Here is a 57,671-nt window from a genome sequence, read left to right on the forward strand (position 1 = left end):
CGTGGACTTCCTGAACTACGGCTGGTCGGTCGGCAACGTGGCCGACATCTGGCTCATGGTCGCGGGCATCGGCATCGTCGCGCTCATCGTGACGGGCGAACCGTTCTCGAAGGCCGATCTGGCGCGCCTCGACGAGACGCAGGCCCGTTCCGATGCGCAGCAGGACGGAGGGAAGGACGCGTCGGAAGGCGGAGACACGCTATGAGCCGTCTCGTACCCGCCCCCGACGCCCTGGTGGGCAAGCGCTTCGACGTGGCCGTCGCCAAAATGCTCGGCATTTCGCGCGCCAAGGCCGCCGACGTGATCGAAACTGGCCAGGCCCGGGTGCTTGGCCGCGACATCGCCAAATCCGGCTCACTCATGTCCGGAGACACGGTCGAGTTCGATCTGGTCGAGGAACGGGCCGAACCCGAGCCGATCGCCACGGACATGGCCATCGTGTACGAGGACGACGACGTGGTCGTCGTGGACAAGCCGGTCGGCGTCGCCGCGCACGCGTCCGTCGGCTGGACCGGGCCGACCGTGCTCGGCAGCCTGCTCGACCGCGGCGTGTCGATCACGTCGTACGGAGCCCCCGGCCGGCAGGGCATCGTCTCGCGGCTGGACGTCGGCACGTCCGGGCTCATGCTCGTGTGCAAGTCCGATCTTGCGTATGTGGAGATGCGCCGTCAGTTCGCCGAGCACGAGGTCCGCAAGACATACCATGCGCTCGTGCAGGGCGGTCTCAAGGAGGACAAGGCCACCATCGAGGCTCCCATCGGCCGCGCCAAGGTGTCCGACTTCCGCTTCTGCGTCACGCCGTCCGGCAAGCCCGCCGTCACGCACTGGGACGTGATGGAGCGTTTCGGGGGAGAGGCCACGCTGGTGTCCGTCAACCTCGAAACGGGACGCACCCACCAGATTCGCGTGCATTTCTCGTCCATCGGGCATCCGCTCGTCGGAGACCCCATGTACGGGGCGAATCCCGTGCTGTCGGCCGAACTCGGTCTGGACCGGCAATGGCTGCACGCCATGAAACTCGAATTCCGGCACCCGCGCACCCGCGTATGGACCACGGTCACGTCGCGGTATCCCGCCGATCTGGCCCATGCGCTCGAGGCCATCCGTGCGAAGCACGAGTCGGGGGCCTTGAACTGAGCGCATGACGGTCCGTTCTCGACGGGGGACGCCGATATGCGGTCGGCGCCCGTCGCTGCGGCGTCGGGCATGCCGGTGCTAGACACATGACGGTCCTTCCCGCGATGCTTCAGCAGCCACGAAGTCGTCCGTGAGCGTGGGATCGTCGTTGCCGTTGCCCGCGGCATTCCGCCGTTCCCGGCAGGCCTGCACGGCCGCGGCCACGGACAGCACCACGCCGGTGATCAGCGACGGTACGCAGCAGACTCCGGCCGCGCAGACCGCAAGCAGCACCAGCACGTCCTCCGGCCGGTATTCGCCGCGATTGAGATACATCGTGCCGGCGAGCGCAGCGAGGCCGAGCACGACGCCCAGCACGATGGAGGAGACGCCGATCGAACGCAGGATGCGGGCGCCCGATTCGTCATCGTCGGGCCGGGGTCGCCTGCCGTCCGCGGAGTACGGCGGTGGCGGCCACGACCGCCGGTTCGGGGGAGCGGATCTGTCTTCCTGCTGGGAAGGGTAGGGCGAGGGCAACATCATCGTTTCCTTTCTCGTGCGCCATGGGCCTCCCACGCTACGGGACCGCCGCCATGCCTGTCAATGAAAAACGGCCCCTGTGGTCGAAAGGTCGGGAGTTATCCACAACGGGTTATCCACAGCGGAATCGCGCATCGTCCGGCCCGAGGCCATTGCGGCGAGATTCGCCATGGGGGAGAGGCCAAGGGGATGGGGTATGGTGGAACGCATGGCCGAAACGGGAAAGAGCTTTGTACATCTGCACAATCACACGCACTATTCGCTGCTGGACGGCGCGTCGAAGATCCCGAATCTGGTGAGCCGCGTCAAGGAACTCGGCATGCCGGCCGTCGGCATCACCGACCACGGCAACATGCACGGCGCGTACGAAATGTGGAGCACGGCGGTCAAGGCCGGCGTCAAGCCGATCATCGGCATCGAAGCCTACGTGACGCCGGAAACCGCGAGGCAGGATCCCACCCGAGTCAGCTGGGACACGAACTGGGATCCGAACCTGGACGAAAAGCACCGCCGGCGCAACCCGGAAGACGTCTCCGGCGGCGGCGTGATCACCCACCTGACCATGTGGGCGGAAAACGACGAGGGCCTCGTCAACCTCATGAAGGCGAGCTCGGTGGCGAACCTCGAAGGCCGCGTCATGCGCTATCCGCGTATGGACAAGGAGGTGCTCGCTACCTATTCCAAGGGCGTGATCGCCTCCTCCGGCTGCCCGTCGGGCATCATCCAGACGCGCCTGCGCCTCGGCCAGTTCGACGAGGCCCTGCGCGCCGCCGGCGAACTGCAGGACATCTTCGGACGCGACAACTTCTTCATCGAACTCATGGACCACGGTCTGAAGATCGAAACGCAGGTCACCGACGACCTGCTCACCATCGCGAAGAAGCTCAACGCGCCGCTGCTCGCCACCAACGATTCGCACTACGTGCACGAGGCCGACCGCGACGCGCAGGACGCGATGCTGTGCATCAACTCCGGCGACACGCTCGACAATCCCGACCGGTTCAAGTTCGACGGCTCCGGCTACTACATCAAGTCGGCCGAGGAGATGCGCGAACTGTTCAAGGACCTGCCCGAGGCGTGCGACAACACGCTCGAGATCGCCGAACGCTGCAACGTCATGTTCGACGACAACGAGGACGGCGCGTTCATGCCGCAGTTCGCCTGCCCCGAAGGCTGGGACGAGACGTCGCTGTTCCTCAAGAAGGTCGAGGAGGGCCTCGAAAAGCGCTACGACGGCAATCCGCCGATCGAGGTGCTCAAGCAGGCCGACTACGAGTGCGGCGTGATCTGCCAGATGCAGTTCTGCGGCTACTTCCTCGTCGTCGCCGACTACATCAACTGGGCCAAGACGCACGGCGTGATGGTCGGCCCGGGCCGAGGCTCCGCCGCAGGCGCGATGGTCGCCTACGCGATGGGCATCACCGAACTCGACCCGCTCAAGCACGGCCTGATCTTCGAACGCTTCCTCAACCCGGAACGCGTTTCCCTGCCGGATATCGACGTGGACTTCGACCCGGACGGCCGCGCCCGCGTGCTCGAATACGTGGCCGACAAGTACGGCCACGACAAGGTCGCCCAGTGCGTGATCTACGGCACGATCAAAACCAAGCAGGCGCTCAAGGACTCCGCGCGCATCATGGGCTACGACTTCTCCATGGGCGACACCGTCACCAAGGCGCTGCCTCCGGCCGAAACCGGAGGCAAGGACATCAGCCTGCACGACATCTTCGACCCGAACGCGAAGCGATACGCCGAAGCGCGCGAATACCGCGAACTGTACGACTCCAACCCGGACGTCAAGCGCATCACCGAAGAGGCCAAGGGCATCGAGGGCCTGATCCGCCAGACCGGCGTGCACGCGTGCGCCACGATCATGGGCTCCGAGCCGATCACCGACACGTCGCCGCTGCTCGAACGCGTCGACGGCACGGTCACGACCACGTTCGAATACCACACGTGCGAAACGCTGGGACTGGTCAAAATGGACTTCCTCGGCCTGTCCAACCTGACGATCATCCGCGACACGATACGCAACATCGAACAGAACGGCAAGGGCAGGATCGACCACACGAAGATCCCGCTCGACGACAAGCCGACGTACGACCTGCTCTCGCGCGGCGACACGCTCGGCGTCTTCCAGCTCGATGGCGACGGCATGCGCGCGCTGCTGCGCACGCTCAAGCCGACCAACTTCAACGACATCTCCGCACTCATCGCCCTGTACCGACCGGGCCCGATGTCGATGGAATCGCACACCAACTACGCCAAGCGCAAGAACGGCCTGCAGAAGATCACGCCGATCCACCCCGAGCTCGACGAACCGCTCAAGCAGGTGCTCGACGAGACGTACGGCCTGATCATCTACCAGGAGCAGGTGCAGTCCGCCGCGCGAATCCTCGCCGGCTACTCGCTCGGCAAGGCGGACGTGCTGCGACGCGCCATGGGCAAGAAGAAGCCCGAGGTGCTGGCCAAGGAGAAGGTGCCGTTCTTCGCCGGCATGAAGGAGCACGGCTACTCCGAACAGGCCGCCGAGGCGATCTGGGAGATTCTGGTCCCGTTCTCCGGCTACGCGTTCAACAAAGCGCATTCGGCCGCATACGGCCTGATCTCGTACTGGACCGCGTACCTGAAGACGCACTACCCGGTCGAATTCATGGCCGCCCTGCTGCAGGGCGCGTCCACGAACAAGGACAAGACCGCGCTCTACCTGGGCGAGGCGCGCCGCATGGGCATCCAGGTGCTCTCCCCGGACGTCAACGAGTCGGTGTTCGAATACTCGGCAGTCGGCGACGTCGTGCGCTTCGGCCTCGGCGCGATCCGCAACGTCGGCGAGGCTCCCGTCAAGGACATCATCGCCGAACGCAGCGGCCCGCGCGGCAAGTACGTCAACTTCATGGACTTCGTGCGCCGCGTGCCGCTCACCGCGCTCAACCGGCGCATGATCGAATCGCTCATCAAGGCCGGCGCGTTCGACTCGATCGACCCGAACCGCCGCGCCCTGTTCACCATCCACGAGGCGGCCATCGACTCGGTCGTCGGCATCAAGCGCAAGCAGGCGGAAGGCCAGTTCGACCTGTTCTCCGACGACGAGGACGGCGGCATGGAGGCCATGGGCGACGCGGCCGTGAACGTGCCCGACATCGAGGAGTGGGACAAGAAGACCAAGCTCAACTTCGAACGCGAAATGCTCGGCCTGTACGTGTCCGACCACCCGCTTTCCGGCATGCAGGCCGTGCTCGCCGGACTGCGCGAGATGTCCATCGCGCACCTGATCGACCGTGCCAAGACCATGGGCGACGGCCAGCAGGTCACCATCGCCGGCCTCATCACCGGCGTGGACCGACGTGTGTCCAAAAAGGGCAACCCGTGGGCGATCGTCACCGTCGAGGACATGGAAAGCAGCATCCAGTGCATGTTCTTCGGCAAGGTGTACGAGGCGGCGATGGCCGATCTGGCCGTCGACCAGATCGTGCAGATCCGCGGCACTGCCGAAGTGCGCGACGAGACCGTGTCCATGAGGGCCACCGAAATGCAGGTGCCGACGCTCGAGGCCGCCGACGAACGGCCGCTGTTGATCACGCTGCCGCAGATGGCGCTCGGCCGCGGCAACGTGAACCGGCTCGCGCAGGTGCTGCACTCGCATCCGGGCACCTGCGAGGTGCGGCTCGCGGTGATGGACGACGACGGCAACGCGCAGGTGCTCACGTTCGGCGACCGGTTCCGCGTGCGGCGCGACACCGCGCTGTTCGCCGAGATCAAGATCCTCTTCGGCCCCAGCTGCCTGCCCGCCGCGTGACGCGGGCAGGCGCGTGACGCGCGGTGAGCGGACGCACTTGAAGTGGCCCGGTTGTTCCTCTCGCTATGGGAGGGAACAACCGGGCCGCTGTGCTATGCATGACAGCAAGCAACAAATGCCGGCCGAAAACAGTCGGCATCAATGGGATCGCGTTCAGATCACGTGATACTCCTTGAGGAGCGTCGCGATGTCGGTGCCGTCAAGCTTCTTGAGGATCTTGCCGAGCACGGCCTTCTCCACGAAGTTGAGCTTCATGTCCGTCACCGGCGCGCCGTCGCGCAGCTTGACCGTCGCGTTGAGCAGGTTGCGCACGTCGTAGACGCTGCCCCACACCTCGGGCACGCCGCGGTCCACGTCGAGCAGCGTGTACACCGCCTCCATGCCGGTGCGCATCGAGTATTCGGTGGTGAAGATCGTATCGCGCGGCGTTTCGGCGAACTGGCCGAGGAACGCGAAGTTGACGGCGCCGTCCGGCACCACGTCCGGGCGGTCGCCGGCGGCGCGCGGCATGAAGAACGCGGTGATGTACGGCATCATGACCGGCACCGTGTTGGCGTGGTTCTTGGCGAGCGCCTCGATCTTGTCGGCCGGCACCCCCATGTGGTAGAGCCATTCGGCGCAGATCTCCTCGCCGGTGCATTCGGTCATCGGCTTCTTGATGTAGTTGCCGGGCTTGTCGGGGAACAGGCCGTAGACCCACACGCACAGCTGGTCCTTGGGCTGGTCGCGGAACTGCTGCTGGCGGTTGAGCGTCCAGCTCATCAGCCAGTTGGAGTCGGTCACCGTCACGATGCCGCCGGTGACGACGTGCCCGGTGAACGGGTCGCGCTTGCAGATGCGCTGGATGTACGGCGGAATCTCCTTGTCGAGCGTGGTGACGGTGGCGCTCATCCACTTGGTGGCCTGCGGGTCGGAGCAGAACGTGTCGGGGTGGCCGAAGCTCGGGTCCTGCTTGGCGATGCGGCGCCACATGTCCCAGCCGCCGCCGGGCTTGATGTCCGGGTTCCACGGGGCGGGCGCGTGCTGCGAGCCCATCGTGGAGTTCTCGACGCAGCCGCCGTTGGTGATGAACACGTAGTCGCGTTCGGTCAGGTCGATCGAGGACTTCTCGCCCTCATGGTCGAGGTCGATGCGCACGGCGAGCTTCTTGGTGGGGGAGCTGTACGGGTTGCGCTTGAACACGCCGGACGTGGCCTGGATTTTGAGGATCGTGTCCTGGCCGACTCCGGTGTGTTCGCGCTTGGGGCCGTCGCCGCCGCCGATCGCGAATTCGACGTTCTCGACCTTGGTGTTGTAGTGGAACTGCACGCCGTGGCCTTCGAGATACTTGACCATCGGCAGGATCATGGATTCGTACTGGTTGTAGCGGGTGAAGCGCAGCGCGGAGAAGTCCGGGAGGCCTCCGATGTGGTGGATGTAGCGCTTGATGTACAGCTTCATTTCGAGCGCGGAGTGCCAGTTCTCGAACGCGAACATGGTGCGCCAGTACATCCAGAAGTTGGAGTTCAGCACCTCGTCGTCGAAGAAGTCGGTGATCGGCTTGTCGTACAGGTCCTCGTCGGGCGTGAAGAACAGCTTCATGATCTCCATCGACGCCTTGTCGGAGAGCCCGAACTTGCCGTTCGTCTCGGCGTCCTTGCCGAGGTCCTTGGTGGCGCGGCACAGCGAGTAGTTCGGATCCTCCTTGTTGAGCCAGTAGTATTCGTCGAGCACGGACACGCCTTCCGTCTCGATCGACGGAATGGAGCGGAACAGGTCCCACATGACCTCGAAGTGGTTGTCCATCTCGCGGCCGCCGCGCATCACGTAGCCGAGTCCGGGGATCTCGGCGCCGTCGCAGGCGCCGCCGGGCACGGCGTCCTTTTCGAAGATGTGGATGTTCTTGCCGGGCATCTGTGCGTCGCGCACGAGATAGCAGGCCGCGGACAGGGCCGCGAGGCCGGTGCCGATGATGTACGCCGACTTGTGTTCGACGCCTTCCGGCTTCTTCGGACGGGCGAAGGCTTCGTAGTTGCCGTTGGAATAGTACATGTTCCGCCTCCTTGACGGTGGAGTTGACATGATGTCAACTTTGTCTTGATAGACATGATGTCGCATTTATGCGGCTCCCGCTATAGACACTAGCCCGTGTTGTGTCGAAAAACCAGTGGTCCGCACTCTCAGTGGCGGTTTTCTCTCACCGACAGGCCCGTCCGCGGGCGTTTCCCGCCACGCGTCGCATGCAGTGGCGGAAAACGCTCGCTGAGGGGCTGGTAGTGAGAGAAAACCGCCACGCAGGGAGGGCTCTCGAGGGCGACGTGCCGGATCATCGCCCCGCGCCGGTATGCTCGTATGAGGCATCGTGCATGACGCGTCGCAGACGGTCGCACGATGGACAGTCACGTAACAGTAAGGAATTCAATGGCACTGACCAAGAAGCAGACCAAGCAGCTGCGCGCGCTGGCGAACCAGCTCAAGCCGCTGATGTACATCGGCAAGAACGATCTGACCGACGCGGCCGTCAAGCAGGCGTCCGAAACGATGGACAGCCACGAGCTGCTCAAGATCGCCGTCCAGGACGGCTCCGGACTGACCGCCAAGGAGGCGGCCGACAAGCTCGCCGGACAGATCGGCGCCGAAGTGGTGCAGACCATCGGCAACCGTTTCGTGCTTTTCCGCCGCTCCAAGCGCGACGACGTCGAGCACATCCAGCTCGTCCGCGAGTAACGGCGATCCGAACAGACGATCCGAACAGACGGCGCGGGCGGTCGCATGGCCCGCGCGTCGCACGAACGTAGCAATGCAGCAGCACGGCAGCACAGCCGCATAGTCATACAGCCGCACAGTCACACGTAAGGAAATCGCACATGGCCGCCATCGCACCGCGCGAACCGTTCGCCATCACCCATGCCACCGTCGTCGTCGCGGATGCGGTCGGTACCACGCTCGAGGACACGACGATCCTCGTCGGCAAGGATGGTCGCATCGAACAGGTCGCCCCCAGCACGCAGACGCCGGTCGGCGACGGCCGCCGCGTGATCGACGCGACCGACAAGGTCGTCATGCCGGGCCTGATCAACGCGCACGTGCATCTGTTCTCCGACGGCAAGCCGCTCAACCCGAAGATGGCGACGCCGCGCGGCCAGCGCGCCACCGCCGCGATCATGCATTCCCCGCTCGGCCGGCCGTATCTCAAGGCCCGAGCCAAACGCAGCGTGGAGACGCTGCTCGGCTCCGGCGTGACGACCATACGCACGCTCGGCGACGTCGAATACGAGGCCGTCGACCTGCGCGACCGGATCGGTGAAGGCCGGCTGGTCGGCCCGCGCATCCTCGCCTCCGGACCGCTGCTGGCGATCCCGGACGGCCACGGCGCTCCGCTGATCGCGCTGACCGGCACCACGCCGGACGAGATGGCGGCCAACACTCGGCTCAATCTCGAACATGGCGTGAACGCGATCAAGATCGCCGCGACCGGCGGCGTCACGGACGCGCAGCGCGCCGGCGAGGCCGGCAGTCCGCAGATGGGCGTCGAGCAGATGCGCGCGATCTGCGATACGGCTCACGAAGCCGGCGTGATCGTCGCCGCGCACGCGCAAAGCCCGGAGGGCGTGCGCCGCGCGCTGCTCGCCGGCGTGGACACGATCGAGCACGGCAGCGCGCTCGACGCGGAGATGATCGAACTGTTCCGGCACAACCCGCATTCGCTGCGTGGCTGGTCGGCGCTGGTTCCGACCCTGTCGGCGGGGCTGCCGCTGACGGAGATCGACCAGTCGGTCACCGGCATCACCGACGTGCAATTGTCGAACTCGCGCAACGTGGTCTCCGGCATGATCGCCGGCGCGGACGAAGCGCACGAGGAGGGCATCCGCGTGGGCGTCGGCACGGACACGGCGATGACGTTCGTCACGCAGTACAACACCTGGCGCGAATTGGACCTCTTGGTCAAGCGCGCCGGATTCTCGGCCGCGGAGGCGATCCATGCGGCCACGCAGGCCAACGCCGAGATCCTGGGCGTCGACGGCGTGACCGGTTCGATCGAGATCGGCAAGACCGCGGACCTGCTGGTGCTCGACACCGATCCGCTGCTCGACCTGCGCGCGCTGCGCCAGCCGGCGATGGTGGTCGCGGCCGGGCACGTGATCGACGATCCGAAGGTGCGCCGGTTCGACGACATCGACGATCTGCTCGACCGCGCGTTCAACGAGTAGGTAGGCTCAGATGTTGCCGCGCACGTGCTGGTCGGCCCACGACTGCGAGTGCGCGAAGGTCGCCGGATCGGCGCTCACGTTCGCATGCGGGTCGTCAAGCGCGTCGATGGCGGCGAGCTCGGCTTGCGTCAGATCGAAGCCGGCGCTGGAGAGATTCGCCTTCATGCGTTCGACGTGCTTCGACTTGGGGATGACGATGCGTCCCTCCTGCGTGTGCCAGCGCAGCACGACCTGCGCCGGCGTGACGCCGTGCGTCCGGGCCGCGGCGACGACCGGATCGGATTCGATGTCCTTGCCGTGGCCGAGCGGGCTGTATGCCTCTGCGACGATGCCGTGCGCCTTGCAGAACGCGAGATTGCCCGGCTGCGAGTAGCGCGGGTGCGCCTCGATCTGGTTGACGGCCGGGGTTTCGCCGCTGTCGTCGATGATCGCGCGCAAATGCTCGGGCAGGAAGTTGCTGACGGCCGGCACGCGGATCGCGCCCTCGTCACGCAGCCTGAGCAGCGCGCGCCACGTCTCCTTGTAGAAGCCGGCGGCCGGGAACGGCCAGTGGATCAGGTACATGTCGACCACGTCGACCTTGAGCTTGCGGCGCGACTCCTCGAACGCGACCATCGCCGAATCGTATCCCTGATCGCAGTTGCGCAGCTTGGTGGTGACCCACACCTTGCCCGCCATGCCGGTCGCCTTGAGCGCGTCGCCGACCTGTTCCTCGTTGTAGTAGGCGGCCGCCGTGTCGATGTGACGGTAACCGATCTCGAGCGCCTCCTCGACCGCCCGCTGCGTATCCTCCGGCGGGATCTGGAACGTGCCGAAGCCGATCTGCGGGATCACTGAATGCGCCTTGTCGTTCAGCGTCAGTTCCGGCGCGCGCAATGCCGTGTCACTACTCTGTTCGCTCATCATCATGCCTTTCCATGCTGTCATGGGACTTCACTGGATGGCCGATTCGCCATGCGGTTCCCATGCTATACCGGCTTCTCGCGTATGCGCCCCGCGTATCCTGCATTTGCCTCGCGGGGCGTATCCGCCGCCGTCTGATGAGCTTCCCGATGCGACGCTTCCGCGTGCCTACCGCACGCCCCAGTCGTAGCGCTGGGATTCCAATCGCATGTAGGTGAACAGTTCGGTGCGGGCGATGCCGTCGATCTTGCGGATGTGCCGGTTGACGAGTTCGAGCATGCTTTCGTCGTCCTCGGCGAAGATCTCGGCCAGGATGTCGAAACGGCCGGCGGTGATGATGATGTAGTCGATGTGCGCGATCTCCTTGAGCTCGCTCGCCACGTACTCGATGTCGCCGTCGACCGTGATGCCGACCATCGCCTGCCGGCGGAAGCCCATGTCCATCGGATTGGTGACGGCGACGATCTGCATGATCCCGTCGTCGAGCATGCGCTGCACGCGCAGCCGCACGGCCGCCTCCGACAGGCCGATCTCCTTGCCGATCGACACGTACGAGCGGCGGCCGTCCTCCTGCAGCAGGGCGATGATGCGCTTGTTCGTCGCGTCCATGACGGTCGGCTGCGTGTCCGGCATCGCGCCGTCCACGTCCGTCCGGTCCGTTCTGCCGCCTCTGATCGTGCCCATATGACCACCTCGGGTTTTGCCGTGCGACGATGTCGCTGCGATATTCGTTGTCTGAGGGCTCCCATTATGCATGCGTCAATGTGAAATTGCGGTTTTCGTTGTGTCAATGGCGTGTTATTTCGGTTTTCAATGTAATCATTCGGTTTCATGACGAAATAAATTGCAATGTTGCGTTTACTTTATGGAAATCGCGGTCTTCTTCACTATCCGGTGTGATGTGAACGCGAGATGCGGCGCGAATGCGACGCCGAGCAACCCAAGCAGAAGGAGACGCGATGAGCAGTGCCAAGCCGTTGGTGGCGCGCGATCCGGAAGTCGAACGACGCGAATCCGGACTGACGATCAACCGTGCGCGCAAAACGTTCCGATCCGCCGAAGGCAAGGAAGTCCATGCCATCGACGACGTAAGCATCGCCATCCGACAGGGCGAGTTCTTCATCTTGCTCGGCCCCTCCGGCTGCGGCAAAACCACACTGCTGCGCTCCATCGCCGGACTCGAATCGCTGGACGCCGGCGAGATCTACCTCGGCAACCAGCGCATCGACCAGCTCGCGCCCTACGACCGCCCGGTCAACACCGTCTTCCAAAGCTACGCGCTGTTCCCGCACCTGACCGTCGCGCAGAACGTCGCCTTCGGCCTCGAAATGGAACATAAATCCAAGGACGAGATCAAACGCACCGTGCAGGAGATGCTCGACCTCGTCCACCTCGGCGAATTCGGCGGGCGACGGCCCAACCAGCTGTCCGGCGGCCAGCAGCAGCGCGTCGCGCTCGCCCGGTCCCTCGCCAAGCGGCCCAAGGTGCTCCTGCTCGACGAGTCGCTCTCCGCGCTCGACTTCAAGCTGCGTCGGCAGATGCAGGTCGAGCTCAAGCGCATCCAACGCGAAACCGGCATCACGTTCATCTTCGTCACCCATGATCAGGAGGAGGCGCTGTCGATGGGCGACCACATCGCCGTCTTCTCCAAGGGCAGGCCGGAACAGATCGGCACGCCCGAGGAGATCTACAATGAGCCGGCCAACCGGTTCGTCGCCGACTTCATCGGCGACATCAACTTCGTCGACGCGGTCAAGACCGGCACGAACGAGATCACCGTCGAAGGCGTGCCGTTCAAGGTCGAACAGGACCTGTCCGCATGGCCGGCCGGCGCCGAGATCAGCGCGGCCATCCGCCCCGAACGCATCGAACTGACCGCGCCGCGCGACACCGAGCTCACCGGCACCGTCGAAACGCTCATGTTCATGGGTGCGGACGTACGCTGCGAGGTGCGCCTGACCGACGGCACCAAGCTGCTCGTCCGGCTCTCCCCGCCGTACGATACGGCCGTGCTCCACCAGGGGGCCACCGTATCGGTGAACGTCGAGGCGGCGCACATCAGGGTGGTGGAACGATGAGCGGCGCGACCCCGGAACCTGCAACCACGGAACCTGCAACGGAACCGAAGCCCGCGGCCGCCGGACGGCCCGCGTGGAGGCGCTGGTTCGCCTCCGCACACCCCGTCAAGCCCGGCATGCTCAACCGCCTGTGGTCCGTGCCCTCGATCCTGATCGGCCTGCTGTTCACGCTCGGCCCGATCGGCGTGATCGTCGCGTTCTCGTTCATGAGCCGGCCCGACATGGGCGGCGGCGTGGTGTTCCGCTTCTCCACGGACGCCTACGAAAAGCTTCTGTTCCGCCACGACTACTTCGGCAACCGCTCGTTCGACGCGCGCTACCTCGCCGTGTTCGGCACGTCGCTGTGGCAGGCGCTGCTCACCACGGTGATCTGCGTGGCGCTCGCCTTCCCGATCGCCCTGTGGATGTCGATGAAAAGCGCGAAAGTCCAGCAGATCCTGGTCTTGCTGGTCACCATCCCGTTCTGGACGAACCTGATCGTGCGCACGTACGCGTGGATGCTCATCCTCAACGAGAACGGCCCCGTCAACTGGCTGCTGCGCCTGCTCGGCATGGGATCGCAGCAGATGCTGTACACGTCGTTCGCCTCCGTGATCGGCCTGATCTACACGTTCCTGCCGTTCGCGATCCTGCCCATGTACTCGGCGCTGTCCGGCTTCGACTTCCGACTCGTCGAAGCGGCCTACGATCTGGGCGCGCACAAGCTCACCGTCATGCGCCGCGTCATCCTGCGCGCCGCCATGCCCGGCGTGATGAGCGGCATCGCCCTGTGCTTCATCCCCGCGTTCGGCTCCTACGTGCAGCCCGTGCTGCTCGGCGGCGGACGCGTCCTCATGGTCGGCAATCTCATCGCCTCACAGTTCTCCGAAGCGCGCAACTGGCCGTTCGGCGCGGCCCTGTCCACCGTAATCCTCGCCGTGACGCTGCTCGGCGCGCTCGCCGCGTCCATCATGGGCGGCATGGCCTCCAGAAAGGCGGGTGCGTGATGAGCATGATCAACCACGACACCGATCCGTCCGCGATCCGATACGGCAACGCCAGCGAATTCGGCGCGAAGGTCGCCCAGGTGCAGGCCTCCGGCGCCGACGGCGTGCGCATGCCCGAAGGACTCGAACACAAGCGCCCCGACCGCGCATGGAGCACGCGGCGTTCCGGCCGGCAGGACAACCAGCTCAAACGGTTCCTGCTCGTCGGCTTCCTGAGCGTCTTCGTACTCGCGTTCCTGTACGTGCCGATGATGATCGTCGTGTTCTTCTCGTTCAACGGCGGCAAGTAGGCGCTGCTGTGGCAGGGGTTCTCGCTGCGCTGGTACGGCAGCGTGTTCACCAACGGCGCGATCATCAACGCGACCGAAACGTCGCTGATCGTCGCCGTGATCGCCACCGCGCTGTCCACCACGCTCGGCGTCATGTACGTGCTCGCCGTCGACCACATGTCGCGCGCCGGCTCGGCGCTCGCGTCCATGCTCATCAACGCCTCCATGCTGATCCCGGAGATCGTGCTCGGCGTCGCGACGATGGCGTTCATCCGCCTGATCGGACTCGCGCCCGGCTTCGTGCCGCTCGTGCTCGCGCATACCACGTTCTGCATCCCGTTCGTCGTCATGCCGATCCGCGCGCGCCTCGCCACCATCGACCACGCATGCTTCGAGGCGGCCGAGGACCTCGGCGCGTCCGGCGCCGTCACGGTGATGCGCGTCACGCTGCCGCTGCTCGTGCCCGGCATCGTCTCCGGCGCGCTCATGGCGTTCGTCGTGTCGATGGACGACTTCATGATCTCGAACTTCCTGACCACGGCCGGCACCACCACGCTGCCGATCTACATCTTCTCGCTCATCCGCAAGGGCGTGAACCCGAGCGTGAACGTGGTGGCCGCGCTGCTGTTGCTGCTGGCCGTGATCGTGACCGTCACGTCCACGCTGCTGACGAACCGCAAGGACAAGTAAGGGGGAGCGATGATGAAACGACGTTTGATGATGCGCGAGCTTGCGCTCGCGATGGCCGGCCTGGCGACGGTCTCGCTCGCCGGCTGCTCCGGCGGCGTGAGCGACGTCGCGTCCGGCGCGACGGTGAACGCGGTCGGCACGTACCGGGCGGCGACCGGCGGCGAACTGCACATCTACACGTGGGCCGGCTACATGCCCGACGACGTGGTCAAGACGTTCGAGAAGGACACGGGCATCTCGCTCACCGTCGACACGTTCGATAGCAACGAGGCGCTCGAGGCGAAACTGCAGTCCACCGGCGGCGAGGGGTACGACATCGTCATGCCCAGCGACTACATGGTTGAACAGCTCATCCACGAGCATCTGCTCGTCAAATTCGACGTGAACACGCTGCCGAATGCCAAGAACATCAAGGACGAATTCCGCAATCCGTACTACGACAAGAAGATGGAGTACTCCATCCCGTACATCGTCAGCTACACGGGCATCGTGTACGACGCGAAGGCGATCCCCGCCTCCGACGCGCCGACCTCATGGAACGACTTCTTCCATCCCAAGGCGTCGTGGGGCAAGACGCAGCTGCTCGGCGACCAGATCGAGGTCGTCAACGCGGCCCTGCGCGCGGTCGGTTCGGACCAGTGCGCCACCGATCCGCAGGACTATCAGGATGCGGCCAACCTGCTCGAAAGCTACAAGGGCAAGCTGGGCGTGATGAGTTCGGAGGGCGTGGCCGACCGCCTCGCCTCGGGCGAGCAGAAGGTCGGCATGGCGTGGAGTTACGACGCCTATCAGGCCATGAGCAGCAATCCGAACCTGAAATTCGTCTTCCCGAGCGACGGGGCGAACAAGTTCGTCGACAACGTGGCGATCTCGCGCGGTGCGAAGAACATCGCGCAGGCCAAGACGTTCATCAACTGGATGCTCGACCCGGCCAACAAGACCGCGGTCGAACGCAACGCCGGCGCGGGCAGCGTGCTCAAGGGCGGCGACGAACTGCTGCCGGCCGCCATGCGCAAGCTCAACGTGATCGTGCCGTCGGCCGAGGAGGAGAAGCATGCGATCCTCGAGAAACGCTGCTCGAACAAGCTCAACGACAACTACACGATGATGTTCGAGGACTTCCGCAGCTGACGGGGCGTCGGACGGCGGATCCGATATAGGGCCGTGCGGGGCATACGCTTCGCACGGCCTTTTGTCGTCTGTCTCCGGCGCCGTGCAGGAGCCGGCCGTATACGGACCGGAGCCCCTACGAATATCTCTGCGGCATCGCAATGGCCTGCGTAATTCGCAACATGGATGCAACGTGGGCGAGTAAATCGTGGCATATTGCGGTAATCGCTACGAAATAAATAGGTGATTATCTATAGCTGTTGGGAAAAACGCAGAACGGACCGCATGATCCTGCGAAACGCGTAACACGCGACCGCGGATCGGCGTTCGCAAACGATGCGCATCACACCGGCCAAGACTAAGGAGCGACATCATGGCGACGACCATCGACGAAACCAAGATCAAGGAACTCACCGAGAAGGAAGGTGACAAGCTCAACGCCAGGCTCGGCAAGTCGCACGAAATGTACGAGCGCGCCTGCGAACACCTGTGCAACGGCGTTGCCTCCTCGTATCAGCTGCGCGACCCGTGGCCGATCTACGTCGACCGCGGCCAGGGCTCGAAGATGTGGGACGTCGACGGCAATGAATACTACGACTTCAACAACGGCTTCGGCGCGATGCTGCAGGGCCACGCCAACCCGGACATCGCCGCCGCCGTCAACGACCGCTTCTCCAAGGGATCCCATTTCGCCATGCCCGACTGGGACGACGTGGTCGTGGCCGAAAACCTCGCCAAGCGCTTCGGCCTGCCGAAGTGGCGCTTCAACAACTCCGGCTCCGAATCCACGATGGACGCCATCCGCATCGCCCGCGCCTACACGCACCGCGACCACATCATGAAGATCTTCGGCTCCTACCACGGCCACCACGACGCGGTCATGATCTCCATCTACGCCGACTACAACGACATCGGCGACCGCTACCACTTGAAGTCCCTGCCGTACGGCGCGGGCATCCCGCAGGCCACCGTCGACCTGACCGTGCCGGTGCCGTTCAACGACCTCGACGCGCTCGAGCACCGCATCGAGGAGATGGAGGCCGAAGGCAACCCGCCGGCCTGCCTGATCATGGAAGCCTGCCTGATGAACATGTCCATCGTGCCGCCGGAGCCCGGCTATCTCGAAGGCGTGCGCGAAGTCACCAAGAAGCACGGCATCGTGCTCATCTTCGACGAGGTCAAGACCGGTCTGACCGTCGGCCCCGGCGGTGCCACCAAGCTGTTCGGCGTCACCCCCGACATGGTCACCATCGCGAAGTCCCTCGCCGGCGGCCTGCCGTCCGGCGCGATCGGCGGCACCGACGAGGTCATGCACGTCGTCGAGGACGGCGAGGTCTACCAGGTCGGTACGTTCTCCGGCAACCCGCTGTCGATGGCCGCCGCGCGCGCCAGCCTCGAAAAGGTCCTCACCCCGGCCGCGTACGAGCATCTCGACCGCATGAACCAGCGTCTGATGGACGGTTGCCGCGAGATCATCAAGAAGTACGACTTCCCCGGCTACGCGCAGGGCTTCGGCGCCAAGGGCTGCGTGACGTTCTCGCCGCACAAGATCACCGACTACGTCTCCTTCCGCAAGGGCCAGAACGCGGCGCTCAACCAGCTCGCATGGCTCTACCAGGCCAACCGCGGCGTCTACATGGCGCCGGGCCGCGAGGAGGAGTGGACGCTGTCCGTCTTCCACGACGAGCAGGCGTGCGACACCTATCTGGCGACGTTCGAGGAGATGGCCCACGATCTGACCAAGTAACGGTTCGGATGCGGTTTCGGCCCGCTATGCCGTGACCGACGGGAGTCGATGGGGTGACGGACAACGGCGTCCGCCACCCTTTTTCCGTGTCCGGGAAGGCCACGGCGACGCTCATGCCGTCCGTTGCCCGCCGATCGGCCGTCATCCGTCGGCGAACCGGCCGATGCGATATGACTATACGGTATGAGCAAACTGATGACCGGACCGACGGCCGGTGACGCGCGACTGACGATACGGCACGCGACTGCGGACGACGCGGCCGCGCTCGCGGCGATCGAAGCCGAGTGCTTCCCTCCCGCCGAGGCGGCGGGTCCGGGCGCGATCCGCGCGCGACTGGCCGCCTATCCCGACTGCTTCTGGCTGCTGTGCGACGATTCGAGCGACGACGGCGGTGCGATCGTATCGTTCATCAACGGATTCGCGACCGACCGGCGCGACCTGACCGACGACATGTACGACGATCCGTCCCAGCACGATCCGCACGGTGCATGGCAGATGATCTTCGGCGTGGACACGGTTCCGGCGTCGCAGCATCACGGCTACGCCAGCCTGCTCATGCGCCGCGTGATCGCCGACACGCGCGCGGCCGGACGCGCGGGACTCGTCCTGACCTGCAAGGATCGGCTCGTCGGCTTCTACGCCCGCTTCGGCTACGTGGACGAGGGCATCTCCGACTCCACGCACGGCGACGTCGTCTGGCACCAGATGCGCCTGACCTTCTGACGTCTCTCGGAACCGCGCCGCGGCGGACGGGTTGCGTCGTTCGGCGGTACGATGCGGGTATGGCATGCGGAGGATGGGCGCGTGCGTGACGGACATGGGCAAGGAGCGACGGAATGGCACGGGGATATGCGGCGACGTTCGATATGGGCACCACGGCGGTCAAAGGCGCGCTGGTCGACGACGACGGCCGCATCGCCGCGTCGGCGAGCGACGATCTTGACCTGATCGTCGACGGCGACGCCCGCGAACAGGACCCGGACCAGTGGTGGAGCGCGTTCCGTGACGTCGCCCGTGCGATGCTGCGCGACGCCGCGCAATCCGATCCGGACTTCCGAGCCGATCTTATCCGCGGCATCATCTGCAGCGGGCAGATGCAGGACGTCATCGCGCTCGACGACGATCTGCGGCCGGTGCGCAACGCGATCCTGTATTCCGACGGCCGTGCAGGCGAACAAGCGGAACGGCTGGCGCGGGCGATCGCCGTCGATCATGCGTCCGCCGGTCGCCGCGATGACGGTCTCGGCGACGATCCGGCCGACGGTTGCGGCAGTGAGGAGGGCGCGCGACGGTTCCTCGCCGTGGTCGGCAACCGGCTCGAAGGATGTCTGCCGTTGCCGAAGCTCATGTGGCTGTGCGATCGCGAACCGGACGTGTTCGCGCGGACCCGGCACGTGCTCATCAGCTCCAAGGATTATGCGGTCGCGCGACTGACCGGCGCGTGCATCGGCGACGTGGCCGCATGCTCCACGGCCGGGGCGATGGACATCCATACCGGACGATGGGACGCCGGACTGTGCGCCGCAGCCGGCATCGACATGACGCTGCTGCCCGAACTGCACCGGCCGCAGGACGTCGTCGGCGCGGTGACCGCCGACGCCGCGCAGGCCACCGGATTCACGGCCGGCACGCCGGTATACGCCGGCATCGGCGACGCCGGCGCGACCACGCTCGCCAGCGGCGTCGCCCGTCCCGGCCAGTACAACATCAACCTCGGCACATCCGGCTGGATCGCCACCGTGTCGCCCGAGCCGTTCGTCGACAAGCCGGGTGCCGCGAACCTCGCGTTCGGCGTCGCGGACGGATTCGTCAACGCGGTGCCGTTCCTCAACGCCGGCGACGTGCACCGTTGGGCCGCGGGACTGTTCGCCGATGGCGACTACGGCCGTGCGCACGAGCTCGTCGAATCGTCCGTGCCGGGCGCGAACGGCGTGCTGTGCCTGCCGTATCTGGTGGGGGAGCGGTTCCCGGTGATGAACCCGGCCGTGCGGGGCGTGTTCGTCGGCATGTCACCGGCCACGACCGGCGGCGACATGCTGCGCGCCGCGCTCGAAGGCGTCGCCTTCTCCATCCGGCAGGGCATGGAAAGCTTCGACGAGCCGCCGACCTCGATCTCCCTGATCGGCGGCGGCGCGTGCGAAACCGCATGGTGCCGGATCCTGGCCGACATGCTGCATCATCCGGTCAAGGTGTTCGCCAACGCCGACATCCTGCCGGCCGTGGCGCTCGCCGCGCTCGTCCTCGACCGGCCGGACCTGACCGGGACCGTGGTCGAAACCACGGTCTACGAGCCCGATCCGGTCGTCTCCCTCACCTACGACGGGCTCTACCCGCGTTTCGCCGCCCTCTACCCGGCCGTCGCCGCACTGGGATGATGCCGGCAACATGGCCGCGAGCATGGCCGTGGAAGGCCCGGACACGGCGTATTCGGCGTATTTCGGCGCCGGATCGTACGGATATCTCACGATTCGGGTGAAAACGGACATCGCGCGGCGGTTCGTGAGGCGACGTTGTTACGATGGGGCGTTATGAGCGAGAACATCATGCGAATCATCGACCTTCGCGGTCGCAAACTGTCCCGTGCCGAACTGCTGGCCGCGATGCCGCGCGCTGCGATGGGCACCTCCGAGGCCACCGATCTGGTGCGCCCGATCCTCGACGACGTCAAGGAACGCGGCGCCGCGGCCCTGCGCGACTTCGAGGAGAAGTTCGACCATGTGCGTCCCGAACACCTGCGCGTGCCCGTGGAGGAGATCGAGGCCGCGCTGACCACGCTCGACCCCGAAGTGCGCGCCGCCATCGAGGAATCCGTGCGCCGCGCCCGCGCAGTCGCCAAGAACCAGGTGCCGCAGGACTTCCACACCGATCTCGCGCCCGGCGCACGCGTCGCCGAACGCTGGATCCCGATCCAGCGCGTCGGCCTGTACGTGCCCGGCGGCAAGGCCGTCTATCCGTCGTCCGTGATCATGAACGCCGTGCCCGCGCAGGCCGCCGGCGTCGAATCGCTCGCCATCGCCACCCCGCCGGCCCGCGACAACGACAAGGGCCTGCCGAACAAGACCATCCTCGCCACCTGCGCCATCCTCGGCGTGCACGAGGTGTACGCGGTCGGCGGCGCCCAGGCCATCGCCATGTTCGCCTACGGCGCCAAGGGCAGCGAGCCGCAGGACGGCGACGTGCTGTGCGATCCGGTCGACAAGATCACCGGCCCGGGCAACATCTTCGTGGCCACCGCCAAGTCGCTCGTGTCGGCTTTCGTGGGCATCGACGCGGTCGCCGGCCCCACCGAGATCGGCATCATCGCCGACAAGACCGCCAACCCGAGCCTGCTCGCGGCCGACCTGATCGGCCAGGCCGAGCACGACGAGCTCGCCGGCTCCGTCCTGTTCACCGACGATCCCGAACTCGCCGACAAGGTGCAGGAGAACCTCAACTACCGTGTGCCGAAGACCGAGCACGCCGAACGCGTCCACACGTCCCTGTCCGGCACGCAGTCCGCGATCGTCCTGACCGACGGCCTCGACCAGTCGATCGACGCGGCCAACGCGTACGCGGCCGAGCATCTCGAGATCCAGACCGCCGACGCGGACGCGGTCGTCAAGCGCATCAAGAACGCGGGCGCGATCTTCCGCGGGCCCTACTCGCCGGTCCCGCTCGGCGACTACATGTCCGGCTCCAACCACGTGCTGCCCACCGGCGGCACCGCGCGCTTCGCCGCCGGCCTCGGCGTGCACACGTTCATGAAGCCCGTCGAAGTCATCGAATACGACGAGGAGGGCCTCAAGGCCCTCGCCGCGCGTATCAACGCGTTCGCCGTCTCCGAAGACCTGCCGGCCCACGGCGAATGCGTGCTGTCCCGCTTCGTCAAGGACCCGTACGACAAGGCCACGCTGCGCGAGCAGGAGGCGGAGGCCGGCCTGCGCTAAGCGGGAGGCGCCTGCCGTTTCCCATTCCATATCCGACGAACGACCATGCGGCTGCGGACGGGCGACGAACCCGCCCGCAGCCGACGCAATAGGGGAGCATGATGACCGAAGAAACCAACGCGATCCCGGCAAGCCTGCCGCTGCGCAACGACCTGATCGGCGAGGAGCCGTACGGCGCGCCGCAGCTCGACGTGCCGGTGTGCCTCAACGTCAACGAGAACCCGTACGAGCCGAACCCCGAGGTGTGCGCCACCATCGCGCGCCGCGTCGGCGAGATCGCCCATACGCTCAACCGGTACCCCGACCGCGAGCACATCGCGCTACGCAAGGCGTTCAGCGACTACCTCGCCAAGGAGTCCGGCGCCCGCCTCGCCGTCGACCAGCTGTGGGGCGCCAACGGCTCCAACGAGATCATGCTCCAGCTCTTTCAGGCGTTCGGCGGCCCGGGCCGTACCGCGCTCGGCTGCGATCCGACGTACTCCATGTACCCCGAATACGCGCGCGACACGTTCACCGGCTGGAAGCTCGCCCACCGCAACGCCGACTTCACGCTCGACGTGGACGCCGCCATCGAGGCGATCCACGAGATCAAGCCGAGCATGGTGATCCTCACCAGCCCGAACAACCCGACCGGCACGCCGCTGCCGCCGGCCGACCTCGAACGCATCCTCGACGTGTGCGAGACCGCCGACGTGGCGGGAGCCGCGGAAGGCGTGCACCCGATCGTCGTCGTCGACGAGGCGTACGTCGAATTCCGCAACCCCGGCACGCCCAGCGCCGTCACGCTCATCGAAACGCACCCGAACCTCGCCGTCAGCCGCACCATGAGCAAGGCGTTCGCGTTCGCCGGCGCCCGTGTCGGCTACCTCGCCGCGAGCAAGGGCATCATCGACTGCGTGCGCATCGTGCGCATGCCGTACCACCTGTCCGCCGTCACGCAGGCCGCCGCGCTCGCCGCGCTCGAACACACCGACGAACAGCTCGGCCAGGTCGCCCACCTGCGCGAGATCCGCGAACAGACCGCCGCATGGCTCAAGCGCCAGACCTATAAGGGCCAGCCGCTCGAGGTCGCCGCATCCGAATCGAACTTCCTGCTCTTCGGCGGTCACTTCGACAAACGCGACCGCATCTTCGAGGCGCTGCTCGACCGCGGCATCCTCATCCGCGTCGTCGGCCCGGACGGCTGGCTGCGCGTGTGCATGGGCACCGACGACGAGATGGCCCGCTTCCGCGAGGCGCTCAGCGAAGTGCTGCGCATCGTGGAAGCCGAGTAGGCTCGGGAAGCAGACATATTGACGTATCGCAGCCGCGACCACGCCGCCACCACGGCGACCGTAGCGACCGCGGCGACCGTAGCGTAAGGAGCATCAGATGGCACGCACCGCGCACATCATCCGCGAAACCAGCGAATCGCACATCGACCTCGAACTCAACCTCGACGGCACCGGCAAAACCGACATCGACACGTCCGTGCCGTTCTACAACCACATGATGAACGCGCTCGGCAAGCACTCGCTCATCGACCTGAAGATCAAGGCGTGGGGCGACACCGACATCGACGTGCACCACACCGTCGAGGACACGGCCATCGTCTTCGGCGAGGCGCTCAAGCAGGCGCTCGGCGACAAGCGCGGCATCCGCCGCTTCGCCGACGCGACCGTGCCGCTCGACGAGGCGCTCGCCAAGGCCGTCGTCGACATCTCCGGACGCCCGTACTGCGTGTGCACCGGCGAGCCGGCCGGATACGAATACTGCATGATGGGCGGCCACTTCACCGGCTCTCTCGTGCGCCACGTCATGGAATCGATCGCGTTCCACGCCGGCATCTGCCTGCACATGCAGGTGCTCGCCGGCCGCGACCCGCACCACATCGCCGAAGCCGAATTCAAGGCGCTGGCACGTGCGCTGCGGTTCGCGATCGAACCCGACCCGCGCATCGAAGGCCTGATCCCGAGCACGAAGGGCGCGCTGTGATGAGCGACGATCGCCACGACAACGCCGACAAGCCGGGCGATCTGAATCCGGACGATTTCGACGCGCAGTTCAGCGACGCCGAACTGGAGGCCGCGCTCGCCGGGTTCGAACAGGAATTCCGTGACGCGCAGGAGCAACATGACACCGACGCAACGGATGATTCGGAAGTCTCGGACGTCGCAGGCTCCGTGGATGCGGCCGATTCGTCGGACGCCGCGGACGACGGCGCGGGCGGTCGGCCGGACGATCTGTCCTCCCAGTTCGAGGACGAGCTTGCCGGGCTGCTCGGCAACAAGGCGAAGGCGGCGGTGATCATCACGCGCATCGCCTCCGCCCAATTGCTCGCCGCGTTCTGCCAGTTGTCCGACATCTCCGCCGACTGCGTCGAATCGCCGGAAGGGGCCGTGGCCGTGCTGCGCGGCCTCGACGGTGACGGACCGGAGGCGGCCGCCAAGGATCTGACCACCGTGGTCGACGGCATGGCCGTCGTACTCGCCGTCAACCGTGCCGACAAGCTCGAGGCGACCATGTACCTGCGCGGCAAGCCGGGCGAGACATTCGCCCCGCCGATCCTGTTCAGCTCCACCGCGCCGTTCGTCGAGGACCTGATGCTCGGCATCGGCGGACTCGACAGTCTCAAGGCGCAGGGCACGACCATCGTCGCGTCCTCCGGCATGACCCACGATCAGGCCATGCAGGTGCTCGCCAAGCACACGCGATTCGGCCGAGGCGGCTCGCGCAGCATCCAGTGAGCCGGCGGCGGCCGGTAGACCGACGCGTCCGCCCAGTGCGGATTGCAACGACCACAACGAGAGGAACCAAACATGACATCGGTGGTGGTATTCGACTACGGATTCGGCAACGTGCGCTCCATGGTGCGCGCGCTCGCCAACCTCGGACTCGACGTGACCCTGACCTCCGACTATCGTCAGGCGCTCGAAGCCGACGGACTGGTCGTGCCCGGCGTGGGCGCGTTCGCCGCGTGCATGGAGGGCCTGAAGCAGATGTCCGGCGACCGTGTGATCGCCGACCGTCTGCGCGCCGGCCGACCCGTGCTCGGCGTGTGCGTGGGCGAGCAGATCATGTTCGAACGCGGGCTCGAACGCGGTCACGAGGCGGCCGGGCTCGGCCTGATCGGCGGCACGGTCGATCTGCTCGACGCCGATGTGGTGCCGCACATGGGCTGGGACACGGTCGACGCGGCCGAGGACTCCGTGCTGATGCGCGGTGTGGAGAATGAGCGGTTCTATTTCGTGCACTCGTATGCGGCGATGGACGTGCGCCCGGCCGATCTGAGCCGGCTCGACATCGACTTCGGCGACGCGCCGGAACGCGTGACCTGGTGCGACTACGGCCGCAGCCGGTTCGTGGCCGCCTACGAGCGCGGCCCCCTGTTCGCCACCCAGTTCCACCCGGAGAAGTCCGCCGAGGCGGGCGCGCAGCTGCTGCGCAACTGGGTGTCCACGTTCTGACGTTTGTCGGTCGGCAGGATCTGCCGGCTTCGTCTCGAAATAACGATTCGTAAGAAAGGTCTCGATCATGTCCCTTACACTGCTGCCCGCCGTCGATGTCCGCGACGGCAAGGCCGTGCGCCTGCGCCAGGGCGAATCCGGCTCCGAAACCGACTACGGCTCCCCGCTCGAGGCCGCCCGCACCTGGGTCGAGGCCGGTGCCGAATGGATCCACCTCGTCGACCTCGACGCCGCGTTCGGCACGGGCGACAACCGCGCCCAGCTGCGTGAGATCGTGCACGAGCTCGGCGATCGAGTCAACATCGAAATGTCCGGCGGCGTGCGCGACGACGCCTCGCTCGACGCCGCGCTGGAGGCCGGCGCTGCCCGCGTGAACATCGGCACCGCCGCGCTCGAGAACCCCGACTGGACCGCGTCCGTGATCCGCAAATACGGCGACCGCGTGGCCGTCGGACTCGACGTGCGCGGCCACACGCTCGCGGCCCGCGGCTGGGTCAAGGAGGGCGGCGACCTGTTCGAGACGATGAAGTTCCTCGACTCGGTCGGCTGCTCGCGCTACGTCGTCACCGACGTGGCCCGCGACGGCATGATGAGCGGCCCGAACATCGGACTGCTGCGTGAGGTCGCCGAACGCACGGACGCCAAGGTGACCGCCTCCGGCGGCATCAGCAAGCTCGACGACCTGCGCGCGATCAAGGAGCTCGCCGACCTCGGCGTCGACTCCGCGATCCTCGGCAAGTCGCTGTACGCACGCGCCTTCACCCTCCAGGAGGCGCTCGAAGTCGCGAAGTAATCGTGGCATATCGCCACGCGAATGGGGCCGTGTCACACGACGTTGCGTGACACGGCCCCGTTACGTGACACGGTCCGTGACAGGGAGAGCGGTCCGCTCCCCGGTCACGCTCCGTGTCGCACAACGGCGGCGCTCACGCCGCGCAAGGCAGCTTGCCGGCGTCGATGAGCTGCTTGAACAGCGCGTAGTCGGCGTCGTTCTGATCGGCGTAGGAGCTCGCGAACGAGGCGATCGCCTCGTCGAACGACTCGTCCTCGCCCACATAGGACGCGATCGCGATGCGGTCGCCGGTACGCGCGTGCGCGTGCGCCAGGCACCGCGCGCACATGCGGCCCAGATCGGACAGCGCCAGATCGTTGAGATGGTCGATGTCGATCGACCCCTTGCCGTTCCAGAACTGGCGCACGTAATAGTCGCGCGGGTGCCCGTCCTCGGCCATGAAGCTCGCCCAGCCGAGCAGCACGTCCGCGGTCGACTGGATCAGCTTCTGGCCCTGCACCACGCGTTCGCCGTGCGTGGCGTACGGCGAACGGCCCACGAAACGCTCCAGCACGGACTCGTTCGCCTCCTTCATCTGCAGCATGAGCGGATCGTTGATGTCGCGGCCGGTCATAATCGACACCCACGCGCGCGTGCCCACCGAACCGACGCCCACCACCTTGCGGGCTGTGTCGTGATACGTGTAGTGACTCAGCACATGCCGGCGGTCCTCGTACAGCGAATGCCGGTAGCTGTTGAACAGCGTTTCGAGCCGCCCCTGCAGCGCCTCCAGATCGGCGTAGTCGTGCAGCTCGTTGATCGGCGTCAGCTCCGGCGGCTTGGATCGGAAGCGCAGCTTGTCGCCGTCGCGGTACGTGAGCTTCGCGGCCGCGCGGTTGGAGTCCTTGACGGCCGCCTTGTCCGCGGCGTCGCGCAGCGTGCGGTTGCGTCGGCCGTTCATCGTGCGTTCGTAATGGTCGAGCGCGGCCTCCACGTCGATGTGGTCGTACCAGACGTCCAGATAGTCCATCTGCGCGTACTGCATCAGATGGTCGCGGTACGAGTGCACGCAGCGCTTGACCGCCGCCCGGCGTTCCAGCTTGCGGATGCCGTTCGCACGGCCGCAGATCTCCACCGAGACGGCGAGCCGTTTGATGTCCCACTCCCACGGGCCGGTCGTCGTCTCGTCGAAGTCGTTGATGTCGAACACGAGACGGTTCGACGGGGAACGGAACATGCCGAAGTTGCCGATGTGCGCGTCGCCGACGGCCTGCACCGGAATGCCGGTGACCGGCGTGCGGGCCAGATCGTTCGCCATGATGAGCGCCGTGCCGCGGTAGAACGTGAACGGCGAGACGCTCATGCGCTGGTAGCGCAGCGGGATCAGATCCTGCACGCGCACGCGCGACTGTTCCTCCAACAGGCCGATCACGTCGCGGCGGCCCTCTCGCACCTGCCACAGCGCGTGGCTTTCCAGCGGCACGCGGAAGCGGCGTTCGAGCCCGGCTTGCTCGCGTTCGTCCGGGGTGTCTGCCTGATGCCACGACCGCATGTCGATGATGGGCCGGTCGGCGTTGGCCGAGGCCAGGATGTTGCTCTCATTCACGCTCATAATCCACTACCATACCGCGAACGGCTTGTGTTAACGAACGTCGTAACACGGCGATGGAACCATAGGGCGTTATGGATAAACAGCAGGAGTTTGCGCTGCGCACGGTCGAGGAACGCGACGTGCGCTTTATTCGGTTGTGGTTCACCGACGTTCTGGGCACGCTGAAATCCGTGGCCATCGCGCCGGCCGAGCTGGAGGCCGCGTTCGAGGAGGGGCTCGGATTCGACGGTTCGGCGATCGAGGGCATGACGCGCGTTTCGGAGGACGACATGATCGTCCAGCCCGACCCGTCGACCTTCCAGATCCTGCCGTGGCGCGGCGGTCCGCAGGGCACCGCGCGCATGTTCTGCGACATCCTCACCCCCGACGGCGAGCCGTCGCTCGGCGATCCGCGCCATGTGCTCAAGCGCGCGCTCGCCAAGGCGAAGGAGAAGGGCTTCACGTTCTACGTGCACCCCGAGATCGAGTTCTACCTGTTCGAATCCCAGGACGACTGGTCCAAGGCCCCGACCCCGATCGACGAGGGCGGCTATTTCGACCACGTGCCGCGCAGCCCCGGCATGGACTTCCGCCGCGCCACCGTGAACATGCTCGAGCAGATGGGCATCTCGGTGGAATACTCGCATCACGAGGCCGGCCCCGGCCAGAACGAGATCGATCTGCGCTACGCCGACGCGCTGACGACGGCGGACAACATCATGACCTTCCGCACGGTGGTCAAGGAGATCTCGCTGGAGCGCGGCATCCACGCCAGCTTCATGCCGAAGCCCCTGGCCGACGCGCCGGGCTCCGGCATGCACACCCACCTGAGCCTGTTCGAGGGCGACGCGAACGCCTTCTACGAGGCCGGCCAGGAGTTCAACATGTCGATGACGGCCCGCCAGTTCGCGGCAGGCATCCTCTACCATGCGGCCGAGATCTGCGCGGTCACCGACCAGTACGTCAACTCGTACAAGCGCCTGTGGGGCGGCAACGAGGCCCCCAGCTACATCTGCTGGGGCCACAACAACCGTTCCGCGCTGCTGCGCATCCCGCAGTACAAGCCCGGCAAGGGCAATTCCGCCCGCATGGAGTTCCGTGCGCTCGACCCGGTCGCCAACCCCTACCTCGCATACTCGGTGCTGCTGGCCGCCGGTCTCGACGGCATCGACAAGCAGATGACGCTCGGCGAGCCGACCAGCGACGACGTGTGGGAGCTGACCGACGAGGAACGTCAGGCGATGGGCATCCAGCCGCTGCCGGAGTCCCTCGACGAGGCGCTCAAGATCATGGAGAAGTCCGACTTCGTGGCCGACGTGCTCGGCGAGCACGCCTTCGAGTACTTCATCCGCAACAAGCGGCAGGAGTGGGAGGCGTACCGCAGCCAGGTCACGCCGTACGAGCTCAAGACGTACCTGCCCAAGTTGTAGTATCGTCCCATGACCTCAACCAAGAACGCGGGTGCCGTCGGCACCCGCTTTTTTACGCTTCCAGTCGTCACGCTCATCGCGATCAGCTTCATGCTGGGCATGAGCGAGTTCATCGTCGTCGGCATCCTGCCGGACATCGCCAAGGGCCTGTCCGTCTCCGAAGTAACGGTCGGCAACCTCGTGTCGCTGTTCGCGTTCGTCTACGCGCCGGTCACGCCGCTCGGCTCCGCGCTGTCGGCTCGCTTCCCGCGCTTCGCCACGCATCTGACGCTGATGGGCGTCTTCCTCGCGGGCAACGTGCTGTGCGCGTTCGCGCCGAACTACGCCGTGCTCGTCGTCGCGCGCATCATGATCGCGCTCGTCTCCGGCACGCTGGTGGCCATCGCGATGACCTACGCGCCCGACGTGACCACCGACCGGTACCGCACCAAGTTCATCGCATGGGTGTTCTCCGGCTTCTCGATCGCGTCGGTGGTCGGCGTGCCGGTCGGCACGTGGATCGCGAACACGTTCGGCTGGCGCTGGTCGTTCCATTTGATCGACCTGCTCACCGTCGCGCTCATCGTGATGATGCTGCTCGTGCTGCCGCGTAACAGCCACCTGATGAAGGTCGGGTTCCTGCCGCAGTTCCGTCTGTTCTTCGACCGGCGCATCTGGCTCGGCGTGCTCGCCGTCGTCTTCGGCGCGGGCTCCAGCTACGTGTTCTACACGTATCTGACGCCGATCATGCGCGACGAGGTCCACATTCCGGAACAGTATCTGAGCATCGGTCTCGTCGTCTACGGCGTGGCCTGCCTGTGGAGCAACCTGTACGCCGGCAAGCTCGCCGAACGCGGCAGGGGAGTGGAGCCGCTCTACCATCTGCGCTGGGTGTTCCTCGCGCACGGCGTGCTCCTGTGCTCGCTCGCGCTGGCCCGCGTGATCCCGGTCTACGGCGCGATCCTGCTCATCGTGCTCGGCATGTTCATGTACCTGTTCAACGCCTCGTCGCAGGTGCTGTACATGGATGTGGCCGCCGAGGCGCACCCCGGTTCGATGAACCTCGCCGCCTCGCTCAACTCGATGTCGTTCAACATCGGCATCGCGATCGGCTCGGCCGTCGGCGGTCTGGTCAACGACCATCTGGGCCTGGCCTGGCTTGGTCCGGTCGGCGCGGTCTTCTCGCTGTGCGCGGTCGCGACGACGCTCTCGATGGGCCGCTACCTCAAGAAGGACTAGCCGTCGCGTTTCGGCGTATCGCTCATCGCATCGCGCCGAACCAGCTCTGGTAGATGATCGCGAAATTGCGGTTGCCGTAGCTTGAACAGGCGTCGCCCTCGCCGGCCCCGGCCGCGAGCGCGGCGTCGTTCGGCTGGTACGGCGTGTAGATGTACAGCAGCGCGGTCGCCTTGTTGCGGATGTACACGTCGGTGCCGCCGCAGCCCGCGTTCGGATGGTACTGGATGTAGTTCAGCGCGTCCGCATGGTAGCCGTACCGGTCCTCGTGCGCGACGTAGTATTGGTAGCGCGCGGCCGAACCGTACACCTGATTGAAGAATCCGGCGTATTTCGGATCGCAGCTGTCGTCGTCCGGGCAGCTGAGCCCCATCGCGGCCTTGTACTGGAATGCGGTCGGCTTGGTCGCGGTGACAAGCTGCTGCTCCTTCTGCATGACGGTGAGCAGCACCTTGGGACTGATGCCGCAGGCTCGCGCCGATTTGGCGATGATCGCGGCCGCGGTCTCCCTCTTCGCTCCCTGATAGGCCGCGCAGTATTCGTCGGCCGGCTTGTCGGACGTGGCGAAGGTCTTGGCTTTCAGGCACTGGTCGCCGGAGCAGTCCGCGCCGTGCTCGTCGAGGAACGACTGGATCTCCGCCTCGCTCATCGCGTCCGCGTTGAAGAACTGGCCGTCGGAGATGATGTCGCCCGGGTCGAAGTCGTAGATCTGCGTCAGTTCCAGCTGTCTCGCCTCGGCCGTGCGCACGGCGATGCGCCACTGCACGAAGCGAACGGAGAAGACGGACAGCGCGATCACGCACACGATCGTCGTCAGCGTGACCAGCATGGTCTTGATCCGCCCCGCGGGGGAGAGGGACCGCCACCGGCGTTTCCACTGCTCCGGCGTCATCGGCACCGTCGGGGTCGTCTTGCGTCGTTTCGTTCCGGCATCGGTCCGATCTGCACGCCGGGTTCGTTTCGTATGCCGCGTCTGTTTGGTCTGTTTCTGTTGCTTTTGCTGCTTCTGCTGTGCCATCGCAGCGTCATTGTAGTCGTCCCGCCCGGGACCGGAAACGGAACGGGCCAAGACGGGACGAAACCGTCACGCCTTGGCCCGTTCGGCATCGGAGGCTATGCCAGCGCCTTCTTGATGCGGTTGAGGCTCACCGGCTTGACGGTGCCGAGCTCCTGCGCCCACAGGGACACGTAGAACTCCTCGAGCATCCAGCGCGCGGCGTCCGCCTTCTTGGCCAGCTCCTCGTGCCGTGGGCCGGCCGGCTCGGCCTTGGCGCGGGCCTTGGCCTTGTCGACCAGCTGTCGGGCCTCGTCGGCCTCCCACGCCCAGCGCACGTCGCGGTTCTTGTCCGCCTTCGCCTTGGTCAGGCGCATCATGTCCGCCTGCAGATATCGTGGGATGTTCGCCAGCGCGTCCGGGGGAGCGGCGCCGACGAATCCGGGGAATACAAGCGTCGCGATATGCTCGCGCACCGATTGCAGCACCGACAGCATCGGCAGGTCGGCCTTGCCGGACACGGCCTTGTCGACCTCCGCATAGCGTTTGAGGATCGTGATCACGTCGTGCGAGACCGCGTATACGGTGTCCTCGAAGATCTCGGTGACGCCCAGCACCGCGTCGGCGAGCGCATCGTCGTCCGGCAGCGTGTCCACCTTCGGCAACAGCCGCTTGACCGCGGCCAGCTGCAGGTCCTCCACCAGATCCTTGGTGGACTTGTACGGGGCCGAGGCGAGCATAAGCGCCTCCGCGCCGAGCCAGCGCGACGAGATGCGTTCGGACGGCAGCCGCAGCGTGTCGAGCGCGCCGTGCCAGAGCATGTCGGCGCGCGACTCGGTGGTCGCGCCCGCCTTGTGCAGCAGGTTCGCCTGTTCGACGAGTCTGCCCTGATCGGCGGCGCGATCGGCCTGCCTCTTGACCATCTGCCGCGCCGACGCCTCCGCTTCGGCCGCGAACCTTCGCTGCAGTTCGACCAGCGACTTGCCGGATCCCAGCACCTTGACCGGCCCGCGTCCGCCGCGCCGTCCGCGAGCGTTCTTCGGCGCAGGCAGCTGCTGTTCGACCGCGAACGTCATGCGCAGATACGGCGACAGCTTCTCCCACAGGTCGCCGGTGAGCACCTCGGGGTGGATCTGCGCGCCGACGGTCGCGATCGCCGCCTGCGTGAACACGTGCGGCAGGTCGGGCCAGGCGGCGCCGGCCGCATCGGCCGCATCGTCCGGCGGCAGGTTCGGCCTGTTGCGTTCGCCGGAACCGGGCAGGTCGGGATAATGCTCGTCGATCCACGTGCGGATCTTGCGGGCCGTGTCCGGCGCGGGCACGAACTGCACGCGCAGCGTCTTCGGCAGCGACTTGATGAGCCCCACGATCAGCTCGTCGAGCAGACCGGGCACGTTCCAGCTGAACTGCGCGGGCGTGAGCCTGGAGAGCGCCTTGAGCGGGATATGCACGGTCACGCCGTCGTGCGGGTCATGCGGATCGTACACGTAGCTCAGACGCAGGTCGATCGGCTGGCCGTCGGTGCCGAGCGTATGCCAATGGTCCGGATAGTCCGCCAGGCTCACCGATTCGGCCGAGGCGAGGCGTTCGACCTTGTCAGGGTCGAAGTCGAGCAGGTGCGGGTGCTCGTCGTGCTCCTTCCTCCACCATTTGGCCAGATCCGCCACGCACGTCACGTCGTTCGGGATCACCGACTGGTAGAAGTCGAACAGGTCCTCGTCACTGACCGTTTCGGCCAGCTGACGCGTACGGCTCGCGTCGTCGGCCGCCTCGTCGAGGATGTCGCGGTTGCGGCCCACGAACTCGTCGTAGCTGAACCGCTGCTGGATGTCGCCCTCGACCAGACCCTGCCGCAGCAGGAAGTCACGCGCCTCAAGCGGATTGATGCGCCCCCACTGCACGGTGCGGTCCTGCACGATCGGCAGGCCGTACAGCAGCACCTTCGCGCTCGCCACTGCCGAGCCGCGCGAACCCGACCAGTGCGGCTCCGCGTACGTGGTGCGCGTGAGCTGGCCGGCCAGCGGCTCCGCCCACGCCGGGTCGATCGCCGCCGAATAGCGGGCCCACAGGCGGCTCGTCTCCACGAGCTCCGTGCTCATCACCCACGGCGGCGTGGACTTGGCCACGCTCGAGGCGGGGAACAGCGCGAAATGCGTGCCGCGGGCGCCCTGATAGTCGTTCTTCGCCATCTTCTGCGCACGCTTGATCGCCTTCGCGCGCGCCGCGCCCTTCAGCCCGGTGAAGTCGGACGCCTTCGGCTCGCGGATGATCTGCATGCCCATCATCGACAGCAGTCCGGCGAGCATCGACGTGTGGATGCCACGGTCGTCCCACGAGCAGCGCAGCGAACCGGCGGCCTGCTGGTTGATCGGCAGCTGGCGCACCTCCAGACCGGGACGCGACGCGGGCTGCGGAGAGCCGACCGTGAACTTGAGCTCATGGCACATGTCGGTGAGCTGGTTCACCAGATCCTTCCACTGGCGCACGCGCATCCAACTGAAGTACTCGGTCTTGCAGATGCGGCGCAGCGCCGAATTGCTCGGCTCGCCGTCAGCCTGGAAGATGCGGTCCCAGATGTTGAGCGCGGTCAGATAGTCGCTCGTCGGATCGGCGTAGCGGTTGTGGATGCGGTCGGCCTCGTCCCTCGCCTCGTCCGGGCGCTCGCGCGGATCCTGCAGGCTCAGGAACGCGACGATCACGAGCACCGCGGCCAGCGTGTCCGGCGTGGTCGACTTCGCCGCCTCGATCACCATGCGTCCCAAGCGCACGTCGATCGGGATGCGCGCGAGCTGCCGGCCGATGTGCGTGAGCACCACCTCGCCGCGCTTGCGGGCCACGGCCTTGAGCTCGGTCAGCTCGTTGAAGCCGTCCGAGACGGCCTTCATGTCCGGCGGGTCGATGAACCCGAAGTTCGTCACGTCCTCGGCCGTGCGCGCCACGCCGACCGACAGCATGTGCAGCACGACAGCGCCCAGCGACGTGCGCAGGATCTCCGGTTCGGTGAACCGCGGGCGCGTCTCGTAGTCCTCGCGCGAATACAGGCGGATCGCGATGCCGTCGGCGATACGGCCGCATCGGCCGCTCCTCTGGTCGGCGCTCGCCTGCGAGATCGGTTCGATCGGAAGCCTCTGCACCTTCGCGGTCTTCGAGTAGCGGGAGATGCGCGCGGTGCCCGGGTCGACCACGTAGCGGATGCCCGGCACCGTCAGCGACGTCTCGGCCACGTTCGTGGCGATCACGATGCGCTGATGCGTATGCGGCTCGAACACGCGATGCTGATCCTTGGCCGACAGCCTCGCGAACAGCGGCATGATCTCGATCGCGTCCGGCCGGCGCATGTCGTCGGCGCGCGGACCGTAATGGCGGCGCAGCGCGTTCTCGAACTCGTGGATGTCGCGCTCGCCGGAGGCGAACACGAGGATGTCGCGCGCGCCGCGCTCGTGGCTCGAATGGATGACCAGTTCGGCGCAGGCGCGGGCGACCGCGGTCGGCATGTCCATGTCCGTGTCGCGGCCGCCCCCGTTGCCGTTCCGGTCGGAGGCGCTCGGCGCGGCGGACAATTCGGCGTACGCCTCCTCGCCGGGCAGCGCGCCCGTTTCGAAGCCGGGCACGTTGCGCATCAGCGCCGGCGCGGTGCCGAGCGGCTCGTACACGATCTGCACGGGGAACGTACGGCCCGAGACCTCGATCACCGGCACCTTCTCGTGCAGCGCGTGCTCGAAATGCTCCTTGAACTTCACCGAATCGATCGTCGCCGACGTGATCACGAGCTTGAGATCACGTCGCTGCGGCAGCAGGGCGGTCAGATAGCCGAGCAGAAAGTCGATGTTGAGGCTGCGTTCGTGCGCCTCGTCGATGACGATCGTGTCGTATTGGCTGAGCTTGGGATCGCGCTGGATCTGCGCGAGCAGAATGCCGTCGGTGACCACGCGCAGGCGCGTCTTCGGCGAGCTTTCATCGGTGAAACGCACCTGATAGCCGACCTCGTCGCCCAGCCGCACGCCCATCTCCGCGGCGATGCGTTCGGCGACCGTGCGAGCGGCCAGACGACGCGGCTGCGTGTGCACGATCTGCCGGCCGTGGGATCCACGCCCCAGTTCCAGCAGGATCTTCGGCAGCTGCGTGGTCTTGCCCGAGCCGGTCTGACCGGACACGATCACGACCTGGCTGTGACGGACGGCCTCGGCGATCTCGTCGCGCGCGGCCGACACCGGCAGTTCGGATGGATATTCGAATTTCATATGTTCCTGACTCATTGCATGTCTTGTCGGCGACCGATCTCCATCGGCCGCCGACGGCCCCGATCGACGGGCCTTCGCTAGTTGTTGCGCACCACTTCGATGACGCGGTATCCCTTGGCCGAATGGTACTTGGACACCTCGTAGCCCTCGCCGAGCTCACCGGCCAGCCATGGAACCAGCGAATCCGCGCCGAGGTTCTTCTGCACCACCAGATACGCGACGCCCCCGTCCGGCTTCAGCCGCGGCAGCCACGCCATGAGCAGCGTGTGCAGCGCCTCCTTGCCGATGCGGATCGGCGGATTCGACCAGATCACGTCGAACAGAAGCCCGTCCGGCATCGTCTCGCACACGGCCGGCTGCGCCGCCGCGGGAACGCCGGACTCGTCGGTGCGCGTCGCATGCACGTTGCCGCATCCGTTGCGCTTCGCGTTCTCGACCGTCAGCTCCAACGCGCGCTCGTTCACATCCACCGCCCACACGTCGGCGGCCGGCGCGGCGAACGCCAACGACAGCGCCACCGGGCCCCAGCCGCAGCCCAGATCGAGGAACGCGCCGGACGACGGCGGTTCGGGCACCTCACGCAGCAGCACCGACGTGCCCAGATCAAGCCGGGAGCCGGAAAATACGCCGTTCGACGTTTCGACGGGCACCTCACGCCCCTGCAACGTCACGTTCAGCGTGCGGCGCACGTCCTTCGAAGTGGGTTCGGCGGAAAAATACTGCTCGGCCATGCCTCTCCTTGCCTGCCTGCGCGCCGCCATGCCGGCCGGCCCAATCCGGCCGTGAAGCTCGGCGCGAACTCCATGTCGTCCAAAACGATGATAATAAAGACCACCATAGTTCAATCGTGAGTCAAGAGAACCAGTCGAGAGGTGCCATTGAGCGAGCAAAGCCAGCAGTCCGCCAACGAGAGGACCGTCGTGAACCAGCCCATCATCGAGGACGGGCCCACTCTGACCGGCGTGCTGGCCGACCAATCCGAGGTGCTGCTCGACGACCACGACCACGACGCCGCCGCCTTCGAACAGTCCAACGAGGCGTGGGAGGAGCGCGAGTCGCGCAACCAGCTCAAGCACGTCGCCGGACTCGGAGAACTGCAGGACGTCACCGAAGTCGAATATCGCAAGGTGCGTCTCGAACGCGTCGTGCTCGTCGGCGTCTGGTCCTCGGCCACGACCACCGCCGCGGCCGCCGAGGAATCCCTGCGCGAGCTGGCCGCGCTCGCCGAAACCGCGGGCGCGGTCGTATGCGACGGCCTGCTGCAGCACCGCTATCGGCCGGACGCGGCCACGTACGTCGGCTCCGGCAAGGCGAAGGAGATCGCCGACATCGTCGCGCGCGAGGAGGCCGACACGATCATCGTCGACGACGACCTGCCGCCCAGCCAGCGCCGCGCGCTCGAGGACGCGACCAAGGTCAAGGTCGTCGACCGCACCGCCGTGATCCTCGACATCTTCGCCCAGCATGCGACGTCGCGCGAAGGCAAGGCGCAGGTCGAACTCGCCCAGCTCGAATACATGCTGCCGCGACTGCGCGGCTGGGGCGGCTCGCTGTCGCGTCAGGCCGGCGGTCGTGCGGCCGGCGCGGACGCGGGCATCGGCTCTCGCGGCCCGGGCGAAACGAAGATCGAAATGGACCGCCGCGTCATCCGCACACGCATCGCCCGTCTGCGCAAACAGATCCGCGACATGGCGCCGGCCCGCGAAGTCAAACGCGGCTCGCGCCGACGCTACGGACTGCCGACCGTCGCCGTGGTCGGCTACACGAACGCCGGCAAATCCTCGTTGACCAACCGTCTGACCGGTTCCGCCGAACTCGTCGAGAACGCGCTGTTCGCCACGCTCGACACGGCCGTGCGCCGCGCCAAGGCACGGGACGGGCGTCTGTACGCCTACGTCGACACGGTCGGATTCGTGCGCCGCCTGCCCACGCAGCTGATCGAGGCGTTCAAGTCCACGTTGGAGGAGGTCGCCGAGGCCGACCTGATCGTGCACGTCGTCGACGGATCGCATCCCGACCCGTTCTCGCAGATAGACGCTGTCAACGACGTGCTCGCCGACATCGAAGGCGCGGCCGAAATACCGCGCATCCTCGTGTTCAACAAGGCCGACCGCATGGACGAGACCGCGCGCGAGCGCATCCTCGCGCTCGAACCCGACGCGCACATCGTCTCCGCATTCAGCGGCGAAGGCATCGACGAGCTGCGCGACCAGGTCGAGGCCATGCTGCCCGTGCCCAACGTGCACGTCAGGGCCCTGCTGCCGTATACGGCCGGCTCCCTGGTCTCGAAGATCCGCGAATACGGGCATGTGACGGGCATCGAATACCGCGACGACGGCATGATGGTCGAGGCCGAGGTCGGCAGTCGGCTCGCCGCGCAGGTGGTCGACCAGGCCATTGACTGAGACCGTACGGGCGCGGTCCGGCATGATCCGGCAACGGCCGGCGTACGCGGCGTGTCGCCCGGCGTGTCCGGTACGGGCCGCGTGTCCGGTCCGTTCGGTCGAGCCGGCGCGGGCATATCGATCGGCGTTATGGCCGGTTATCGCCAGCGCCGATATCCGCTGTGAGCAAGATCACAAAATCCGCCGACTGCGTGATTTCGGAAACGTCATCGTGTGTGGATAGAGTGAATGTGTTGTTTGGAGAAAAGCCGACACAATCGGCAGATTTTTAAGAGAGGTCGCTAACAACATGGCTGAATCACTCATCAAGCCCACCAAGCTCGCCGTCGTCGGAGCGGGCGCCGTCGGCTCCACGCTCGCCTTCGCCGCCGCCCAGCGCGGCGTCGCCCGCGAGATCGTCCTCGAGGACATCGCCAAGGAGCGCGTCGAGGCCGAAGTGCTCGACATGCAGCACGGCTCCAGCTTCTACCCGACCGTCTCCATCGACGGCTCCGACGACCCCGAGATCTGCCGCGACGCCGACATGATCGTCATCACCGCCGGCCCGCGCCAGAAGCCCGGCCAGTCCCGCCTCGAGCTCGTCGGCGCGACCGTGAAGATCCTGCAGGCCATCATGCCGAACCTCGTCAAGGTCGCCCCGAACGCGATCTACATGCTCATCACCAACCCGGTCGACATCGCCACGCACGTCGCCCAGAAGATCACCGGCCTGCCGCAGAACCAGATCTTCGGCTCCGGCACCAACCTCGACTCCGCCCGCCTGCGCTTCCTGATCGCGCAGCAGACCGGCGTCAACGTCAAGAACGTCCACGCCTACATCGCCGGCGAGCACGGCGACTCCGAGGTCCCGCTGTGGGCCTCCGCCACCATCGGCGGCGTCCCGATGTGCGACTGGACCCCGCTGCCGGGCCACGAGCCGCTCGACGCCGAGAAGCGCGAGGCCATCCACCAGGAAGTCAAGAACGCCGCCTACAAGATCATCAACGGCAAGGGCGCGACCAACTACGCCATCGGCATGTCCGGCGTCGACATCATCGAGGCCGTCCTGCACGACACCAACCGCATCCTGCCGGTGTCCTCCATGCTCAAGGACTTCCATGGCATCTCCGACGTGTGCATGTCCGTGCCGACCCTCCTCAACCGTCAGGGCGTCAATACCGCCATCAACACCCCGGTCTCCGACAAGGAGCTCGCGGCCCTCAAGCGCTCCGCCGAGACGCTGAAGGAGACCGCCGCCCAGTTCGGCTTCTGATCCCGGTTTCCGTCGCTTTACGCGGCGGTATTGCATGCAACCCCGGCCTTGTGCCGGGGTTGTTGCGTTTATGGGCAAATGAGAATGGTTGTGAGAAGCGGTTTCACGCCGAATGGCGCAAGGAGATACGGATATGGCGCATGATCATCATGAAGGGGCCGTTGCGGCGGGGAACGGGGAGACGTCGCGCGCGCATCAGCGGCGGCTGATGATGACGCTGGCGTTGACCGGCACGGTGTTCGTGGCCGAGGTCGTGGGGGCGGCCATCACCGGGTCATTGGCGTTGCTGGTGGACGCCGGGCACATGCTTACCGACATGTCGGTGCTGATCGCCTCCACGGTGACGGCGGTGCTGATGCGCCGCAAGCCCAGCAAGAGCCGCACGTGGGGCTGGGCCAGACTTGAGGTGCTCACCGCAGCATGCGGGGCCATCATCCTGCTCGTGGTCGGCGTGTATGCGTTGGCGGAGGCCGGCATGCGCCTGTTCGGAGGCCGCGCCGATGCGGTGCAGGACATCGGGCTGCTGCTGTTCTTCGGCATCCTCGGCCTGGCGGCGAACGTCGGGTCGATCGCCATCCTCGCCTCGCAGCGGGCCGACAACATGAACATGAAGGCCGCGTTCCTTGAGGTGATGAACGACGCGCTCGGTTCGGTGGCCGTGGTGATCTCCGCCGTGGTGATGATGACGACCGGCTGGGACGGCTTCGATGCCGTGGCCGGTGGGCTTATCGCGCTGATGATGATCCCCCGGGCCGTGCTGCTGCTGCGCAACGCGGTGCGCGTGCTGCTCGAGGAGACGCCGGAGGGCCTGGACCTTGACGCGGTGCGCCGGCATATGGAACGGGTGCCCCGCGTGGTGGCAGTGCACGACCTGCATGCCAGCACCGTGTCCACCGGCATGCCGATCCTCATGGCCCATGTGGTGGTGGAGCGCGGCACCACCATGGAGCAGGCCACCGAGATCCTGCGCCAGCTGCAGGACTGCCTGCGAGAGCATTTCCCCGTCTCGGTGCCGCACACCACCTTCCAGATCGAGCCCGAGGGATACAGCACGCCCAGCGCCGAGCAGCTCCATCGATAGCCGGCCGATGGCCGGAAGGAATGCGACGTGGACGGGCGCTGCGGCCGCCGCCCGTCCACGTCGCTGCGGGCGCGTGCGTCGTCGCGGGTCGCCGGATCGTCGGTGACGGTTACAGCTTGCGCAGCACGGTGACGACTCGGCCCATGATCTGCGCGTGCGTGCCGTCGATGGGGGAGTAGGCCGGATTGTGCGGAATGAGCCATACATGGCCGTTGTCGTTGCGGAAGGTCTTCACCGTCGCCTCATCTCCCAACAGGGCGGCCACGATGTCGCCGTTCTCCGCGGACTGCTGCTCCCTGACCACCACGAAGTCGCCGTCGCAGATCGCGGCGTCCACCATCGAATCGCCGTGCACCTCGAGCATGAACAGGTTGCCCGTGCCCGTCAGGCGCTCCGGAAGGCGCATCACGTCGTCCACATGCTGTTCTGCGGTGATCGGCACGCCGGCGGCGATGCGGCCCACCAGCGGCACGTCCCGCGACTGCATGATCGAGGCGCTGGCCCCCGCCTCCCGGTTGCCGGGGAACGGCAGCACCGTCGCCGTCGCCTCCGCCGGACCATCGGACGACGGCCGTGTCGAGTCGGACACCAGTTCGATGGCCCGCCCCTTGTTCGCGTTCATGCGGATGAAGCCCTTCTCCTCCAGCACCTGCAGCTGGTGCTTGACCGACGAGGGGCTTTTGAGACCGGCCGCCTCGCCGATCTCGCGGAAGGACGGGACGAATCCCTTGCTGGCGACGTGGCCGCGGATCGCATCCAGCACCTTGCGCTGGCGATCGGTAAGGGCGCTTTCCTGCGGCCGCTTGGGGGTGAAGGGGATGGTGCTCACGGTCGGCTCCTTTCGTATTGGTTTTCAGCATACCGTGAACATCGCATGAAATCAAACATCTGTTCGACGTGTCGTGTTGCGTTTTTCGAACAACTGTGCCACAATCGGAACAACTGTTCGATAGAACGATTGTTCGAAAGGATGTGGTCGTGATGAACGCACTGGCTGGAGCCACCGGCACGGCGAGGCGGACGTCGTCCGTCCGCCCGCGTGTCATACGCCTCGTTGCATCGATCGCGCTCGCGACGATGATGGTCGCGGCGGTGTTGCTGACCTTCGAACCGTGGAATCCCGGTCCTACGGAGGCCACCGAGGTGACGAGCTACACGGTGCGCCCGGGGGACACGCTATGGGCTTATGCCGAACGGATCACGCCGCAGGGAGGCGACGTGGCGGAGAGCGTCGATCTGATCATGCGGATCAACCATATGGACAGCGCGCAGCTGGAGGCGGGCCAGCGGATACTGGTGCCGAAGGAATGAGGACGCGCATGCCGTCATGTACCGGTGCCGATCCCGGTGGCGGCACCGGCATGATCGCCGGTATGACCGCCGAAGCCGGGATGCATGCGGTGCCGGAGAGGGGGCGGCGAGCATGCGTTTTTCCGGTTCGGGGCGATCCCGGGCGGACCGACGTGTGCGAAACCCCGGAAAGGAATGTTTTTCGCATGTTTCACGCTATTGTTGGGAACATGCATTGTCCTTTTTGTCAGCAACCGGATACCAAAGTCGTTGATACCCGCATCAGTGATGACGGGCATTCGATCCGCAGGCGGCGCGAATGCCTGAAATGCCACAGGCGCTTCACCACGGTGGAAAGCACCATGCTGCTGGTAACGAAGCGGTCGGGCAACATGGAGCCCTTCGACCGCAACAAGGTGATCTCCGGCGTGCGCAAGGCCTGTCAGGGACGTCCCATCAACGAGGACGACCTCAAGACGCTCGGCCAGCGCGTCGAGGAGGATCTGCGCTCGCGCGGCCTGGCGGAGGTGCGTTCCGAGGACGTGGGCAGGGCGATCCTCGCCCCGCTCAAGGAGCTCGACGAGGTCGCCTACCTGCGGTTCGCCAGCGTGTACCAGGACTTCAACGGCCTTGAGGACTTCCAGCGCGCCATCGACGAGCTGCGCGAGGAGAAGGCGCAGGCCTCCGCCAAAGACTGACCGGCCTGCCGGATGCCGGAAGCAATAAGGGGGCGGGGATAGGATCCCCGCCCCCTCGAGCGCTTGGCGCTTTGTCCTTACGGCACGCGTGCCGTAAGCGTCAGCTGATCACCCGCATGCGGATGGTGCCCTCGATGTTGCGCAGAGCCTCCAGCGCCTCGCGGCTCGGGGTCTGCGAGACGTCGGTCACCACGTAGCCGAGCTCGCCCTCGGTACCGAGGGCCTGAGCCGCGATGTTGATGTTCTCCTCGCCGAGCACCCGGTTGACGCGGGCGAGCACGCCCGGCAGGTTCGCGTGCAGGTGCGCGATGCGCGCGGTGCCCGGCAGCGAGTTGAGCGTGATCTGCGGCATGTTCACCGACAGCATCGTGGAGCCCTTGAACCAGTAGTCCTCCAGACGCTGCGCGACGAAGTGGCCGATGGCCTCCTGCGCCTCAAGCGTGGAGCCGCCGATATGCGGGGTGAGGATCATGTTGTCCTCCTCGGCCAGCGTCGTGGAGAACGGGTCGCCGGTCTTCTTCGGTTCGACGGGGAACACGTCCACGGCCGCGCCGGACAGGTGGCCGGAGTCCAGATGCTGCTTGAGCGCATCCAGATCCGCCACGAAGCCGCGCGACAGGTTGATGAAGATCGCGCCCTGCTTCATGTGCGCGAACTGGTCCTCGCCGAAGAAGCCCGTGTTCGACTTGCGTCCGTCGACATGCAGCGTGACCGCATCCGACTGCTCGAGCAGCTCGTTGAGCGTTTCACAACGCTGGGCGTTGCCCATCGCAAGCTTCTCCTCGATGTCGTAGAACACCACACGCATGCCCAGGGCCTCGGCGAGCACGGACAGTTGGGAGCCGATGTTGCCGTAGCCGATGATGCCGAGCGTCTTGCCGCGCACCTCGTGCGAGCCGGTGGCCGATTTGTCCCACATGCCGTGGCGCATGTGGTGCGTGTGCGCGGGGATGCGGCGCAGCAGGCAGATGATGTCGCAGATCACCAGCTCCACCACGGAACGGGTGTTGGAGTACGGCGCGTTGAAGACGGCGATGCCCTTCTTGCCGGCATAGGGCAGGTCCACCTGATTGGTGCCGATGCAGAAGCAGCCGACGGCGGTCAGGCTCGGCCTGGCGTCGATCACCTTGCGGGTCACGGACGTCTTCGAGCGGATGCCGAGCAGGTCGACGCCGTCGAGCGCCTCGATCAGCTCGTCCTCGCCCAGCGCGCCCTTGCGCGTCTCGACCTCGAAGCCGTGGTCCCGCAACGATTTCGCGGCGAACGGATGAATGTTTTCCAGTAACAGTGCTTTGGGCATGCTCCCCACCTTACCGATATGGTCAGATACTTGGAACGGCCGGATGCGCGATGCGGCCGGCACGCGCATCCGCCGGATGGTCAGATGGCCAGATCGTCGTTGTCGGCGACGGTCCGCACGATGAGCAGACGCTGGGTCGGACGGGTCATCGCCACGTACAGGTCCGAGGCGGCGACCAGACGGGAGGGGGCCTCCTGCTCGATCTCGCCCGGTTCCACGACGACGACCGCGTCGTATTCGAGACCCTTGACCTCCTGCGTGTCGCACACGGTCACCTGTTCGTCCCACGCGTTCTGCGCCGCGAGCCGTTCGAACTCGCCGGGCGCGAGCGCGGCGCGCAACGCGGCGCGGATGCGGGACCGCACGTCGTCGCGCAGCGATGCCGGCGCGATCACCGCCACGCGGCCGGTGCCGTCGCGGCCGACGAACTCGCGGGTCAGCTCCACGGTGCGGGCCGCCACGTCGTCGATCAGCGAGGCGCGGTCCTCGACCACGACGCGGCGCACCGAATCGGGGATCCTGCGCACGGCCTTGACCGTGGAGATGTACAGGCCCTCGCGTTCGGCGAAGTCCGATGCCAGGTCGGAGACCTCCTGCGGGTTGCGGTAGTCGATGGTCAGCTCGTTGAGGTCCCAGCGGCCCTCGCCGAAGATGCGGTTCATCGTGCGCGGCCACGAGCGCGTGCCACCCAGCGCGGAGGTCTGCGCCACGTCGCCCACGATGGTGAACGAGCGGGAGGGGCAGCGGCGCACCAGCATGCGCCAGTCCATCGCGGTCAGCTCCTGCGCCTCGTCCACGACGATGTGCCCGTACGTCCATTCGCGGTCGTTCGCCGCGCGCTGCGCGGTCAGCTCCACATCGCCGCCGTTGATGTTGTCCACCAGCATCTGCGCGGTGACGATGCCCGAACCGATGCCGGCCTGCGCGAGCGTGTCCTTGGCGAACTGCTCCTCCTCGGCGCGCGCCGCATCCCGCTCGCCCGCACGGTTCGCGGCCTTCGGATCGGGGCCGAGCAGCTCCATCGCCTCGTCGAGCAGCGGCACGTCCGAACGCGTCATCGGAGAGCCCTTCGGCCTGCCGAGCGCGGCGGCCTGCTCCTCGGTCAGCCACGGCGCGAGCCGGCGCAGCCGTTCGGGATGCGCCCACAGCTGGTCGATGAGCCATGGCGCGGTCATCGGCAGCCATGCGAGATTGAGGGTCTTGCGCACCTTGTCGTTCATACGCAGCAGCGAGGTGACCCGTGACATCTCCGATTCGTCCGGCGTGTAGTCCAGCTGCTCGGCGTATCGTGCGCGCAGCGACGACAGCATGCTTTTGACGAACGTCTCGCGGGCCTTGTTGTGCGGCTGGTGCGTGCGCCGCGCGTCGGCCTGCGCCTGCTCGATGTCGACGGCCTTCATCGGCACCGCGAAGCCGTTGATGTTGACGGACGGCAGGTCCGCGGGCACGCGCACGCGCGCGGCGATCGCGTCGGCGACGAGCCGCGCCATGCGACGGTCGCCCTTGAGCTGGGCCGCGAGCGGCTCGTCGGTCGCGGTGACGCTCAGACCGGGCAGCAGGTCGGCGATGGTGCGGCTGACCACGCCGGTCTCGCCCAGCGAGGGGAGCACCTGGTCGATGTAGCGCAGGAACGTGGGACTCGGGCCGACCACGAGCACGCCGGAACGTTCGAGCGTGCGGCGGTGCGTGTACAGCAGGTAGGCTGCGCGATGCAGCGCGACGGCGGTCTTGCCGGTGCCGGGGCCTCCCTGCACGACGACCGCGCGGCCCAGCTCGGAGCGGATGATGCGGTCCTGCTCGGCCTGGATCGTGGCCACGATGTCGGTCATCTTGCCGGTGCGACGCGAGCTGAGCGAGGCGAGCAGCGCGCCCTCGCCGGTAAGCGTGCCGGACGCGGCCGCGTCATCGACCTGGCTCGAATCGACGTCGAGCACCTCGTCCTCGATGCCCACCACCTCGCGGAAACGCAGCGTCAGATGGCGGCGCATCACGATGTCCCCCCGATGCGACGGGGTCGCCTCGTAGAACGGCCGGGCCGCCTCCGCGCGCCAGTCGGTCAGGATCGGCTCGTGGCTCTCGTTGGACAGGCCTATGCGACCGATGTAGCGGCGGTTGCCGTTGACGTCGTCGAGCCGGCCGAACACCAGACGGTCCTCCACGGCGCGCATCTGCGTGAGCCGGTCCTCGTACATGGTGGCGAAGGAGTCTCGCTCGGTGCGCTGGGTGGGTGAGCCGTGCGAGCCGGCCGCCCTGACCGTGTCAAGGCGGGACCTGACCTGCGCCCGCAGCGCGTCGAGACGCGCGTAGGCGCGGTCGACGGCGCGCTGCTCCTCATGGATCTGCGACGAGTAACCCGACATGACCCTCCGTTTCGTATGCGTGTGCCGAAAAACTCAGGCATTCCAATGTACTCCCAACCCCCTACCTCCGGGGTGGGAACGCGCACGGGAACATGAATTTCCGATGAACGGCATGCCGGGGGCGGCCGACCGCGGCGCCGCACCCGTGCCGAAGCCCGCGGACGCGCCCGCGAATGCGTCGAGGGAGTGAAGAGAAGGCCAAAAAGCGCGGAAAATGTAGAGAAGTGGGTGTTCATGGTGATTGGTGGGGTAGAGTGGTGAATCAGTTGTGGCCGGAGGCATCGCATAACCGTACAAAGGAGGTGGGTGCATGGACGATCAGCTCACGGCGGACGTTCAGACCCCCTCCACGCAGCCGCAGGCCGACCCGGGGGCGGCCGCGCTGCCTCCGCTGCTGCTGGGTACCTACACCCCGAAGATCGACGCGAAAGGACGGTTGGCGTTGCCCGCGAAACTGCGCAGCCAGCTCGGCCCCGGCCTCATCATGGCCAGGGGGCAGGAGCGTTGCGTGTATCTGCTGCCGCAGAACGAGTTCCGTCGCATCGCGATGCAGATCCAACGCACCTCGATGGGGGACAAGGCGGCGCGCGACTACCTGCGTGTGTTCCTGTCCGGCGCGGTCGACCAGGAGCCCGACAAGCAGGGCCGCGTGCTCGTGCCGCAGATGCTGCGCGACTACGCCAACCTCGGCACCGACGTGGTGGTGATCGGCGTGGGCACCCGGGCTGAGATTTGGAACAGCAAGGCATGGGAGGAATATCTGGCTGCCCAGGAGCAGGGATATGCCGACATGGCCGACGACGTACTACCGGCGGTGGGATTCTGATGACCGATATCACGACCATTCACCAGCCCGTGCTGCTCGAGCGGTGCGTGGCTCTCGTCGCGCCCGCGCTCGCGGAGCCGGGTTCCGTGGCGGTGGACTGCACACTCGGACTGGCGGGCCACGCCACCCATTTCCTCAAGGCCGCGCCCGAGGCCAGGCTGATCGGCATCGACCGCGACACCGAGGCGTTGGGGCTGGCCACCGAGCGCATGCGGCGGGAGGGGCTGGCGGACCGGTTCACGCCGGTGCACGCCGCCTTCGACGAATTCGCGGCCGTGCTGGCCGATCAGGGCATCGACCGGGTGCAGGCCGTGTTCATGGATCTGGGACTGTCCAGCCTGCAGATCGACGAGACCGACCGCGGTTTCTCGTATTCCCACGACGCCCCGCTCGACATGCGCATGGACGTGACCCAGCCGCTGACCGCCGAGCGCGTGCTGGCGACCTACGACGCCGAGTCGCTCGCCCGCATCTTCCGCGATTACGGCGAGGAGCGCTTCGCGCGGCAGATCGCGCGCGAGATCGCCGCCCGCCGCGCGCACGAGCCGCTGACCACCTCCGCCCAGCTCAACCGATTGGTCGACGAGGTCGTCCCGCAGGCGCACCGTCCGGCGGGCAACCCGGCCAAGCGCGTCTTCCAGGCGCTGCGCATCGAGGTCAACGGCGAACTGGACAAGCTCGCGCGCACCCTGCCGCAGATCGCGGCCCATCTGGCCGTCGGCGGGCGTCTGGTCGTCGAGTCCTACCATTCGCTGGAGGACAAGACCGTCAAGTCGTTCATGAACCAGGGACTCAAGGTGGATGCGCCGGCCGGCCTGCCGATGATCCCCCCGGAGGCCCAGCCGTTCTTCCGGGAGCTGACCCGCGGGGCCGTCAAGGCCGACGAGGCGGAGATCGCCTCCAACCCGCGCTCCGCGTCGGTCAGGCTGAGGGCCGTCGAACTCGTCCGTCCGATACCGGAGGCGAGGATGAGGCAACTCGAACCGAACGCAACCAACGCAACCGTCCGCCGCGGCGCGCACAGCCGCCGCGGCGGACGAACGGGCCAGCCGGCCCGGCAGGGAAGGAATCGCTGATGGCAAGCCGTGGACGAACCGTACGCTCCAACGCGGTACCGGAGAGCCGGCGTCCCCAGCCCGCCGAGACATCCACCCGACCCAGCCTGCATGTGGTCGAGTCGGGCGCCAAGCAGGCCGGCCGGCCCGCCGGTCTGGCGCGGCTCATCGTGTGGACGCGCTCGCGCAGCACGTCGCTGTTCCATATCGCCGCGTCGGCGGTCTTCCTCGCCGCCACGCTGATCGGCGCGCTGCTGCTGCGCACGCAGATGGTGGAGAACTCGTTCGAGGCCGCCGAGGTGCAGGCCAACATCACCGTGCTCACCCAGGACGTGGAGGAGGACCAGGCCAAGCTCGACGAACTGCAGACGTCCCTGCCCGAAAAGGCCGAGAAGATGGGCATGGTGCTGCAGAAGGGCTCGCTGACCATCGATCTGAGCGGATACAAGGACGGCGGCAAGTGAGCAACGGCATTCGCAGAACCGACAAGTCGCGTGCGTTCGCCGTCCGATGCATCGCCATCGCACTGGTGCTGGCGTTCGTGGCCTCCGCATGCGTGACGAAGATGGCGTTCGTCCAGCTGCTCGGACGCTCCACCGCCGTCGCCGCGGAGCAGGAGCGCACCAGCAGGGTCACGCTCACCGCCAAACGAGGCCGCATCCTCGACGCCAACGGCACGGTGCTCGCCCAGAGCCTGGAGCGCTACAACATCGTCGCCGACCCGATGCTGGCCAACGAGTTCAAGCCGACCAAGTGCACCAAGCAGACCGAAAGCTACTGCCACCAGATCGACGGCAAGCCGCTCGACGTCACCGGGGCGGCCGCAGTCGCGCGTCTGCTCGCCACCGTGCTCAAGGGCACGAACGCGATGGAGCTCGGCGCCAAGATGAGCGATTCCAATCGACGCTACGTGGTGCTGGCCAAGGACGTGACGCCCGAGACCAAGCGCAAGATCGCCGCGCTGCATCTGGGCGGCATCGTCTACGGCGAGCTGACCAACGAGCGCGTCTACTCGGGAGGCACGCTGCTCGGCCCGATCCTCGGCGGCATCGACGACGAGGGAAAGGGCGTGGCCGGTCTCGAGGCCACGCTCGACGACACGCTCAACGGCACCGACGGCTACGAGGTCTACCAGCGCGGCAACAACGTCGGCGAACAGATCCCCGGCACGCTCACCGAATCGAAGGACGCGGTCAACGGCTCCGACGTGACGCTGACCATCGACGGCGACGTGGACTGGTACGTCAAGAAGGCGTTGCTCGACGGCATCAAGAAGTACAACGCCAGCTGGGCGCTCGGCGTGGTCTACGACCTCAAGACCGGCGGTGTCCTCGCGCTCGAGGACACCGACCAGTACGAGGCCGGCTCCGACGCGGCCAAGCTCAACTCGTCGCGCGTGGTCAGCGCCACCTTCGAACCCGGCTCGATCGGCAAGGTGTTCTCGATGGCCGGCGAGCTGCAGGAGGGGCTGCACAAGGCCACCGACAAGTTCACCGTACCCGACACGATCACCACCTCCGACGGCCAGACCTACAAGGACGCCGAGACGCACGGCGCCGAACGCTGGACGTACGCGGGCATCCTCAAGAACTCGTCGAACGTGGGCATGATCATGGCCGCCACGAACTACAGCGACGAGAAACGCTACGAATACCTCAAGAAATTCGGGGTGGGGACCGCCACCGGCCTCGACCTGGCGGGCGAATCCGACGGCGTGCTCAGAAACTGGCAGGACTGGGACCTGCGCACGCGCAACACGGTGCTGTTCGGCCAGGGCTACACGATGAACGCGCTGCAGATCACGCGCGCGGTCGCCACGATCGCCAACGGCGGCGTGATGCCGTCGCTCAAGCTGGTCCAGTCGGTCACCGACGCGCAGGGGCACGTCAGCGAGACCAAGGCGTCCGCCTCGACCCGCGTGGTCGACGAGGACGTGGCCAAGCAGATGCTCAACGCGATGGAGTCCGTCTCCGACCTGTACAGCAACATGGTCTCCGTGCCCGGCTACCGCATCGCCGCCAAGAGCGGCACCGCCGAGGTCGCCGGCGACGACGGCACGCTTTCGTCGATCATCTCCGACTGGTCGGGCATCATCCCGGCCGACAATCCGCGCTTCGTGATCACCGTGGTGATGAAGGACGCCAAGGTCGGCTCGTTCGGCGGCCTGACCGCCGGACCGGTGTTCGCCGACATCGGTGAATTCCTTATGCAGAAATACAATGTGCCGACTTCGTCCAAGCGCACGGATGCTATCCCGGTGGAATGGTGAGCGAGGCATGGGGAACATGGGGAAAGGACAGGTGATCGGATGAGCTCGGTGAGCGAGGCCGTGGCGCGCCGCATGACGCTGGGATACTTGACCGACCATTACGGATGCGAGCTGGAGCCGTCCTTCGCGTCGAACGTGACCGTCACGTCGTTGGCGGACGACGTGGACTCGGTGTCCGCGGGGGCGCTGTTCGTGCCGCGCGAGATCACGGACGCGAACCCGGCGAACCTGATGGAACAGGCGCTGGAGCGCGGCGCGTACGCGGCGCTCGCGCCGTCCGACATGCGCGAGACGCTCGCCGGATGCGAGCTGCCGATCCTGTTCGGCGACCTGACCGACGCGCAGCTGGGCGAGCTGGCCACCGAGATGTCGGGCGCGCCGGCGAGCATGCTGGCCGTGTTCGCCGTGGCCGGTCCGGCCGGAGGCGACGTGGCCGCCAACGTGAGCCAGCTGTCGCGTCTGCTGCACATGCTCGGCAATCCGGTCAGCGTGATCGGCTCGTTCGGCTCGCAGTCGCTCGAACGCCAGCTCGCGCTCGACTACCCGCTCGGCATCTTCGACGTGCAGCGCACGCTCGGCGTATGCCAGGAGGACGGCGCGGCGGCGGTGATCGTCGCGCTCGACGAGGGCACGTTCCGCGACGGGGCGCTCAGCGGCGTCAACGTGGACGTGCTGGGCGTCGACGGCATGGACAGCGACCCGCGCAAGGGCGCGATCGCGCGCGCCGACTGCGAGCGGTACGGATTCGTGATGGACGATCAGACGCACCTGATCGGCCGGACCGGGGAATCGGACCAGATCGCGATGCAGTTCTCGCCTCTGGCCGACGCGGACATGGCCGACGTCAAGCGTTCGTCGCTGGCGATCGCCATGGTGATGGCCGCCGGCGTGCGACGCAACAACATCAGGAACGCGCTGCGGGTCAACCACGACCTGAACCGGTGACGGCAAGCGGATTTTTTGTTTGGCAAGGAAAGGTACTGAAGTGACGAGCGAAGCGGCCATGATGCCGATGACCCCCAACGAGATAGCCGAGGCGACGGGCGGCTCCCTGATCCACCCGCAGCCCGGATTCGACCCGGAAGGCGCGAACGCGACCTCGGCCGTCAGCGACTCGCGCGAGGCGGGGGAGGGCTCCGTGTTCGTGGCGATCGCCGGCGAACGGGTCGACGGGCATGACTTCCTCGCCGACGTGGCCTCGCGCGGCGCCGTATGCGCGCTGGTCGACCATGAAGTCGAGGCCCCGATCGCCCAGATCCTCGTCGACGACACGGTCAGGGCGCTGGGCGCCCTCGCCCGGCACAACCTCGAACGCCGGCGCGCCGAGTCCACGCCGTTCACGATCGTCGGCATCACCGGATCGGTCGGCAAGACCACCACGAAGGACCTGCTCAAGGCGCTGCTGGGGCATATGGGCCCCACCGTCGCCCCGTTCGGCTCGTTCAACAACGAGATCGGCCTGCCGCTGACCGCGCTCAAGGTGGGGCCCTCCACGCGCTTCCTCGTCGCGGAGATGGGCGCCAACCACGTCGGCGAGATCGCGCGGCTGACCACCATCGCGCCGCCCGACATCGCCGTGGTCCTCAAGGTCGGATGCGCGCATCTGGGCGAGTTCGGCTCGGTCGAGCGCATCGCGCAGGCCAAAAGCGAGATCGTGCGCGGCCTCGTTCCCGGGGGCGCCGGCGTGCTCAACGCCGACGACGCGCATGTGTCCGCGATGGAGACGCTGGTGCCCGGCGATGTGCTGTGGTTCGGCATTGACCCGGAGCACGCCCGTCCCGGCGAGCTGACGGCCCGCGGCATCGCGCAGGACGCCACCGACCACCCCTCCTTCGATATGACCGACGGCACGCAGAGCGTGCACGTCACGCTCGGCATCCGCGGCGCGCACAACGTGATGAACGCGCTCGCCGCCGCCAGCGTCGCCCGCCGCTGCGGCATGGCCCTGCCGGACATCGCGCGCGTGCTGGGCGAGCAGACGCGCATCAGCGCGCACCGCATGGCCGTCTGCGAGGTGACGCGCGACGGCGCGTCCTTCACGCTCATCGACGACTCCTTCAACGCGAACCCCGACTCCATGCGCGCCGGCATCGCCGCGCTGGCCTCGTGGGGCGCCGCCGGACGGCAGGACCGGCCGATGGACGGCGAACCCTACCGCATCGCCGTGCTCGGCGCGATGCTCGAGCTCGGCGGCGACGAGGACGAGCTGCACCGGGGCATCGGTGCGGACGCCGTGCGCGCCGGCGTCGACGCGGTCATCGCCGTCGGTTCGGCCGACGACCCGCATCTCGACGCGCTGGCCGTCGACCTGGCGCAGGGCGCGCGCGACGAGGCGGAGGCAAGCGGCTCGCACGTGACCGTCGACCTTGCGCACGGCGCGGACGAGGCCGACCGGCTGGCCGTCGACCTGGTGCGTGGGCATCGGGGGACCTCGCTCGTGCTGCTCAAGGGCTCGCATGCCTCCGGGTTGAGCGCGCTCGCCTCGCGCTGGGCCCCGGCGGAGTAACGGGCCGCACGGCGCGCGAAGCCGCGCCATACGGCGTCAACCGATAGGTAGAACAAGAGTGGAGAGACAATCGTGATTTCGCTCATCATTGGCATCCTGGTGTCGCTGGCCGTCACCATGGCAGGCACGCCCATGCTGATCAGGCTGGTCCACAGGCTGCACTACGGGCAGTACATCCGGCAGGACGGACCAAAATCCCACCAGATCAAACGCGGCACGCCGACGCTCGGCGGCGTGGTGATCAACTTCGCCATCGTGCTCGGCTGGGGCGCCTCGGCGCTGTACCGCTACTGCGCGCGCGGCGAGGCGCCCTCGTGGTCGGCGGTGCTCGTGCTCTTCGCCATGCTGTCGATGGGCGTTCTCGGCTTCATCGACGACTTCGCCAAGGTGCGCAAGAAGCAGAACGAGGGCCTGACCGTCGAAGGCAAGTTCATCGGCCAGTTCATCCTCGGCACGATCTACGCGGTGCTCGCGCTGCTCGTGCCCACCAAGTCGGGCTTCCCGAGCGCGCAGCCGGGCATCAGCTTCATCGAAAAGCCGTTCGTCAGCTTCGACTTCGCCGGTAGGGCGCTGGCGATCGTGCTGTTCGTGATCTGGGTGAACTTCCTGATGACCGCATGGACCAACGCGGTGAACCTGACCGATGGCCTCGACGGCCTGGCGGCCGGATCGTCCATGATCTCCTTCGCCGGATACGCGATCATCGCGTTCTGGGAAAGCTACCACATCAAGGGCGGCGACCATCAGGGCTACTCGTACGCGGTGTCCGACCCGCTCGACCTGACCATCATCGCCGTGTGCGCGGCCGTGGCCTGCTTCGGCTTCCTGTGGTACAACTCGAATCCGGCCACGATCTTCATGGGCGACACCGGCTCGCTCGCGCTCGGCGGCCTGTTCGCCGCGCTCTCCATCGCCACGCACACCGAATTCCTCGCCGTGATCGTCGGCGGCCTGTACGTGCTCGAGGCGATGAGCGACGTGATCCAGGTCGGCTACTTCAAGGCCACGCACAGGCGCGTGTTCAAGATGGCCCCCATCCACCACCACTTCGAACTGTGCGGGTGGACCGAGACGAAGGTCGTGGTGCGGTTCTGGATGGTCGAGCTGCTGTTCGTGCTGTGCGGCCTGATGGTCTTCTACGCGGACTGGGCGGCGCGTTCCGGCCTGCTGTGACCGGCGCGGCCGCGGGGACACAAAGCGGATATACGATAGGGAACCGTTTGCGGATTGCACACATCGGATTAAGGAGCGGATATGGACGTTAACGGCAAGACCGCGTTGGTGGCGGGACTCGGCATCTCCGGGCGCAGCATGGTGGACGTGCTGCGCGCGCACGGCGCGAAGGCGATCGGCGTGGACGAACGGCGTGAGGACGCCGACCTGAAATCCTTCGACGACGTCGACTGGGACACGATCGATCTGGTGTGCACGTCGCCCGTGTTCAACCCGCGCACCCCGTTCATCCTCGAGGCGCAGCGCCGCGGCATCCCCGTGATCAGCGAAGTGGAGCTCGCCTGGTGGCTGCGCGCCGACCGCGACGGCAAGGGCGCGCACGCCGGCTGGATCGGCATCACCGGCACCAACGGCAAGACGTCCACCACCGAAATGACCTCCGAGATGCTCACCGCCTGCGGCCTGAAGGCCCCGGCGGTCGGCAACATCGGCAAGGCCGTCTCCCATGCGGCCGTCGAGGCTGACAACGACGTCCTGTGCGTCGAACTGAGCTCGTTCCAGCTGCACTTCACGTATTCGCTCGCGCTCGACTGCGCGGCGATCACCAACATCGCCGACGACCACCTCGACTGGCACGGCGGCATCGAGAACTACGCGGCCGACAAGTCCAAGGTATTCCACGGCGTGAGGAAGACGCTCGTGTACAACGCCGACGACGCGCGCGTCGCCGATCTGGCCGCGAAGGCCGAGACCGCGCCCGGCTGCCGCAAGGTCGGCTTCACGCTGCGCAGGCCCGCCGCCGGCGAGATCGGCGTTGCCGACGGCTGGATCGTCGACCTGAGCGGCGTTGCCGGCGGTCGGCCGGGGGAGGAGACCCGCATCGCGCCCGTCGCCGAGTTCACGCACCTGACCGAGCCTGACGGCACCGTCTATCCGCATCTGCTCGCCGACGCGCTCACCGCGCTCTCGCTTGCGCTCGGCTACGGTGCGGACCGCGACACCGCGGTGCGTGCGCTGCAGGCGTTCGCGCCCGGCGGCCACCGCATCCAGACCGTCGCCACGGCCAAGACGCCGGCCGGCGACATCCGCTTCGTTGACGACTCCAAGGCCACCAACGCGCATGCGGCCAACGCCTCACTGTCCAGCTTCGGCGAGAAATCGGTCGTGTGGATCGCCGGCGGCCTCGCCAAGGGCAGCCGCTTCGAGCGGCTCGTCGCCGATCAGGCGCACACCATCAAGGCCGCCGTCATCATCGGCCGCGACCAGCGGCCCATGCTCGACGCGTTCGCCGCCAGTGCCCCCGACATGCCGATCACCGTCATCGACCCGGCCGACAACGCCACCGTCATGGCGCGCGCCGTCGACGCGGCCGGCTCCTACGCCGAGGCCGGCGACGTGGTGCTCATGGCCCCCGCATGCGCCTCGATGGACCAGTTCAAGTCGTACGCGGACCGCGGCGACCAGTTCGCGGCCGAATCGCGCCGCTGGGTGAGCGAGCATGCCGAAGGCTAGACGCGTCGCCTCCTCCGACACGACGTCCCCCGAGCGGACCAGGGCGGACAAGACCGCCGGCACCCCCCGGACCGCGGCCGGACGCGGCCGGCGCGACGACGAGGGGCCTCGGGCGGGCCGTGGGACCGCCTCGCCAGCCGCACGGCGCGGGGCCTCGGGCGACGACTTCGCCGGGTTCACCGGACTCGCCAGCCTGTTCAACCCGTTGTGGTGCTACCACGGGTTCATCGTGGCCGTGCTGGCGCTGTCGGTGTTCGGCGTCATCATGGTCTTCTCCAGCTCGTCGGTCAGCATGGTGGCCAACGGCTACGCGCCGTGGAAGCAGGCCGTCAGCCAGGGCGTGTACTGCGTGGGCGGCCTGGTCTGCGCGCTGGTGCTGTCCCGCTGCGGCGTCAGGCTGTATCGCAGGGTCGGCATCATCGCCGTGTTCGGCGCCATGTTCCTGCAGTTCCTCACGCTCACGCCGCTGGGCATCGACGTGGACGGCAACCGCGGCTGGATCGGCATTCCCGGCGTGCTTACCTTCCAGCCGGCCGAGATGATCAAACTGTCGCTGTGCATCTGGTTGCCCGGGGCGCTTCAGATGGCCGCCAAGCGGTTCCGCCGCGAGGGGTGGAAGGCGTATGCCGTGCCCGGCGGCGTGTACGCGTCCTGTCTGGGTCTCGTGCTGCTGGGCAAGGATCTCGGCACGGCCATGATCATCGTGTTCATCGGCGTGGTCGCGTTCATGATCAGCGGCTTCCCGCTCAAATACATGGCCATGCTCGCCGGCGGGCTCGCCGTGCTCGTGCTCGTGCTCGTCGTCACCAGTCCGAACCGTCTCAGACGCGTGTTCGCCGCGTACTCGTGTTCCGATGCGGATACGCAGGGCGTGTGCTTCCAGTCGGTCCACGCACGGTACGCGCTGTCGTCGGGCGGTCTGCTTGGCGTCGGCCTTGGCAATTCGCGTGAGAAATGGAGTTACCTGCCGGCCGCGCACAACGACTTCATCTTCGCGATCATCGGCGAGGAGACCGGATTCGTCGGCACGATGATCGTCGTGCTGCTGTTCGTGACGATCGGCTGGTGCCTGCTCGTCGTGGCGCTGCAGATCAAGGACCGGTACGTGTCGATGGTGCTCATGTGCGTGATGATCTGGATCGTCGGCCAGGCACTGGTCAACATCGGCGTGGTCGTCGGCCTGTTCCCGGTGCTCGGCGTGCCGATGCCGTTCGTCTCGGCCGGTGGCTCGTCGATGCTCATGTGCCTGTCCGCGGCCGGCGTGGCGGTGGGCATGATGCGCAGCCAGCCGCAGATCAGGGCCGAATCGCGCAGCTCGTGACGGCGGCCGGACGCCCGGACGGCGGATGGGTATAAGGGAACGTAGACTGGCAGACGATGACTATGAGCAAGAAAACCGTGAACGTCGTACTTGCCGGCGGAGGCACCGCCGGACACGTCAACCCATTGCTGTCGGTGGCGGACGCCATCCGACGCATCGACCCGAACGCCAACGTGAGCGTCATCGGCACCGCCGTCGGACTCGAGCACGATCTGGTGCCGCAGGCCGGCTACGAACTGGACGCCATCGACAAGGTCCCGTTCCCCCGCAGGCCCAATCTCGACGCGCTGCGCTTCCCGATGCGCTGGAAGCGCGAGGGTGACAAGGTGCGCGCCATCCTCGAGGCGCGTCACGCCGACGTGGTGGTCGGCTTCGGCGGCTACGCATCCGCGCCCGTGTACGCCGCGGCGCACCGCATGGGCATCCCGATCGTCATCCACGAACAGAACGCGCGCGCCGGCATGGCCAACAAGCTCGGCGCCCGCTGGGCGAGCTACATCGGCACCGCCTATGCCGGCACCGGGCTCAAGCCGGCCGCCGGAGCCGTGATCGAACGCGTGGGCCTGCCGCTGCGCCCGGCCATCGCTTCGCTGTGCGCGAGGCTCGAAACCGACCGTGTCGCCGTGCGCGACGAGGCCGCCGCCCGTCTCGGCATCGACCCGAAGCGGCCGCTCGTGCTCGTCACCGGCGGTTCGCTCGGCGCGCTCAGCCTTAACCGCGCGGTGTCCGAGGCGTCCGCCGACCTGCTCAAATCCGCGCAGATCATCCACCTGACCGGTAGGGGCAAGATCGACGAGGTGCGCGCCACCGTCGCACGCGAGGCCGGCGAGGCCGCGCTGTCCGGACTGTTCGACGAGTCGACGGGCGGAGACTACCATGTCGCCGAATATCTTGAACGCATCGATCTCGCGTTCGCATGCTCCGCGCTCGTGATCTGCCGTGCCGGCGCCGGCTCCGTGTCCGAACTGGCGGCGCTCGGCCTGCCCGCGGTCTACGTGCCGCTGCCCATCGGCAACGGGGAGCAGCGGTTCAACGCGCAGCCGGTCGTCGAGGCCGGCGGCGGACTCATGGTCGCCGACCGCGACTTCACCGCCGACTGGGTGCGCGAGCATGTGCCGGGTCTGCTGGACGACCCGATCCGACTGCGCCAGTTCGGCGAGAAGGCGTGGGGATACGGCATCCGCGACGCGGCCGACAAGATGGCGCGCAAGGTACTCGAACTCGCCCGGTGACGCCGCACCCATCATCCATGCCCATGACAGCAATGGCAGAAACCCTCAAGGAGAATACGTTGTCAGACACCACCACGGACGACACGGTCGTCCTCGATCCCACACACGCCGCATTCGGCGACGGACAGACGACGAACGATCTGGGCCGCACCCACTTCATCGGCATCGGAGGCGCGGGCATGAGCGTGCTCGCCGAAATGCTGCACGAGCGCGGCGTCGACGTCGACGGCTCCGACCGCGAACGCAGCGCCAAGACGGACCGTCTCACCGCGCTCGGCATCCACGTCGAATTCGGCCAGCGTGCCGAGAACGTGGCCGGCGCTCGCACGGTCGTCTACTCGAGCGCCATCA

The 57,671-nt window shown here is 66.8% G+C and carries 48 protein-coding genes and 1 pseudogene (1 of these 49 running past the window's edge); 37 read left to right on the top strand and 12 right to left on the bottom strand.

The features are described from left to right. Together JS533_RS00005 and JS533_RS00010 are read left to right on the top strand one after the other, a co-directional pair. Positions 1-205, top strand: a pseudogene (locus tag JS533_RS00005) (signal peptidase II); the annotation flags it as partial. After that, positions 202-1,137 carry an RluA family pseudouridine synthase gene (locus tag JS533_RS00010; RefSeq protein ID WP_241512535.1) on the top strand — a complete coding sequence of 312 codons (936 nt, stop codon included), beginning with the start codon at positions 202-204 and terminating at the stop codon, positions 1,135-1,137. The pseudogene JS533_RS00005 and the gene JS533_RS00010, both read left to right, overlap by 4 nt. Before the next feature lie 78 nt (positions 1,138-1,215). Here JS533_RS00010 and JS533_RS00015 read toward each other — a convergent pair whose 3' ends face one another. Continuing rightward, the gene (locus JS533_RS00015; protein WP_241512536.1) at positions 1,216-1,659 is read right to left on the bottom strand and encodes a hypothetical protein; all 444 of its coding nucleotides are present in this window, start codon (positions 1,657-1,659) and stop codon (positions 1,216-1,218) included. Positions 1,660-1,864: 205 nt separating this feature from the next. Between JS533_RS00015 and dnaE the strand changes: the two genes are divergently transcribed. Then, on the top strand, positions 1,865-5,452 hold the full coding sequence (dnaE, locus tag JS533_RS00020) for a DNA polymerase III subunit alpha (protein ID WP_241512537.1): 3,588 nt from the start codon (positions 1,865-1,867) through the stop codon (positions 5,450-5,452). A 153-nt stretch (positions 5,453-5,605) separates the two neighbouring features. On the opposite strand, the gene JS533_RS00025 is transcribed toward dnaE, so the two are convergent. Beyond that, the gene (locus JS533_RS00025; protein WP_241512538.1) at positions 5,606-7,483 is read right to left on the bottom strand and encodes an oleate hydratase; all 1,878 of its coding nucleotides are present in this window, start codon (positions 7,481-7,483) and stop codon (positions 5,606-5,608) included. A 369-nt stretch (positions 7,484-7,852) separates the two neighbouring features. Between JS533_RS00025 and JS533_RS00030 the strand changes: the two genes are divergently transcribed. Together JS533_RS00030 and JS533_RS00035 are read left to right on the top strand one after the other, a co-directional pair. After that, positions 7,853-8,158 (top strand): YhbY family RNA-binding protein, encoded by a 306-nt coding sequence (locus JS533_RS00030; RefSeq protein WP_241512539.1) that lies wholly within the window; start codon positions 7,853-7,855, stop codon positions 8,156-8,158. A gap of 140 nt (positions 8,159-8,298) precedes the next feature. After that, positions 8,299-9,642: a metal-dependent hydrolase family protein gene (locus JS533_RS00035; protein ID WP_241512540.1), complete on the top strand. Its 1,344-nt coding sequence runs from the start codon at positions 8,299-8,301 to the stop codon at positions 9,640-9,642. A 6-nt stretch (positions 9,643-9,648) separates the two neighbouring features. On the opposite strand, the gene JS533_RS00040 is transcribed toward JS533_RS00035, so the two are convergent. Together JS533_RS00040 and JS533_RS00045 are read right to left on the bottom strand one after the other, a co-directional pair. Further along, positions 9,649-10,545 (bottom strand): aldo/keto reductase, encoded by an 897-nt coding sequence (locus JS533_RS00040; protein WP_420838601.1) that lies wholly within the window; start codon positions 10,543-10,545, stop codon positions 9,649-9,651. Positions 10,546-10,713: 168 nt separating this feature from the next. Beyond that, the gene (locus JS533_RS00045; RefSeq protein WP_241512541.1) at positions 10,714-11,229 is read right to left on the bottom strand and encodes an Lrp/AsnC family transcriptional regulator; all 516 of its coding nucleotides are present in this window, start codon (positions 11,227-11,229) and stop codon (positions 10,714-10,716) included. A 275-nt stretch (positions 11,230-11,504) separates the two neighbouring features. Here JS533_RS00045 and JS533_RS00050 point away from each other — a divergent pair, with 275 nt between their 5' ends. The 14 genes from JS533_RS00050 (at position 11,505) to priA (ending at position 25,590) form a co-directional block, all read left to right on the top strand. Next, complete coding sequence (locus JS533_RS00050; protein WP_241512542.1) at positions 11,505-12,623, top strand: ABC transporter ATP-binding protein; 1,119 nt, start codon at positions 11,505-11,507, stop codon at positions 12,621-12,623. After that, positions 12,620-13,609 carry an ABC transporter permease gene (locus JS533_RS00055; RefSeq protein ID WP_241512543.1) on the top strand — a complete coding sequence of 330 codons (990 nt, stop codon included), beginning with the start codon at positions 12,620-12,622 and terminating at the stop codon, positions 13,607-13,609. Before JS533_RS00050 ends, JS533_RS00055 begins: the two co-directional genes overlap by 4 nt. Continuing rightward, positions 13,609-13,899 (top strand): hypothetical protein, encoded by a 291-nt coding sequence (locus tag JS533_RS00060; RefSeq protein WP_241512544.1) that lies wholly within the window; start codon positions 13,609-13,611, stop codon positions 13,897-13,899. Before JS533_RS00055 ends, JS533_RS00060 begins: the two co-directional genes overlap by 1 nt. 42 nt (positions 13,900-13,941) lie before the next feature. Further along, entirely contained in the window at positions 13,942-14,568 is a 627-nt protein-coding gene (locus JS533_RS00065) for an ABC transporter permease (protein ID WP_241512545.1), read from the top strand. 9 nt (positions 14,569-14,577) lie between these two features. Next, positions 14,578-15,699, top strand: a complete 1,122-nt coding sequence (locus JS533_RS00070) for an ABC transporter substrate-binding protein (RefSeq protein ID WP_241512546.1) — start codon at positions 14,578-14,580, stop codon at positions 15,697-15,699. 352 nt (positions 15,700-16,051) lie between these two features. Next, positions 16,052-17,425: an aspartate aminotransferase family protein gene (locus tag JS533_RS00075; RefSeq protein WP_241512547.1), complete on the top strand. Its 1,374-nt coding sequence runs from the start codon at positions 16,052-16,054 to the stop codon at positions 17,423-17,425. Between the two features lie 183 nt (positions 17,426-17,608). Continuing rightward, positions 17,609-18,148, top strand: coding sequence for a GNAT family N-acetyltransferase (locus tag JS533_RS00080; protein ID WP_241512548.1), 540 nt, complete (start codon positions 17,609-17,611; stop codon positions 18,146-18,148). Positions 18,149-18,261: 113 nt separating this feature from the next. Further along, positions 18,262-19,800 (top strand): xylulokinase, encoded by a 1,539-nt coding sequence (locus JS533_RS00085; protein ID WP_241512549.1) that lies wholly within the window; start codon positions 18,262-18,264, stop codon positions 19,798-19,800. A gap of 153 nt (positions 19,801-19,953) precedes the next feature. Beyond that, positions 19,954-21,351 carry a histidinol dehydrogenase gene (gene hisD, locus JS533_RS00090; protein WP_241512550.1) on the top strand — a complete coding sequence of 466 codons (1,398 nt, stop codon included), beginning with the start codon at positions 19,954-19,956 and terminating at the stop codon, positions 21,349-21,351. Positions 21,352-21,452: 101 nt separating this feature from the next. Further along, the gene (locus JS533_RS00095; RefSeq protein ID WP_241512631.1) at positions 21,453-22,625 is read left to right on the top strand and encodes a histidinol-phosphate transaminase; all 1,173 of its coding nucleotides are present in this window, start codon (positions 21,453-21,455) and stop codon (positions 22,623-22,625) included. Positions 22,626-22,722: 97 nt separating this feature from the next. Further along, positions 22,723-23,325 carry an imidazoleglycerol-phosphate dehydratase HisB gene (gene hisB / locus JS533_RS00100; RefSeq protein ID WP_033495123.1) on the top strand — a complete coding sequence of 201 codons (603 nt, stop codon included), beginning with the start codon at positions 22,723-22,725 and terminating at the stop codon, positions 23,323-23,325. Further along, a complete protein-coding gene (locus JS533_RS00105; RefSeq protein WP_241512551.1) occupies positions 23,325-24,077 on the top strand; it encodes a hypothetical protein in 753 nt (250 codons plus the stop codon). The genes hisB and JS533_RS00105 overlap by 1 nt, the downstream gene beginning before the upstream one ends. A 72-nt stretch (positions 24,078-24,149) precedes the next feature. Further along, positions 24,150-24,797, top strand: a complete 648-nt coding sequence (hisH, locus tag JS533_RS00110; RefSeq protein ID WP_241512552.1) for an imidazole glycerol phosphate synthase subunit HisH — start codon at positions 24,150-24,152, stop codon at positions 24,795-24,797. Between the two features lie 67 nt (positions 24,798-24,864). Beyond that, the gene (gene priA, locus JS533_RS00115) at positions 24,865-25,590 is read left to right on the top strand and encodes a bifunctional 1-(5-phosphoribosyl)-5-((5-phosphoribosylamino)methylideneamino)imidazole-4-carboxamide isomerase/phosphoribosylanthranilate isomerase PriA (RefSeq protein ID WP_241512553.1); all 726 of its coding nucleotides are present in this window, start codon (positions 24,865-24,867) and stop codon (positions 25,588-25,590) included. A 133-nt stretch (positions 25,591-25,723) separates the two neighbouring features. On the opposite strand, the gene JS533_RS00120 is transcribed toward priA, so the two are convergent. Further along, positions 25,724-27,175, bottom strand: a complete 1,452-nt coding sequence (locus tag JS533_RS00120; protein WP_241512632.1) for a DUF2252 domain-containing protein — start codon at positions 27,173-27,175, stop codon at positions 25,724-25,726. A 77-nt stretch (positions 27,176-27,252) separates the two neighbouring features. On the opposite strand from JS533_RS00120, the gene glnA reads away from it, so the two are divergent. Continuing rightward, a complete protein-coding gene (glnA, locus tag JS533_RS00125) occupies positions 27,253-28,590 on the top strand; it encodes a type I glutamate--ammonia ligase (protein ID WP_219057991.1) in 1,338 nt (445 codons plus the stop codon). Positions 28,591-28,599: 9 nt separating this feature from the next. Beyond that, positions 28,600-29,808, top strand: a complete 1,209-nt coding sequence (locus JS533_RS00130) for an MFS transporter (protein WP_274619114.1) — start codon at positions 28,600-28,602, stop codon at positions 29,806-29,808. 22 nt (positions 29,809-29,830) lie between these two features. Here the strand turns inward: JS533_RS00130 and JS533_RS00135 are convergent, their stop codons facing one another. From JS533_RS00135 to JS533_RS00145, 3 genes are all read right to left on the bottom strand, one after another. Continuing rightward, on the bottom strand, positions 29,831-30,634 hold the full coding sequence (locus JS533_RS00135; RefSeq protein WP_241512634.1) for a hemagglutinin: 804 nt from the start codon (positions 30,632-30,634) through the stop codon (positions 29,831-29,833). Positions 30,635-30,918: 284 nt separating this feature from the next. Beyond that, positions 30,919-35,040 (bottom strand): DUF3418 domain-containing protein, encoded by a 4,122-nt coding sequence (locus JS533_RS00140; protein ID WP_241512554.1) that lies wholly within the window; start codon positions 35,038-35,040, stop codon positions 30,919-30,921. 77 nt (positions 35,041-35,117) lie between these two features. After that, positions 35,118-35,771, bottom strand: a complete 654-nt coding sequence (locus JS533_RS00145) for a class I SAM-dependent methyltransferase (RefSeq protein ID WP_241512555.1) — start codon at positions 35,769-35,771, stop codon at positions 35,118-35,120. A gap of 189 nt (positions 35,772-35,960) precedes the next feature. On the opposite strand from JS533_RS00145, the gene hflX reads away from it, so the two are divergent. From hflX to JS533_RS00160, 3 genes are all read left to right on the top strand, one after another. Continuing rightward, on the top strand, positions 35,961-37,445 hold the full coding sequence (hflX, locus tag JS533_RS00150; RefSeq protein ID WP_241512635.1) for a GTPase HflX: 1,485 nt from the start codon (positions 35,961-35,963) through the stop codon (positions 37,443-37,445). Between the two features lie 289 nt (positions 37,446-37,734). Next, positions 37,735-38,697, top strand: a complete 963-nt coding sequence (locus tag JS533_RS00155) for an L-lactate dehydrogenase (RefSeq protein ID WP_241512556.1) — start codon at positions 37,735-37,737, stop codon at positions 38,695-38,697. A 133-nt stretch (positions 38,698-38,830) separates the two neighbouring features. Next, a complete protein-coding gene (locus JS533_RS00160; protein ID WP_241512557.1) occupies positions 38,831-39,778 on the top strand; it encodes a cation diffusion facilitator family transporter in 948 nt (315 codons plus the stop codon). A 109-nt stretch (positions 39,779-39,887) separates the two neighbouring features. On the opposite strand, the gene lexA is transcribed toward JS533_RS00160, so the two are convergent. Beyond that, positions 39,888-40,607 (bottom strand): transcriptional repressor LexA, encoded by a 720-nt coding sequence (gene lexA, locus JS533_RS00165; RefSeq protein ID WP_241512558.1) that lies wholly within the window; start codon positions 40,605-40,607, stop codon positions 39,888-39,890. Positions 40,608-40,759: 152 nt separating this feature from the next. Here lexA and JS533_RS00170 point away from each other — a divergent pair, with 152 nt between their 5' ends. Continuing rightward, complete coding sequence (locus tag JS533_RS00170) at positions 40,760-41,089, top strand: LysM peptidoglycan-binding domain-containing protein (RefSeq protein WP_241512636.1); 330 nt, start codon at positions 40,760-40,762, stop codon at positions 41,087-41,089. 14 nt (positions 41,090-41,103) lie between these two features. Here JS533_RS00170 and JS533_RS00175 read toward each other — a convergent pair whose 3' ends face one another. Beyond that, positions 41,104-41,403: a hypothetical protein gene (locus JS533_RS00175; protein ID WP_241512650.1), complete on the bottom strand. Its 300-nt coding sequence runs from the start codon at positions 41,401-41,403 to the stop codon at positions 41,104-41,106. On the opposite strand from JS533_RS00175, the gene nrdR reads away from it, so the two are divergent. Beyond that, positions 41,299-41,766, top strand: coding sequence for a transcriptional regulator NrdR (gene nrdR, locus JS533_RS00180; protein ID WP_241512637.1), 468 nt, complete (start codon positions 41,299-41,301; stop codon positions 41,764-41,766). The genes JS533_RS00175 and nrdR overlap by 105 nt on opposite strands. Positions 41,767-41,866: 100 nt before the next feature. Here the strand turns inward: nrdR and serA are convergent, their stop codons facing one another. Beyond that, positions 41,867-43,066, bottom strand: a complete 1,200-nt coding sequence (gene serA, locus JS533_RS00185) for a phosphoglycerate dehydrogenase (RefSeq protein ID WP_241512559.1) — start codon at positions 43,064-43,066, stop codon at positions 41,867-41,869. A gap of 80 nt (positions 43,067-43,146) precedes the next feature. After that, on the bottom strand, positions 43,147-45,426 hold the full coding sequence (locus tag JS533_RS00190; RefSeq protein WP_241512560.1) for a HelD family protein: 2,280 nt from the start codon (positions 45,424-45,426) through the stop codon (positions 43,147-43,149). Positions 45,427-45,736: 310 nt separating this feature from the next. Here JS533_RS00190 and mraZ point away from each other — a divergent pair, with 310 nt between their 5' ends. The 11 genes from mraZ to murC all read left to right on the top strand — a co-directional run. Further along, positions 45,737-46,252: a division/cell wall cluster transcriptional repressor MraZ gene (gene mraZ, locus JS533_RS00195; RefSeq protein WP_241512561.1), complete on the top strand. Its 516-nt coding sequence runs from the start codon at positions 45,737-45,739 to the stop codon at positions 46,250-46,252. After that, the gene (gene rsmH, locus JS533_RS00200; RefSeq protein ID WP_241512562.1) at positions 46,252-47,328 is read left to right on the top strand and encodes a 16S rRNA (cytosine(1402)-N(4))-methyltransferase RsmH; all 1,077 of its coding nucleotides are present in this window, start codon (positions 46,252-46,254) and stop codon (positions 47,326-47,328) included. The genes mraZ and rsmH overlap by 1 nt, the downstream gene beginning before the upstream one ends. Continuing rightward, positions 47,328-47,771, top strand: coding sequence for a cell division protein FtsL (gene ftsL / locus JS533_RS00205; protein ID WP_241512563.1), 444 nt, complete (start codon positions 47,328-47,330; stop codon positions 47,769-47,771). The genes rsmH and ftsL overlap by 1 nt, the downstream gene beginning before the upstream one ends. Before the next feature lie 101 nt (positions 47,772-47,872). After that, the gene (locus JS533_RS00210) at positions 47,873-49,576 is read left to right on the top strand and encodes a peptidoglycan D,D-transpeptidase FtsI family protein (protein ID WP_241512638.1); all 1,704 of its coding nucleotides are present in this window, start codon (positions 47,873-47,875) and stop codon (positions 49,574-49,576) included. Between the two features lie 39 nt (positions 49,577-49,615). Beyond that, positions 49,616-50,521 carry a UDP-N-acetylmuramyl peptide synthase gene (locus tag JS533_RS00215; protein ID WP_241512564.1) on the top strand — a complete coding sequence of 302 codons (906 nt, stop codon included), beginning with the start codon at positions 49,616-49,618 and terminating at the stop codon, positions 50,519-50,521. A gap of 58 nt (positions 50,522-50,579) precedes the next feature. After that, on the top strand, positions 50,580-52,082 hold the full coding sequence (locus tag JS533_RS00220) for a UDP-N-acetylmuramoyl-tripeptide--D-alanyl-D-alanine ligase (RefSeq protein WP_241512639.1): 1,503 nt from the start codon (positions 50,580-50,582) through the stop codon (positions 52,080-52,082). A 72-nt stretch (positions 52,083-52,154) separates the two neighbouring features. Next, positions 52,155-53,255, top strand: coding sequence for a phospho-N-acetylmuramoyl-pentapeptide-transferase (gene mraY, locus JS533_RS00225; RefSeq protein WP_241512565.1), 1,101 nt, complete (start codon positions 52,155-52,157; stop codon positions 53,253-53,255). 81 nt (positions 53,256-53,336) lie between these two features. Further along, the gene (murD, locus tag JS533_RS00230) at positions 53,337-54,767 is read left to right on the top strand and encodes a UDP-N-acetylmuramoyl-L-alanine--D-glutamate ligase (RefSeq protein WP_241512566.1); all 1,431 of its coding nucleotides are present in this window, start codon (positions 53,337-53,339) and stop codon (positions 54,765-54,767) included. Continuing rightward, positions 54,754-56,088, top strand: coding sequence for a peptidoglycan glycosyltransferase FtsW (locus tag JS533_RS00235; protein ID WP_241512567.1), 1,335 nt, complete (start codon positions 54,754-54,756; stop codon positions 56,086-56,088). Before murD ends, JS533_RS00235 begins: the two co-directional genes overlap by 14 nt. A gap of 62 nt (positions 56,089-56,150) precedes the next feature. Next, on the top strand, positions 56,151-57,320 hold the full coding sequence (locus tag JS533_RS00240; RefSeq protein ID WP_241512568.1) for a UDP-N-acetylglucosamine--N-acetylmuramyl-(pentapeptide) pyrophosphoryl-undecaprenol N-acetylglucosamine transferase: 1,170 nt from the start codon (positions 56,151-56,153) through the stop codon (positions 57,318-57,320). Positions 57,321-57,352: 32 nt separating this feature from the next. Next, positions 57,353-57,671, top strand: the beginning of a protein-coding gene (gene murC / locus JS533_RS00245) for a UDP-N-acetylmuramate--L-alanine ligase (RefSeq protein ID WP_241512640.1). Its footprint extends 1,271 nt past the window's final position; 319 of the gene's 1,590 nt are visible here — the first part of the coding sequence; the start codon lies at positions 57,353-57,355; its stop codon lies beyond the right edge, outside the window.

Origin of the sequence: Bifidobacterium amazonense, assembly GCF_018555435.2 — a bacterium.
Taxonomy (GTDB): domain Bacteria; phylum Actinomycetota; class Actinomycetes; order Actinomycetales; family Bifidobacteriaceae; genus Bifidobacterium; species Bifidobacterium amazonense.

Excerpts from the sequence above, each read along its gene's own strand:
- JS533_RS00045 (WP_241512541.1), bottom strand. The coding sequence starts at position 11,229 with ATGGGCACGATCAGAGGCGGCAGAACGGACCGGACGGACGTGGACGGC.
- JS533_RS00140 (WP_241512554.1), bottom strand. The coding sequence starts at position 35,040 with ATGAAATTCGAATATCCATCCGAACTGCCGGTGTCGGCCGCGCGCGAC.
- hisB (WP_033495123.1), top strand. The coding sequence starts at position 22,723 with ATGGCACGCACCGCGCACATCATCCGCGAAACCAGCGAATCGCACATC.
- rsmH (WP_241512562.1), top strand. The coding sequence starts at position 46,252 with ATGACCGATATCACGACCATTCACCAGCCCGTGCTGCTCGAGCGGTGC.
- JS533_RS00055 (WP_241512543.1), top strand. The coding sequence starts at position 12,620 with ATGAGCGGCGCGACCCCGGAACCTGCAACCACGGAACCTGCAACGGAA.
- serA (WP_241512559.1), bottom strand. The coding sequence starts at position 43,066 with ATGCCCAAAGCACTGTTACTGGAAAACATTCATCCGTTCGCCGCGAAA.
- ftsL (WP_241512563.1), top strand. The coding sequence starts at position 47,328 with ATGGCAAGCCGTGGACGAACCGTACGCTCCAACGCGGTACCGGAGAGC.
- JS533_RS00085 (WP_241512549.1), top strand. The coding sequence starts at position 18,262 with ATGGCACGGGGATATGCGGCGACGTTCGATATGGGCACCACGGCGGTC.
- JS533_RS00040 (WP_420838601.1), bottom strand. The coding sequence starts at position 10,545 with ATGAGCGAACAGAGTAGTGACACGGCATTGCGCGCGCCGGAACTGACG.
- nrdR (WP_241512637.1), top strand. The coding sequence starts at position 41,299 with ATGCATTGTCCTTTTTGTCAGCAACCGGATACCAAAGTCGTTGATACC.
- JS533_RS00060 (WP_241512544.1), top strand. The coding sequence starts at position 13,609 with ATGAGCATGATCAACCACGACACCGATCCGTCCGCGATCCGATACGGC.
- JS533_RS00080 (WP_241512548.1), top strand. The coding sequence starts at position 17,609 with ATGAGCAAACTGATGACCGGACCGACGGCCGGTGACGCGCGACTGACG.
- JS533_RS00105 (WP_241512551.1), top strand. The coding sequence starts at position 23,325 with ATGAGCGACGATCGCCACGACAACGCCGACAAGCCGGGCGATCTGAAT.
- JS533_RS00025 (WP_241512538.1), bottom strand. The coding sequence starts at position 7,483 with ATGTACTATTCCAACGGCAACTACGAAGCCTTCGCCCGTCCGAAGAAG.
- JS533_RS00135 (WP_241512634.1), bottom strand. The coding sequence starts at position 30,634 with ATGCTGGTCACGCTGACGACGATCGTGTGCGTGATCGCGCTGTCCGTC.
- glnA (WP_219057991.1), top strand. The coding sequence starts at position 27,253 with ATGGATAAACAGCAGGAGTTTGCGCTGCGCACGGTCGAGGAACGCGAC.
- dnaE (WP_241512537.1), top strand. The coding sequence starts at position 1,865 with ATGGCCGAAACGGGAAAGAGCTTTGTACATCTGCACAATCACACGCAC.
- JS533_RS00155 (WP_241512556.1), top strand. The coding sequence starts at position 37,735 with ATGGCTGAATCACTCATCAAGCCCACCAAGCTCGCCGTCGTCGGAGCG.
- JS533_RS00240 (WP_241512568.1), top strand. The coding sequence starts at position 56,151 with ATGAGCAAGAAAACCGTGAACGTCGTACTTGCCGGCGGAGGCACCGCC.
- hisH (WP_241512552.1), top strand. The coding sequence starts at position 24,150 with ATGACATCGGTGGTGGTATTCGACTACGGATTCGGCAACGTGCGCTCC.
- murD (WP_241512566.1), top strand. The coding sequence starts at position 53,337 with ATGGACGTTAACGGCAAGACCGCGTTGGTGGCGGGACTCGGCATCTCC.
- JS533_RS00160 (WP_241512557.1), top strand. The coding sequence starts at position 38,831 with ATGGCGCATGATCATCATGAAGGGGCCGTTGCGGCGGGGAACGGGGAG.
- JS533_RS00035 (WP_241512540.1), top strand. The coding sequence starts at position 8,299 with ATGGCCGCCATCGCACCGCGCGAACCGTTCGCCATCACCCATGCCACC.
- JS533_RS00170 (WP_241512636.1), top strand. The coding sequence starts at position 40,760 with ATGAACGCACTGGCTGGAGCCACCGGCACGGCGAGGCGGACGTCGTCC.
- JS533_RS00190 (WP_241512560.1), bottom strand. The coding sequence starts at position 45,426 with ATGTCGGGTTACTCGTCGCAGATCCATGAGGAGCAGCGCGCCGTCGAC.
- JS533_RS00075 (WP_241512547.1), top strand. The coding sequence starts at position 16,052 with ATGGCGACGACCATCGACGAAACCAAGATCAAGGAACTCACCGAGAAG.
- JS533_RS00145 (WP_241512555.1), bottom strand. The coding sequence starts at position 35,771 with ATGGCCGAGCAGTATTTTTCCGCCGAACCCACTTCGAAGGACGTGCGC.
- JS533_RS00220 (WP_241512639.1), top strand. The coding sequence starts at position 50,580 with ATGATGCCGATGACCCCCAACGAGATAGCCGAGGCGACGGGCGGCTCC.
- JS533_RS00215 (WP_241512564.1), top strand. The coding sequence starts at position 49,616 with ATGAGCTCGGTGAGCGAGGCCGTGGCGCGCCGCATGACGCTGGGATAC.
- JS533_RS00015 (WP_241512536.1), bottom strand. The coding sequence starts at position 1,659 with ATGATGTTGCCCTCGCCCTACCCTTCCCAGCAGGAAGACAGATCCGCT.
- JS533_RS00030 (WP_241512539.1), top strand. The coding sequence starts at position 7,853 with ATGGCACTGACCAAGAAGCAGACCAAGCAGCTGCGCGCGCTGGCGAAC.
- mraZ (WP_241512561.1), top strand. The coding sequence starts at position 45,737 with ATGGACGATCAGCTCACGGCGGACGTTCAGACCCCCTCCACGCAGCCG.
- hisD (WP_241512550.1), top strand. The coding sequence starts at position 19,954 with ATGAGCGAGAACATCATGCGAATCATCGACCTTCGCGGTCGCAAACTG.
- JS533_RS00070 (WP_241512546.1), top strand. The coding sequence starts at position 14,578 with ATGATGAAACGACGTTTGATGATGCGCGAGCTTGCGCTCGCGATGGCC.
- JS533_RS00210 (WP_241512638.1), top strand. The coding sequence starts at position 47,873 with ATGGCGTTCGTCCAGCTGCTCGGACGCTCCACCGCCGTCGCCGCGGAG.
- JS533_RS00010 (WP_241512535.1), top strand. The coding sequence starts at position 202 with ATGAGCCGTCTCGTACCCGCCCCCGACGCCCTGGTGGGCAAGCGCTTC.
- JS533_RS00095 (WP_241512631.1), top strand. The coding sequence starts at position 21,453 with ATGACCGAAGAAACCAACGCGATCCCGGCAAGCCTGCCGCTGCGCAAC.
- JS533_RS00235 (WP_241512567.1), top strand. The coding sequence starts at position 54,754 with ATGCCGAAGGCTAGACGCGTCGCCTCCTCCGACACGACGTCCCCCGAG.
- JS533_RS00050 (WP_241512542.1), top strand. The coding sequence starts at position 11,505 with ATGAGCAGTGCCAAGCCGTTGGTGGCGCGCGATCCGGAAGTCGAACGA.
- JS533_RS00130 (WP_274619114.1), top strand. The coding sequence starts at position 28,600 with ATGACCTCAACCAAGAACGCGGGTGCCGTCGGCACCCGCTTTTTTACG.
- priA (WP_241512553.1), top strand. The coding sequence starts at position 24,865 with ATGTCCCTTACACTGCTGCCCGCCGTCGATGTCCGCGACGGCAAGGCC.